At 68.9% G+C, this 57538-nt stretch carries 52 protein-coding genes (1 of these 52 cut by a window edge); 35 read left to right on the forward strand and 17 right to left on the reverse strand.

Annotated elements, in window-relative coordinates; all coding sequences use genetic code 11:
• Positions 1–161 precede the first annotated feature (161 nt).
• From IMZ11_RS22920 to IMZ11_RS22955, 8 genes are all read left to right on the forward strand, one after another.
• Positions 162–560, forward strand: coding sequence for a hypothetical protein (locus tag IMZ11_RS22920; RefSeq protein WP_228644403.1), 399 nt, complete (start codon positions 162–164; stop codon positions 558–560).
• Positions 561–778: 218 nt separating this feature from the next.
• Positions 779–1285, forward strand: coding sequence for a carboxymuconolactone decarboxylase family protein (locus IMZ11_RS22925; protein ID WP_228644404.1), 507 nt, complete (start codon positions 779–781; stop codon positions 1283–1285).
• 91 nt (positions 1286–1376) lie between these two features.
• Entirely contained in the window at positions 1377–1586 is a 210-nt protein-coding gene (locus tag IMZ11_RS22930; protein ID WP_228644405.1) for a hypothetical protein, read from the forward strand.
• Between the two features lie 248 nt (positions 1587–1834).
• Positions 1835–5425: a DNA polymerase III subunit alpha gene (gene dnaE / locus IMZ11_RS22935; protein WP_228644406.1), complete on the forward strand. Its 3591-nt coding sequence runs from the start codon at positions 1835–1837 to the stop codon at positions 5423–5425.
• 548 nt (positions 5426–5973) lie between these two features.
• On the forward strand, positions 5974–6687 hold the full coding sequence (locus tag IMZ11_RS22940; protein WP_228644407.1) for a TetR/AcrR family transcriptional regulator: 714 nt from the start codon (positions 5974–5976) through the stop codon (positions 6685–6687).
• On the forward strand, positions 6569–8305 hold the full coding sequence (locus tag IMZ11_RS22945; RefSeq protein ID WP_228644408.1) for an ABC transporter ATP-binding protein: 1737 nt from the start codon (positions 6569–6571) through the stop codon (positions 8303–8305). The genes IMZ11_RS22940 and IMZ11_RS22945 overlap by 119 nt, the downstream gene beginning before the upstream one ends.
• Before the next feature lie 64 nt (positions 8306–8369).
• Positions 8370–10322 (forward strand): ABC transporter ATP-binding protein, encoded by a 1953-nt coding sequence (locus IMZ11_RS22950; RefSeq protein ID WP_228644409.1) that lies wholly within the window; start codon positions 8370–8372, stop codon positions 10320–10322.
• 457 nt (positions 10323–10779) lie between these two features.
• Positions 10780–11685: a hypothetical protein gene (locus IMZ11_RS22955; RefSeq protein WP_228644410.1), complete on the forward strand. Its 906-nt coding sequence runs from the start codon at positions 10780–10782 to the stop codon at positions 11683–11685.
• Positions 11686–11897: 212 nt separating this feature from the next.
• On the opposite strand, the gene IMZ11_RS22960 is transcribed toward IMZ11_RS22955, so the two are convergent.
• From IMZ11_RS22960 to IMZ11_RS22970, 3 genes are all read right to left on the reverse strand, one after another.
• Complete coding sequence (locus tag IMZ11_RS22960; protein ID WP_255706923.1) at positions 11898–12107, reverse strand: MarR family winged helix-turn-helix transcriptional regulator; 210 nt, start codon at positions 12105–12107, stop codon at positions 11898–11900.
• Positions 12104–12310, reverse strand: coding sequence for a hypothetical protein (locus IMZ11_RS22965; protein WP_228644472.1), 207 nt, complete (start codon positions 12308–12310; stop codon positions 12104–12106). The genes IMZ11_RS22960 and IMZ11_RS22965 overlap by 4 nt, the downstream gene beginning before the upstream one ends.
• A 394-nt stretch (positions 12311–12704) precedes the next feature.
• Entirely contained in the window at positions 12705–13859 is a 1155-nt protein-coding gene (locus IMZ11_RS22970; RefSeq protein WP_228644411.1) for a lactonase family protein, read from the reverse strand.
• A gap of 366 nt (positions 13860–14225) precedes the next feature.
• On the opposite strand from IMZ11_RS22970, the gene IMZ11_RS22975 reads away from it, so the two are divergent.
• From IMZ11_RS22975 to IMZ11_RS23040, 14 genes are all read left to right on the forward strand, one after another.
• Positions 14226–15020: an ABC transporter ATP-binding protein gene (locus IMZ11_RS22975; RefSeq protein ID WP_228644412.1), complete on the forward strand. Its 795-nt coding sequence runs from the start codon at positions 14226–14228 to the stop codon at positions 15018–15020.
• Positions 15017–15673, forward strand: coding sequence for an SRPBCC domain-containing protein (locus IMZ11_RS22980; protein WP_228644413.1), 657 nt, complete (start codon positions 15017–15019; stop codon positions 15671–15673). The genes IMZ11_RS22975 and IMZ11_RS22980 overlap by 4 nt, the downstream gene beginning before the upstream one ends.
• Positions 15654–16502, forward strand: a complete 849-nt coding sequence (locus tag IMZ11_RS22985) for an HpcH/HpaI aldolase/citrate lyase family protein (RefSeq protein WP_228644414.1) — start codon at positions 15654–15656, stop codon at positions 16500–16502. Before IMZ11_RS22980 ends, IMZ11_RS22985 begins: the two co-directional genes overlap by 20 nt.
• Positions 16499–17500, forward strand: coding sequence for an amidohydrolase family protein (locus tag IMZ11_RS22990; protein WP_228644415.1), 1002 nt, complete (start codon positions 16499–16501; stop codon positions 17498–17500). The genes IMZ11_RS22985 and IMZ11_RS22990 overlap by 4 nt, the downstream gene beginning before the upstream one ends.
• Positions 17497–19149, forward strand: a complete 1653-nt coding sequence (locus tag IMZ11_RS46270; RefSeq protein ID WP_228644416.1) for a thiamine pyrophosphate-binding protein — start codon at positions 17497–17499, stop codon at positions 19147–19149. The genes IMZ11_RS22990 and IMZ11_RS46270 overlap by 4 nt, the downstream gene beginning before the upstream one ends.
• Entirely contained in the window at positions 19146–20024 is an 879-nt protein-coding gene (locus tag IMZ11_RS23000) for a hypothetical protein (protein ID WP_228644417.1), read from the forward strand. The genes IMZ11_RS46270 and IMZ11_RS23000 overlap by 4 nt, the downstream gene beginning before the upstream one ends.
• Entirely contained in the window at positions 20021–21172 is a 1152-nt protein-coding gene (locus IMZ11_RS23005) for a DUF3500 domain-containing protein (protein WP_228644418.1), read from the forward strand. The genes IMZ11_RS23000 and IMZ11_RS23005 overlap by 4 nt, the downstream gene beginning before the upstream one ends.
• Positions 21169–22047 (forward strand): hypothetical protein, encoded by an 879-nt coding sequence (locus tag IMZ11_RS23010; RefSeq protein WP_228644419.1) that lies wholly within the window; start codon positions 21169–21171, stop codon positions 22045–22047. The genes IMZ11_RS23005 and IMZ11_RS23010 overlap by 4 nt, the downstream gene beginning before the upstream one ends.
• Positions 22044–22973 (forward strand): ABC transporter substrate-binding protein, encoded by a 930-nt coding sequence (locus IMZ11_RS23015; protein WP_228644420.1) that lies wholly within the window; start codon positions 22044–22046, stop codon positions 22971–22973. Before IMZ11_RS23010 ends, IMZ11_RS23015 begins: the two co-directional genes overlap by 4 nt.
• On the forward strand, positions 22970–23824 hold the full coding sequence (locus IMZ11_RS23020; protein ID WP_228644421.1) for an amidohydrolase: 855 nt from the start codon (positions 22970–22972) through the stop codon (positions 23822–23824). The genes IMZ11_RS23015 and IMZ11_RS23020 overlap by 4 nt, the downstream gene beginning before the upstream one ends.
• 40 nt (positions 23825–23864) lie before the next feature.
• On the forward strand, positions 23865–24536 hold the full coding sequence (locus IMZ11_RS23025) for a GntR family transcriptional regulator (RefSeq protein WP_228644422.1): 672 nt from the start codon (positions 23865–23867) through the stop codon (positions 24534–24536).
• A gap of 11 nt (positions 24537–24547) precedes the next feature.
• The gene (locus tag IMZ11_RS23030) at positions 24548–25579 is read left to right on the forward strand and encodes an ABC transporter substrate-binding protein (RefSeq protein ID WP_228644423.1); all 1032 of its coding nucleotides are present in this window, start codon (positions 24548–24550) and stop codon (positions 25577–25579) included.
• 13 nt (positions 25580–25592) lie between these two features.
• Positions 25593–26453 carry an ABC transporter permease gene (locus IMZ11_RS23035; RefSeq protein WP_228644424.1) on the forward strand — a complete coding sequence of 287 codons (861 nt, stop codon included), beginning with the start codon at positions 25593–25595 and terminating at the stop codon, positions 26451–26453.
• 137 nt (positions 26454–26590) lie between these two features.
• Positions 26591–28477, forward strand: a complete 1887-nt coding sequence (locus IMZ11_RS23040; RefSeq protein ID WP_228644425.1) for a hypothetical protein — start codon at positions 26591–26593, stop codon at positions 28475–28477.
• Positions 28478–28779: 302 nt separating this feature from the next.
• On the opposite strand, the gene IMZ11_RS23045 is transcribed toward IMZ11_RS23040, so the two are convergent.
• Positions 28780–29487: a YoaK family protein gene (locus IMZ11_RS23045; protein ID WP_228644426.1), complete on the reverse strand. Its 708-nt coding sequence runs from the start codon at positions 29485–29487 to the stop codon at positions 28780–28782.
• A gap of 225 nt (positions 29488–29712) precedes the next feature.
• Here IMZ11_RS23045 and IMZ11_RS23050 point away from each other — a divergent pair, with 225 nt between their 5' ends.
• The gene (locus IMZ11_RS23050; RefSeq protein WP_228644427.1) at positions 29713–30264 is read left to right on the forward strand and encodes a YciI family protein; all 552 of its coding nucleotides are present in this window, start codon (positions 29713–29715) and stop codon (positions 30262–30264) included.
• 34 nt (positions 30265–30298) lie between these two features.
• Here the strand turns inward: IMZ11_RS23050 and IMZ11_RS23055 are convergent, their stop codons facing one another.
• Positions 30299–30436: a hypothetical protein gene (locus tag IMZ11_RS23055; RefSeq protein WP_228644428.1), complete on the reverse strand. Its 138-nt coding sequence runs from the start codon at positions 30434–30436 to the stop codon at positions 30299–30301.
• A gap of 112 nt (positions 30437–30548) precedes the next feature.
• Here IMZ11_RS23055 and IMZ11_RS23060 point away from each other — a divergent pair, with 112 nt between their 5' ends.
• Positions 30549–31703 carry an RtcB family protein gene (locus IMZ11_RS23060; protein WP_228644429.1) on the forward strand — a complete coding sequence of 385 codons (1155 nt, stop codon included), beginning with the start codon at positions 30549–30551 and terminating at the stop codon, positions 31701–31703.
• A 190-nt stretch (positions 31704–31893) separates the two neighbouring features.
• Positions 31894–32919 carry a YafY family protein gene (locus IMZ11_RS23065; RefSeq protein ID WP_228644430.1) on the forward strand — a complete coding sequence of 342 codons (1026 nt, stop codon included), beginning with the start codon at positions 31894–31896 and terminating at the stop codon, positions 32917–32919.
• Between the two features lie 30 nt (positions 32920–32949).
• On the opposite strand, the gene IMZ11_RS23070 is transcribed toward IMZ11_RS23065, so the two are convergent.
• Positions 32950–34107, reverse strand: coding sequence for an FAD-dependent monooxygenase (locus IMZ11_RS23070; protein ID WP_228644431.1), 1158 nt, complete (start codon positions 34105–34107; stop codon positions 32950–32952).
• Positions 34108–34196: 89 nt separating this feature from the next.
• Here IMZ11_RS23070 and IMZ11_RS23075 point away from each other — a divergent pair, with 89 nt between their 5' ends.
• On the forward strand, positions 34197–34880 hold the full coding sequence (locus IMZ11_RS23075) for a TetR/AcrR family transcriptional regulator (protein ID WP_228644432.1): 684 nt from the start codon (positions 34197–34199) through the stop codon (positions 34878–34880).
• A gap of 39 nt (positions 34881–34919) precedes the next feature.
• Here IMZ11_RS23075 and IMZ11_RS23080 read toward each other — a convergent pair whose 3' ends face one another.
• The 4 genes from IMZ11_RS23080 to IMZ11_RS23095 all read right to left on the reverse strand — a co-directional run bounded on the left by IMZ11_RS23080 (position 34920) and on the right by IMZ11_RS23095 (position 38002).
• Positions 34920–36149 carry an RNA polymerase sigma factor gene (locus IMZ11_RS23080; protein ID WP_228644470.1) on the reverse strand — a complete coding sequence of 410 codons (1230 nt, stop codon included), beginning with the start codon at positions 36147–36149 and terminating at the stop codon, positions 34920–34922.
• Between the two features lie 14 nt (positions 36150–36163).
• Positions 36164–36553: a YciI family protein gene (locus IMZ11_RS23085; protein ID WP_228644433.1), complete on the reverse strand. Its 390-nt coding sequence runs from the start codon at positions 36551–36553 to the stop codon at positions 36164–36166.
• Positions 36550–36978, reverse strand: coding sequence for a hypothetical protein (locus tag IMZ11_RS23090; protein ID WP_228644434.1), 429 nt, complete (start codon positions 36976–36978; stop codon positions 36550–36552). The genes IMZ11_RS23085 and IMZ11_RS23090 overlap by 4 nt, the downstream gene beginning before the upstream one ends.
• Before the next feature lie 235 nt (positions 36979–37213).
• Complete coding sequence (locus tag IMZ11_RS23095; protein ID WP_228644435.1) at positions 37214–38002, reverse strand: AraC family transcriptional regulator; 789 nt, start codon at positions 38000–38002, stop codon at positions 37214–37216.
• Between the two features lie 116 nt (positions 38003–38118).
• Here IMZ11_RS23095 and IMZ11_RS23100 point away from each other — a divergent pair, with 116 nt between their 5' ends.
• Complete coding sequence (locus IMZ11_RS23100) at positions 38119–38475, forward strand: VOC family protein (RefSeq protein ID WP_228644436.1); 357 nt, start codon at positions 38119–38121, stop codon at positions 38473–38475.
• A 12-nt stretch (positions 38476–38487) separates the two neighbouring features.
• Positions 38488–38925, forward strand: a complete 438-nt coding sequence (locus tag IMZ11_RS23105) for an SRPBCC family protein (protein WP_228644437.1) — start codon at positions 38488–38490, stop codon at positions 38923–38925.
• A 102-nt stretch (positions 38926–39027) separates the two neighbouring features.
• On the opposite strand, the gene IMZ11_RS23110 is transcribed toward IMZ11_RS23105, so the two are convergent.
• The 3 genes from IMZ11_RS23110 to IMZ11_RS23120 form a co-directional block, all read right to left on the reverse strand.
• Positions 39028–40281: an alpha/beta fold hydrolase gene (locus IMZ11_RS23110; RefSeq protein ID WP_228644438.1), complete on the reverse strand. Its 1254-nt coding sequence runs from the start codon at positions 40279–40281 to the stop codon at positions 39028–39030.
• A gap of 144 nt (positions 40282–40425) precedes the next feature.
• Positions 40426–41064 (reverse strand): DedA family protein, encoded by a 639-nt coding sequence (locus IMZ11_RS23115; RefSeq protein WP_228644439.1) that lies wholly within the window; start codon positions 41062–41064, stop codon positions 40426–40428.
• Complete coding sequence (locus IMZ11_RS23120) at positions 41057–41665, reverse strand: class I SAM-dependent methyltransferase (RefSeq protein ID WP_228644440.1); 609 nt, start codon at positions 41663–41665, stop codon at positions 41057–41059. The genes IMZ11_RS23115 and IMZ11_RS23120 overlap by 8 nt, the downstream gene beginning before the upstream one ends.
• Before the next feature lie 134 nt (positions 41666–41799).
• On the opposite strand from IMZ11_RS23120, the gene IMZ11_RS23125 reads away from it, so the two are divergent.
• Positions 41800–43077, forward strand: coding sequence for a sensor domain-containing protein (locus IMZ11_RS23125; RefSeq protein WP_228644441.1), 1278 nt, complete (start codon positions 41800–41802; stop codon positions 43075–43077).
• Positions 43050–43709: a response regulator transcription factor gene (locus IMZ11_RS23130; protein WP_228644442.1), complete on the forward strand. Its 660-nt coding sequence runs from the start codon at positions 43050–43052 to the stop codon at positions 43707–43709. The genes IMZ11_RS23125 and IMZ11_RS23130 overlap by 28 nt, the downstream gene beginning before the upstream one ends.
• Before the next feature lie 29 nt (positions 43710–43738).
• On the opposite strand, the gene IMZ11_RS23135 is transcribed toward IMZ11_RS23130, so the two are convergent.
• Positions 43739–44302 carry an EF-hand domain-containing protein gene (locus IMZ11_RS23135; protein WP_228644443.1) on the reverse strand — a complete coding sequence of 188 codons (564 nt, stop codon included), beginning with the start codon at positions 44300–44302 and terminating at the stop codon, positions 43739–43741.
• Positions 44303–44377: 75 nt separating this feature from the next.
• Between IMZ11_RS23135 and IMZ11_RS23140 the strand changes: the two genes are divergently transcribed.
• From IMZ11_RS23140 to IMZ11_RS23155, 4 genes are all read left to right on the forward strand, one after another.
• Entirely contained in the window at positions 44378–45439 is a 1062-nt protein-coding gene (locus IMZ11_RS23140; protein ID WP_228644444.1) for an SDR family oxidoreductase, read from the forward strand.
• On the forward strand, positions 45436–47094 hold the full coding sequence (locus tag IMZ11_RS23145; protein WP_228644445.1) for a fatty acyl-AMP ligase: 1659 nt from the start codon (positions 45436–45438) through the stop codon (positions 47092–47094). Before IMZ11_RS23140 ends, IMZ11_RS23145 begins: the two co-directional genes overlap by 4 nt.
• Before the next feature lie 46 nt (positions 47095–47140).
• A complete protein-coding gene (locus IMZ11_RS23150) occupies positions 47141–47425 on the forward strand; it encodes an acyl carrier protein (protein WP_228644446.1) in 285 nt (94 codons plus the stop codon).
• A 554-nt stretch (positions 47426–47979) separates the two neighbouring features.
• Complete coding sequence (locus tag IMZ11_RS23155) at positions 47980–51543, forward strand: discoidin domain-containing protein (RefSeq protein WP_228644447.1); 3564 nt, start codon at positions 47980–47982, stop codon at positions 51541–51543.
• An 87-nt stretch (positions 51544–51630) separates the two neighbouring features.
• Here the strand turns inward: IMZ11_RS23155 and IMZ11_RS23160 are convergent, their stop codons facing one another.
• Both IMZ11_RS23160 and IMZ11_RS23165 read right to left on the reverse strand, forming a co-directional pair.
• The gene (locus IMZ11_RS23160; protein WP_228644448.1) at positions 51631–53256 is read right to left on the reverse strand and encodes an ABC-F family ATP-binding cassette domain-containing protein; all 1626 of its coding nucleotides are present in this window, start codon (positions 53254–53256) and stop codon (positions 51631–51633) included.
• Between the two features lie 310 nt (positions 53257–53566).
• Positions 53567–55261 carry a DEAD/DEAH box helicase gene (locus tag IMZ11_RS23165; protein WP_228644449.1) on the reverse strand — a complete coding sequence of 565 codons (1695 nt, stop codon included), beginning with the start codon at positions 55259–55261 and terminating at the stop codon, positions 53567–53569.
• Positions 55262–55566: 305 nt separating this feature from the next.
• Between IMZ11_RS23165 and IMZ11_RS23170 the strand changes: the two genes are divergently transcribed.
• A complete protein-coding gene (locus tag IMZ11_RS23170) occupies positions 55567–56664 on the forward strand; it encodes a sulfite oxidase (protein WP_228644450.1) in 1098 nt (365 codons plus the stop codon).
• Between the two features lie 78 nt (positions 56665–56742).
• On the opposite strand, the gene IMZ11_RS23175 is transcribed toward IMZ11_RS23170, so the two are convergent.
• Positions 56743–57538, reverse strand: the 3' portion of a protein-coding gene (locus IMZ11_RS23175) for a WGR domain-containing protein (RefSeq protein ID WP_228644451.1). It continues 617 nt past the right edge of the window; only the last 796 of its 1413 coding nucleotides appear in the window; the start codon falls outside the window, past its right edge; it ends in the stop codon at positions 56743–56745.

Raw genomic sequence — 57538 nt, forward strand, 5'->3', positions numbered from 1 at the left:
TTCCTTCTGGCGCATCCGCTCTCACCAGATCGACGAGACAACGCATCGAAGTGTGAGGCCGGCGCGTCGCCTCACATTCCAGGCAGCTGTGCCGTCGGACTACTGAGACACCGGGTCCCCAGCCTCGGACACCGCTGAGATTGAGAAGGGAAAACCTCGCCATGCCCACGCGCACGACGAAGCAAGGCAACCTCATGTTCTTGCGTATCGCGATCACCCTGCAAACCGTGGCCGTATTCGTCCAGGCGATCACCGCGGGGCTCTTGTTGTCCTCACCCCACGGTGGGGCACTGCACAGTGCTGGGGCGTACACAGCGTTCGTCGTGACGCTGGCGCACGTGGTCGTCGCGATCTTGGTGTGGCGGCCGGGCGGCGGCTCGCCCCGACCCATCCTGTACGCGGTCGGGTTCTTGGGGCTCGTGCTGGCGCAGGTGGCACTGGGCATCGCACATGTGAAGACCCTGCACGTCCCCTTGGGCGTCCTGATGTTCGGCATGAGCGTCCTTCAGCTCGTCTGGATCTGGACCGGCCGCCGCACTCACCTGCCCGCTGCGGCATGACGGTCACGGGTCGCCTCACATTCCCGGCGGTTGTGTCGTCGGACCACTGAGACAGCATTCAGCACGCGGGAAATCTCAACGACCCCGGCCCCCCGTATACGAACAGCCGTCCAGAGCTCGGTCGGAACACGTGATCGTCCTCGCGGCCGGCCGCATCGTGAAGGCCAGCCGGGTCGCACGCCTCGAACCTCCCTGAAATCGAGAAGGGAAACCTCACCATGTCCACGCCCACGACGACGGAGCAGGACAACCTCCAGTCGCGTCTGCCCGACCCCATCCAGCTCTTCCCCGAGATGGCGTCGATCGCCGGAGCCATGTCCAAGGTCATCCGGAACGGTGCGATCCCGGAGACCACCATCGGCCTGGTGCAGCTGCGCGCCGGGCAGATCGTCGGCAGCACGTACCACACCGTCCGGCAGACCGGCCTCCTTCGCAAGGCCGGGGAGACGGAGGAGCGCATCACCGCGGTGGCGTCATGGCAGGACGCCCCCTACTTCACCGACGCCGAACGGGTCGCACTGGAGCTCGTGGAAGCCGTCCTCACCCCGAACCCCTTCGGAGAGCGCGTCCCCGACGAGTTGTTCGCGAAGGCATCCGCCCACTATGACGACAAGACACTCTGGACACTCACCCTGGCGATGAGCCAGATCTGCTTCTTCATCCCCGTCGCTCTCATCGGCAAGCCGATCCCCGGTAGGGCCATCGGAAAGAACTACAGCAAGTAACGCAGCGCGACTGGCTCAGGATGAGGAAGACGACCCGTACCGTGCTGCGGGGCGAGCTCTGCCTCGGAGGATCTCCGCCTGAATTCCGATCGTGGCTCCGCGGGCCTGCCTGAAACCATGGAAGTCCCGAGTCCTGGGGCGACCTGAGTGGCTGCAATCCGAGGAGTATCCACGCGGCGCCTGGTCGTTCTTCTTCCAGCTCAACCAATCGGACTGCGACTGCGCGAACTTCGGCGGCGGCGTGGGCTACGGGTTCCTCAGCGCGGACGAACTGGAGGGCCGTTTCCTCTGGCAGTGCTGAATCCCGAACTCCGACGCCGTCCCGCCCGACGACGCCGAACCCGCGCCGTGCCGGAGCCGTGGATCCGCCCGTCTCGGGACGGCGACCGCTCATGCTCGTCGAGGGGGCGACCTGCGCCTGCCGGCAATTGTGCCCAGGCACGTCCCTTCCTTTCTCCGCGAGGGTGGTCGGCCACTGCGGCTCCCTCGATAGAGTTGGGTCGCCTCCAGCGCCCCATCCGCCCCACCCCGGAAAGGCCAAGATCACCCGTGGCTGATTCGTTCGTTCACCTGCATGTTCACACCGAGTACTCGATGCTGGACGGCGCGGCGAAGATCGGCAAATTGGCGTCGCGAGCGGCTGAACTGGGGATGCCCGCGATCGCGATGAGCGATCACGGCAACATGTTCGGCGCCTACGAGTTCCAGGCGAAGATGAAGGCCGCCGGGGTGAAGCCGATCATCGGGATCGAGGGCTACATCAGTCCCGAGTCCCGCTTCCACAAGCAGCCGGTGTTCTGGGGGGAACCCCACCAGCGCAAGTCGGATGAGCGGACCGGGCTGGGCGGCGACGTGTCCGCCAGCGGCACCTACCTGCACAAGACGATGTGGGCGATCAACGCCCAAGGTCTGCGCAACCTGTTCAGGATCTCTTCGCTGGCCTCCCTCCAGGGCCACATGAAGAAGTACCCCCGCATGGACGACGAGCTGTTCGCCGAGTACCACGAAGGGATCGTCGCCACCACGGGCTGCCCATCCGGCGCGGTCCAGACCCGGCTCCGGCTCGGCCAGTACGACAAGGCGCTGGAGCACGCCGCCAAATATCAGGACATCTTCGGGCGGGACAACTACTTCCTCGAGATCATGGATCACGGCGGGATCCCGATCGAGACGGGCGTCCGCAAGGACCTGCTGCGGATCGGCGAGACGCTCGGCATCCCACCCCTGGTCACCAACGACTCCCACTACGTCACCGAGGACCAGTCCACCGCGCACGACGCATTGCTCTGCGTTGGCACCAACTCCCAGATCAGCGACCCCAGCCGGTTCCGGTTCTCCGGAAACGGCTACTACGTGCGCTCCGCCGAGGAGATGTGGGCGCTCGACCCGAACTCGGAGACATGGGCGCAGGGCTGCAAGAACACCCTGCTGATCGCCGAGCGTGTCGAGCCCTATGACGAGGTGTTCGCCCACCGTGACCTTGCCGCCAAGTTCCCGGTCCCCGATGGGGAGACCGAGATGAGCTGGCTCCGCAAGGAGGCCCACCGTGGCGCGGTCCGTAGGTATGGCGACCCCGTGCCGGCCCATGTCATGGAACGGATCGACTACGAGCTCGGCGTCATCGAGGGCATGGGGTTCCCCGGCTACTTCCTCGTCGTCGCCGACATCTGTCAGTACGCGCGCGACAGCGGCATCTGGATCGGCCCCGGCCGAGGATCGGCCACCGGATCGATGGTGGCCTACGTCACCGGCATCACCGAGCTCGACCCCATCGAGCATTCCCTGCTGTTCGAGCGGTTCCTGAACCCCGAACGTATCTCCATGCCCGACGTCGACCTCGACTTCGACGAGCGTAGGCGCGGTGACATGATCCGCTACGTCACCGAGAAATACGGCGAGGACAACGTCTCGCTGATCATCACCTACATGACGATCAAGTCGAAGGCGGCGGTCAAGGACGCGGCCCGCGTCCTCGGCTACCCCTTCATGGTCGGCGAGAAGATCACCAAAGCGTTTCCCCCCGCTGTCATGGGCAAGGAGATCCCGCTCACCGGAATCTTCGACGAAAAGCACCCCCGGTACCCCGAGGCGACCGAACTTCGCAAGCTGTACGAGGAAGACCAGGACGTCAAGCAGGTCATCGACACCGCACTCGGCCTGGAGGGACTGACCCGGGGCACCGGCGTGCACGCCGCGGGCGTCATCCTGTCCTCCCAGCCCTTGATCGATGTGATGCCGATCTTCATGCGGCCCGACGACGGCGCCCGCATCACCGGCTTCGACGGGCCCAGCAGCGAGAACATGGGCGCGCTGAAGATGGACTTCCTCGGCCTGCGCAACCTGACCGTCATCGGTGACGCCGTCCAGAACGTCAAGGACAACCGCGGCATAGACCTGGACATGCTCTCCCTGGCGCTGGACGACAAGAAGACATACGAGTTGCTGGCGCGCGGCGACACGCTTGGGGTGTTCCAGCTCGACAGCTCGATGATGCGCGACCTCACCAAGCTGATCGCCCCGGCCCGATTCGAAGACATCTCGTCGGTCCTGGCGCTGGGCCGTCCCGGTCCGATGGGCGCCAACGCCCACACCAACTACGCGCTGCGCAAGGCCGGCCAGCAGGAGATCACACCGATCCACCCCTCGCTCAAGGAGTCCCTTGAGCCGATCCTGGGCACCACCTACCACCTGGTCGTCTACCAGGAGCAGGTCATGGCCATCGCCCAGCAACTGGCCGGCTACACCCTCGGCGGCGCCGACATCCTGCGCCGGGCCATGGGCAAGAAGAAGAAGGAGGAGATGGACAAGCAATGGGCCACCTTCTCCTCCGGAATGGTCGACAAGGGATACACCGAGGAAGCCGCCAAAGCCGTCTGGGACGTCCTGGAACCGTTCAGCTCCTACGGGTTCAACAAGTCCCACACCGCCGGCTACGGTCTCGTCTCCTACTGGACCGCCTATCTCAAGGCCAACTACCCGGCCGAGTACATGGCGGCCCTGCTCACCTCGGTCGGCACCAACAAGGACCGGATGGCGCTGTACCTCGCGGAATGCCGCCGCATGAAACTGAAGGTCCTCCCGCCCGACGTCAACGAATCCGGGCTGCGTTTCAGCGCCGTCGGCGATGACGTCAGGTTCGGGCTCGGCGCGATTCAGAACGTCGGCGAGAACGCCATCAACGGCGTCATCACCACCCGCACGTCCAAAGGCGCCTACACCGATTTCAACGATTTCCTGACGAAGGTGCCGCAGGTCGTCTGCAACAAGCGCACCATCGAATCACTCATCAAAGCCGGCGCGTTCGACGGGCTCGGCCACCCGCGACGTGGCCTGGTCCACATCCACGAGCAAGCCATCGACGCCGTCATCGACGTCAAGCGGAAAGAGGCCTTGGGCCAAGACTCCCTGTTCGGCGCGTTCGACGACGATGACGACGGCGGAATGAACAGCGTCTTCCAGGTCGCGGTTCCCGAGGGCGAGTGGGACAAGAAGACCAAACTGTCATTCGAGCGGGAGATGCTCGGCCTCTACGTCTCCGATCATCCGCTCAACGGAGCGGAACGCGTGCTGGAACGCAATCGCGACCTGACCATCGCCCAGGTGCTCGACGGCCAGGCAGGGTTCGGCAACGTCCGCATCGCCGGAATCATCTCCGGCGTCGACAAGAAGGTCACCAAGAAGGGCGACGTGTGGGCCATCCTCAAGATCGAGGACCACGACGCGTCCATCGAGGTCCCGTGCTTCCCCCAGACCTATCAGTTGTACGGGACCAACCTCGCGCCCGACCTGGTCGTCTCCGTCACCGGGCGGATCCGCTCACGCGGCGACGGTGACGATGCCACCGTCTCGTTCAACGCCACCGACATCGCGTTCCTTGACATCTCCGGGATCCAGACAGATGGCCGCGAACCCGTAGTGATCTTTCTTCGCGAGGAACGTGTGAGCAAGGACCTGGTCAGCGAGCTCAAGCGCATCCTGACGGTGCATCCCGGTGACACACCGGTCCGTCTCCGTCTGGAACGCCTCAACCGCAGGATCAGCCTCGTCGAGCTGCCCGACTATACGGTGAACCTCAACAACGGAGCATTCGCGGGGGACATCAAGGTCCTTCTGGGCGCGAACGCGCTGGTCGGGCCATGACAGATCCCATGCTCCCCCTCGGTCCGTCGAGGTTGTCCTGACGAGCGAGCCTCCCGAATGTGGACGGTGCGGCAGGGAGGGCACCCTGTCCGCACCCGTCCCGCACGATCCGGTGAGTACACGCATCGAAACCACACACGGAGCGTTCTCCACCTGAAGTGGCGGGTCACGAGCCCGTTGCGAGCCAGCGGTCTTGATCACAAATAGAGAAGCTCCTGGTAGGTGGGTTGCCGATCAAGGGCAACGCCACCCCAGGAGCGTCGAGTGTTGCTCTGTCGTGCCGCCCTGCCGTTGGCACGTCGCACCCTGGACCACGTGGCCGGAGTGATCCGCCGCCGTCGCCGTGCTGTCGGTACGCGCCGGCGCACGCTCGCACCCGGGCGACGCGACCTGCTCGCCCCGGTGCACCTGCGTAAGAGCGTGACCGACGCCGAGATCGCCGCCGGTTTCGGCGTTGAGCGTAGCGGTAGCTCAGAATAATCAGTTGAACGAGTGAGTACTCGCTCATTAGCCTCGTCCGCATGACAAAAAGGCGAAGGGTGCCGGCTATGGCGCCGGAAGACCGCCGTGTCGCACTCATCGCCGCCACGCTTCCCCTGCTGCGCGAGTACGGCACCGCGGTAAGCACCCGCCAGATCGCCGAGGCCGCGGGCGTGGCCGAGGGCACGATCTTCGGCGTCTTCCCCGACAAGGCCTCGCTGCTGCGGGCGGCCCTGATGAGCGCGTTCGACCCACAGCCGGCGGTGGACGCTCTGGCGGCCATCGGCACACAGGTCGAACTGCGCGCGCGGCTGCGCGAGGCGGTCACGACGCTGCGGACAGGGATGAGCGTCAACGCCAACCTCATGGCCGCGCCCAGGGAGCTGATGGCCGACGACGCCGAGTTCCACGAGCGGATGATGGACGGTCGGCGTCGGATGCTGGCCGGGCTCGCCGCCCTGGTCGAGCCCGACCGCGACCGGCTGCGCCGCTCCCCTGAGGCCACGGCACAGTTGCTGCTCATGCTGATCGCGGTGAGCGTGCACCGCGGCTTCGGCCAGGGCGGCGAGTTCGGAGACATGGACGACGAAGAGATCGTCTCCGTTCTGCTCGACGGGCTGCTCGTGCGGCCTTCCCCACCCCTTCGACAGGAAGCACCTCTTGATGCTGCTCCGCCTCCTGCGGGTTCAGCTCAGGCCGTACGGGAAAGAGATCACGATCGTCGTGCTCTTCCAGTTCGTGCAGACGCTGGCCACGCTTTATCTCCCCACACTCAACGCTGACATCATCGACAACGGTGTCATCAAGGGCGACACCGGGTACATCGCGCGCGTCGGGCTGGTGATGCTCGTCGCGACGCTCGTCCAGATGGCCTGCTCGATCGTGGCCGTGTACTACGGCGCCCGGACCTCGATGGCCCTGGGCAGGGACCTGCGGGCCGCGATCTTCCACCGGGTGCAGGGCTTCTCCGCCTCGGAGGTCAACAAATTCGGCCCGCCGTCCCTGATCACCCGGACCACCAACGACGTGCAGCAGGTCCAGCTGGTCGTGCTGATGACGTTCACGATGATGGTGGCCGCGCCGATCATGTGCGTCGGCGGCATCGTGCTGGCGCTGCGCCAGGACGCGGCGCTGTCGTCGCTGCTGCTCGTCGTACTGCCGGTGATGATCGTCATCGTGGGCCTGATCGTGATGCGGATGCGCCCGCTCTTCCGCACGATGCAGGAACGCGTCGACCGGATCAACCAGGTGCTGCGCGAGCAGATCACCGGCATCCGGGTCATCAGGGCCTTCGTCCGCGACCGGCATGAGCGCGAGCGCTTCGGTGTGGCCAACGACCAGCTGACCGATGTGTCGCTGCGGGTCGGGCGGCTGATGGCGTTGATGTTCCCCTCGGTCATGCTGGTGGTGAACCTGTCCAGTGTCGCCGTGGTGTGGTTCGGCGGCCACCGCATCGCTGACGGAACCATGCAGGTGGGCGCGCTGACCGCGGTCATCTCCTACCTGATGCAGATCCTCATGTCGGTGATGATGGCGATGTTCATGTTCATGATGATCCCCCGGGCCGAGGTCTGCGCCGAGCGCATCGAGGAGGTGCTCGACACCGAGCCGACCGTCCACCCGCCGGCGAGCCCCATCACCCCGGAAAGACATCTCGGCGAGTTGGAGCTGCGGTCGGTGGACTTCCGCTACCCGGGTGCCGAGGAGCCGGTGCTGTGTGGCGTGAGCTTCACGGCGCGGCCGGGCCGTACCACCGCGATCATCGGCAGCACGGGCAGCGGCAAGACGACGTTGCTCAACCTCATCCCGCGCCTGTTCGACGCGACCGGCGGTGAGGTGCTGGTGGACAGCGTCGACGTGCGCGACCTCGACCCGGCCGTGCTCTCCCGAGCGGTCGGTCTGGTCCCGCAGTCGCCGTACCTCTTTTCCGGCACCGTCGCCTCCAACCTGAGGTACGGCAGGCCGGACGCGACCGACGAGGAGTTGTGGCAGGCCCTGGAGGTGGCCCAGGCCCGCGAGTTCGTCGAGGCGATGCCCGGCGGCCTGGACGAGCCGATCTCCCAGGGCGGCACGAACGTCTCCGGCGGCCAGCGCCAGCGCCTGGCCATCGCCAGGACACTGGTGCACCGGCCCGAGATCTACCTGTTCGACGACTCCTTCTCCGCTCTCGACTACGCCACCGACGCCCAGCTGCGCGCCGCGCTGGCCGAGGAGATCACTGACGCCACGATCGTCATCGTGGCCCAGCGGGTGAACACGATCCGCGACGCCGACCGCATCCTCGTATTCGACGACGGCCGCGTGGTCGGCAGCGGCAGGCACGCCGAGCTCATGGCCACCTGCCCGACGTATCGGGAGATCGTGCTGTCCCAGCTCACCGAACAGGAGGCCGCGGCATGACCGAGCTCGTCGAGGTCGTCGACAGGCACAGCACCTTGGTCATGAGACCGACGAAGGAGGTCTCATGACCGCCCAGGCTCCCCCGCGCCGCCCGCAGCCCGGTCCTGGCCCGGGCAGGATGATGTCCGGGCCCGCCGAGAAGGCCCTCGACTTCGGTGGGTCGCTCCGCCGCCTGCTGTGGCTGCTGCGCCCCGAGCGCGCGCTGCTGGTCGTCGTTCTGACCCTCGGTACGGCCAGCGTCGCGCTGACCGTCACGGGTCCCAAGATTCTCGGCCACGCCACGGATCTGATCTTCTCCGGCATCATCGGGGCCCAGCTGCCCGCGGGGATCACCAAGGAGCAGGCCGTGGCGGGTCTGCGCGCCAAGGGCCAGGGCACGTTCGCCGACATGGTGTCGTCGATGAGCGTGGTGCCCGGCCACGGCATCGACTTCACCGCGCTGGCCCAGGTGCTGGGCTGGGTGCTGGCGATCTATCTGGTGGCGGCGCTGCTCGGGATCGTGCAGTTCCGGCTGACCACGATCGTCGTGCAGCGGGCGGCGTCCCGGCTGCGCGAGCGGATCGAGGCCAAGCTGGCGCGGCTGCCGCTGAGCTACTTCGACGGCCAGCCGCGCGGCGAGATCCTCAGCCGCGCCACCAACGACACCGACAACATCGCGCAGACACTGCAGCAGACGATGAGCCAGCTCATCTCGTCGGTGCTGACGGTCGTGGCGGTGCTGGTGATGATGTTCTGGATCTCGCCGGTCCTGGCGCTCATCGCGCTGGTCACGGTGCCGCTGTCGGTCTACATCACCGCGGCCATCGGTAAGCGGTCGCAGCCGCAGTTCATCAAGCAGTGGTCGTCGACGGGCAAGCTCAACGGCCACATCGAGGAGATGTACGGCGGGCACACGCTGGTCAAGGTGTTCGGCGGGCAGAAGGAGGCCGCCGAGACCTTCAGCGAGCACAACCAGGCCCTGTTCACCTCCAGCTTCCGCGCCCAGTTCATCTCCGGGGTCATCCAGCCGGCGATGATGTTCATCGGCAACCTCAACTACGTGCTGGTCGCCGTGGTGGGTGGGTTCAAGGTGGCCTCGGGCTCGATCTCGCTGGGCGACGTGCAGGCGTTCATCCAGTACTCGCGGCAGTTCAGCCAGCCGCTGACCCAGGTGGCCGGGATGGCGAACCTGGTGCAGTCGGGCGTCGCGTCGGCCGAGCGGGTCTTCGAGCTGCTGGAGGCGGTGGAACAGTCCCCGGAGCCCAACGAGCCCGCGCGGCCGGCACGGGTCAGGGGGCGCGTGGCGTTCGAGAACGTGTCCTTCCGCTACGCGCCGGACAGGCCGCTGATCGAGAACCTGTCCCTGACCGTGGAGCCCGGCCAGACCGTGGCCATCGTCGGTCCCACGGGAGCGGGCAAGACGACGCTGGTCAACCTCATCATGCGCTTCTACGAGGTGACCGGCGGCCGTATCACGCTCGACGGTCTCGACATCGCCGAGATGTCCAGGGACGAGCTGCGCGCCAACATCGGCATGGTGCTGCAGGACACCTGGCTGTTCGGCGGCACGATCGCGGAGAACATCGGCTACGGGGCGGAAGGCGCCACGCGCGAGCGGATCGAAGCCGCTGCGGAGGCCGCCCACGTGGACCGCATCGCGCACACGCTGCCCGACGGATACGACACGATGATCGACGAGGAGGGCGCGACGGTCAGCGCGGGCGAGAAGCAGCTGATCACGATCGCCCGGGCGTTCCTGTCCGAGCCGGCGATCCTGATCCTGGACGAGGCGACCAGCTCGGTCGACACCCGGACCGAGGTGCTCATCCAGCGGGCGATGAGCTCGCTGCGAGAGGGACGCACCAGCTTCGTGATCGCCCACCGGCTGTCCACGATCCGCGACGCCAGTCTGATCCTGGTCATGGAGAACGGGCGGATCGTCGAGCAGGGCACGCACGAGTCACTCCTCGCCACGGGCGGCGCCTACGCCCGGCTGTACTCGGCCCAGTTCGCCCAGGCCGTCGCGGAGGTGGATTAGAGCTCGGCTCGCCGGGCGGCGCGCGGTTGCGTCCACGGGAGTGGACGCAACCGCCGCAGACGCTTCGGCCGTCCGGGACCGCGGGAGATGCTCGGGGCACCGCACCGCCGCTTGCGTTCCCCGGCCGACCACTCGTGGGTGGGGCTCGCGCGCCCATCCGCCCGCTCCGCCGCCCCCAGTATTCGGCACCCGCAGTACTCCAAATAGAGCGACATCAGCGATATTTCGACTTGTCGGCGATATTCGAGGGGTGGGTCCATGAAGCGACCTACGTCCGTCAACAAACGAAAAGAAATCGGCAAGATCCGCTAATCTCGGTTTCGGTTCCCACCGAAAGGGAGAGGCCATGCGACATTCGGAGTAATTCTCGAGCGGTTATCAAGGTTGGGTATTTTCCACCATCTGCCGATTCGAGAATTACCAGGCCGGAACGCGAGACCTTCCAAGGAGAACCAAGTTGCTCAAGTCCAGCAAGCTGGCCGGAGTACTCATGATCAGCACTGTGGTGGCGGGAGCCGCCGTGGCCATGAGTGGCGTCGTCACCCCCGCGTTCGCGGACGGTGTCCCCGTCCCTGTGGTCACCGGCCACCATGGTGGCGTCACCGGCCCTTCGGGCAACAGGAACAGCAATCACAACCGGAACCGAAACAGGAACCGGAACCGGAACCATGAGCACCAGCAGGGGCGTCAGCATGAGCGCCAGAGGCAGAACCAGGAGGTGCGGAACATCGTCGTGACGCCGCACCGGCCGCGGGTCCGGACGCGGCCGACCCCGCCGATACTGCCCCCGCCCTCCGTGCCGCCCACGCGGCCCACGCGGCCCACTCCCCCGGTGACGACAACGCCACCGGTGACGACAACGCCGCCGACAACCGTGACGCCTACGACACCGTCGACAACGTCGACACCGTCGCCCCCGGCGACCACGGTCACTCCTGACCCGACGCCGACCACCACGGTAGTCACCACCACCACCACCGGTACGGGCACCACCGGGACAGTCAACACCGATACCGTCACCACGGAGACCGTCAACACCGAAACCGTCAACACGGAGACCGTCACCACAGATACCGTCACCACAGATACCGCCACCACGGCCGTCGGGGGGACTACCGCGACCTGCGCCTGCGGGCTCGGCGCCGGACTTTCCATCGTGGCGAACGTGGGGCTTTCCGCCGGCGCTTCCCTCGACGCGAACGTGAACACCGCCTGGGTTCCCGTATTTCTCATCGATGAAAGCCCTGCGGCCATCGCCGCCGTGGCAGACGTCAGGGCCAACCTCGGAACGCTTGTCACGGCAGGTGTCGGCACCGGTCTTGGACTGGGTCTCGGAACGGACACCTGCGTCGCGCTCTCCTGACAGAGATGGTGGAGGTGAGTACCTCCCGCCGGGTCTGACCCTCGGTCCGTATGCAGCGGCCGTCCACTCAGTCGGTACGGCCGCTGCATAGGCTCTTTGAATATGTCCGGGCCGCGTACGATGCGGCTCCGCCGACTCGATGCGGGGCGGCTCAGCACACCGTGGGCGTCCACACCATCTGCAGCGGCGCCCAGTAATTCAGGATCGCGCCCTCAAGACGCGGTCGGCTTCGCGTCGTTCGTCAGCCACACGAAGTGGACCTTTTCGCCGAGTTGCGCGCCCTCGGTCGTGAGGGAGACCTGGCAGGCCCGGCGATCCCGGGGGTCGGTGACTCGGGTGAGGAATCCTCGCCGCTCCACCCGGTCCACGAGCCCGGACAGGCTCGACTTCTCCAGGTGGAGGAGCCGGCTGAGCTCGGTCATGCCGATCGGCCCCCGGTCAGCATGCAGAGCAACTGCGCCTGCTGAGGGGTGACGCCATACTCGCGGCTCACATCGGCGAACACGTACTGCACCACATGCGACATGCGCACAAGCGCGGTGGCGAACGTCAGGTCCGCGCCCATCTCTGTAGCCGTCGTGCCGGTCACCTTGCCACCGCAATCGGCGACGGTTCGTACTGCCAACTAATCGCTTGTCATGGGGCTGCGGCGCACGCGTCGGCTGTGTCCTCGATATTCACCCTCATCACCGCGATCATGGCGGCGCTGCCGGTCTGCCTGCCGCCCACCGGTCGAGCGCGTAGCGGCGACCGTCCCTGAGACGGTCGCCCGACGCGCAGCGGAACCGAACCGGCGGTTCGCCTGATCGTCTACGCCGCCGCGTCGAGCATCCTGCGATGCCGCCCGCCGGCGTTCGCCGACCATCGATATTTCCCGGCTGAGACCGGGCGACAGGACGGCTTTCGCGCAGCATGAGCACCGACGGCATCCGCTCCGCCCACAGTCTGCGCAGGCCGAACGTCAGCGCCCACACGGCGGCAGCTCACTCCGCTGTCACCGGCCCGGGTCGTGTACGGGCTCACGCCAACGTTATGCAGTCCGGGTTCGGGACGGGCATGGACGTCCCGGTATCCGTCAGCTGCCCGGATCGCTGATCGATGCTGAACAGGTTGACGGTGCTGCTCACCTGATTCGCCACGAGCATCCACCTGTTGTCGCGGTGGATCGAGAAGCTCCACGGTGACAGGCCGCCGCACGGTATGCGCTGGACGAGCGTGAGCCGGCCGGTTCCCAGGTCGGCCTCGAAGGTGACGAGGGTGTTCTCTCCCCGGTTCGTGGCGTAGAGGAAGCGGCCGTCGCGGCTCATCCCGAGTTCGGCCGCGCTGCTGGTGCCGGTGTGTTCGGGCGAGTCAGTGGACAGGGTCTGGTCGAGGGTGATCTGTCCGTTCCGGGGGTTCCAGTCGAGGACGTGGAGGTCTGCTGTCAACTCGTTCAGCAGGTAGAGGGTCCGGCCGTTGGGATGGAAGTGCAGGCGCCGCGGAGCGGAACCGGGGTTCGTGGCGTAGGAGGTCATCCCGTCGCCGGACAGCACGCGCGTCCGGCGGTCGAAGGGGTAGACGAAGACACGGTCCGCGCCGAAGTCCGCCACCAGGGCGAATCTGCCGGTCGGATCCACCACCACGTGGTGCGGATGCGGGCCCGCTTGGCGCGGATGGGGGCCGGAGCCGATGTCCACCACGATGGAGGCCGGAGCGTCGAGCCCGCCATCCTTGCGGATCGGCAGGGCCGCTGTAAGGCCTGCGGCGAAGTTCGCGGCCAGGACGGTGCCCGAGGATCTGTCGATGCCGATGTACGAAAGGCCACCGGGGGTCCCTGCGCTGTCCGTCATCACCTGGCCGATGAGACTCAGCGCGCCGGTAGCCCGGTCGATGCGGAAGGCGGACACGGTGCCGCCGGGGTCACCGCTGGCGACGTAGAGCACCGGCTTGGACGGGTGCTTGGTGTGCCAGCCCGCGTTCAGTTGCGCCACGACGCCGATGGGGGTCATCGTGCCGCTGTCGGGATCGAAGCGGGCGCAATTCAACTGGGTGCCACGCCAGGTGCCGACATAGAGGAGCTTCGAGGTCGATGCGTCCGCGGGCCGGACGGCGGCGAGCATCGGTACAGCGACGGCGGACGCCAGCAAGGTCCGGCGGGACGGCCGCCAGGCCGGTGAATTCTTGGGGTCCCACATGGGGTGATGGCCTCTCTGCGCGTGAAGGAACGCGAGCACGAGAACGCCGAACGCCAACCAGGTAGTGCCTCAGTATGAGCCAGCCGCGGCCGATCGTCCACAGCTGCCGGCGATCTCATAGCTTCCGCGCCTGAGGCGCAGGTCCGGCACTGGATTGTTGGACAAAATCTGAATTCTTTCTGGGATCTCTTGTGCACACAGGGTTCGATTGTTACTTTTCGCTCAATCGCTTGTCGGACAATCTGTGAGCAGAGCGGCAAGCGAGCGGACGGGCGCGCGAACGCCGTACACGCCAACCACGAGCCAACGCACCCCCCAGCACTACAGAACCTGCCTACCTCCACTTCCTGGCGGTTTAGGAGGCATATGTTGTCCACCAGTCACCCCGAGGCGCTCCGATTCGACCACGTCACGCTGGAGTTCCCCGGCGCCCACCGGCCGGCCATCCAGGACGTGTCGTTCCAGGTCGAACGCGGCAAGGTCGTAGCCGTGATCGGGCCGAGCGGATGCGGCAAGAGCACCATCCTCAACCTGGCGGCCGGGCTGCTCTCGCCCACGCGAGGAGAGGTGTACTTCGACGGCCTGCCCGTCACCGGGGTCAACTCCAAAGCGGCCTACGTGACGCAGCAGGCCAACCTGCTGCCCTGGCTGACCGTCCGGGCCAACATCGGCCTGGCGCTCAAATTCCGCAAGATCCCGAAGGACGAGCGGAACGAGAAGATCGACCACTGGATCAAAACGGTCGGCCTCACCGGGTTCGGGAACCACTTCCCGCGGGAGTTGTCCGGCGGCATGCAGAAGCGCTGCGCGATCGCGCGGGCGCTGATCTATGACCCCTCCATCGTGCTCATGGACGAGCCCTTCGGCCCGCTGGACGCCATCACCCGGCTCAAGCTGCAGCAGGAGTTGCTCAATCTCTGGGATGAGCAGCGCGGCACGCTCGTCTTCGTCACGCACGACCTGAACGAGGCGATCTACCTCGCTGACGAGGTCGTCGTGATGTCCGATGGTCCCGGCACGATCCGCCGGGTCCTGCCGGTCCCCTTCGAGCGACCGCGCCAGATCAGCTCCCTGGTGGAGTCCCGGGAGTTCGCCGAGCTCTACAACGACCTCTGGAGCCTGTTCCGGTCCGAGCTGCGGACCTCGGAGGCGACCTCGTGATCTCGATCGCAGAAGAGGTCGCCGTCCCGAGTCCGCCGACCCGAGTCTGGGATGTCATCTCGAACCCGGCGGAGGTCGTGTCCTGCATCAGCGGCGCGGAACTCGGGGCCGCCCACGACGACGGCTCCTTCGACGGGACGCTGGTGGTCAAGTTCGGCGCGGTACGCGTGAAATTCGCCGCCCGCGTCACGCTGGAGCTGGCCGCAGACGATTTCGAGGGCCGTCTGTCGGCGCGCGGCCGGGACGGCCAGCGGGCCACCCGCTTCACCGCCGAGGCCACCTTCCGGGTACGTCAGGGCGAGCGGCCTGACGAGGCACGGGTGGCGGTGAGCGGCGGGATCACCGTCAACGGCAAGCTCGCCTCGCTGGTCGAGTCGGGTGCGAGTGCGGTGGTCACCCGGATGACGAGGGAGTTCTCGGAGCAACTGGTCCAGCGCTGCGCCGGCCCGGCCACAGAAGACGCCACGGAAGACGCCACGGAAGACGCCACAGAAGACGCCACCGCCACCGCCTCCAGGACCACGTGGGCCAGAGGCCCGCTGGGCCGGTCGCGTGCCTGGTGGGCCCGCCTTCTGCGGCGGCGCCGAGGGGCGGTGTCGATCTCCATCCGGCAATCGAAGGAGGCGGGCAGTGGTGCCGGCCAGGCTGAATAGGGTCATCAGCGGATTGGCCGAAGGGCGGCACGTCTTCGCCTCCTTCGCCGCGGCCGATCCCGCGATCGCCGTCGAGTTCGCCACGACCGACTACGACGCCGTGGTCTTCGAGACCGAGCACAAACCGTGGGACGTCATCGCGTTACGGGACAGCCTGCAGTACCTGTTGAACCGCGACCGGATTCTCCGGGGCGACAGCCTCACCCCGCTGGTGCGGATTCCCGCCAACGGCGCGGAGAAGGCGCAGTGGCACGCCAAGCAGGCCCTTGACCTGGGCGCCTACGGCGTCGTGTGGCCGCACATCACCTCGGTCGACGAGGCCCACAACGCGGTCGCCGCCTGCCGCTACCCCCGGCTGCCCGGCACACCCCGCTACGAGCCCGCGGGCATGCGCGGCGACAGTCCCGCCGCGGCGGCACGCTACTGGGGCGTCACGACCAAGGAGTACTACGCCAAGAGTGACGTCTGGCCGCTCGACCCGGATGGCGAGATCCTCATCGCGATCATGATCGAGAGCCGGCGCGGCGTCGAGAATCTGCCCGACATCCTCGACCAGGTCCCGGGCATCGGCCTGGTCATCCCCGGCGAGGGCGACCTGAGCCAGGAGCTCGGGGTGCCACGCCAGTACGACCACCCGCGCGTCATGGAGTCCAAGCGCCGGATCCTCGAGGTCTGCGCCGAGCGGGGGATCGCCGTCGGCCATCCCCACGTCACGGCCGACAACGTCAAGCAGGTGCTCGAGGACGGCTACCGCTTCCTGATGACCGCCCCGGTGCGCTCATACCCGGGCCTGGAGCTGGGCCGAACGTTGACCAGGAGCAATTCATGATCATCGACTGTCACGGCCACTTCACCACCGCCCCGCCCGCCCTCGGCCAGTGGCGGGAGCGGCAGATCGGGGGTGACCGTGTCTCCCCCGACGACCTGCACATCACCGACGACGAGATCAGGGCCGCCATCGAAGGGGGTCAGCTCAAGCTGCAGCGGGAGCGCGGCACGGACGTGACGCTCTTCTCCCCGGGGGCGGGGAAGATGGCTCACCACTACGGCGACGAGCGGACCAGCCTGGACTGGTCGCGGGTGAGCAACGACCTGATAGCCCGGGTGTGCGCGCTCTTCCCCGGCAGGTTCGTCGGGGTCTGCCAGCTCCCGCAGTCGCCCGGCGACGCCCTCCCCACGTCGATCCGCAACAGCGTCGCCGAGCTGGAACGCTGCGTCGAGGAGCTGGGGTTCGTCGGCTGCCTGCTCAACCCGGATCCCTCCGACGGCTACTGGCAGGCACCCCCGCTGACCGACAGGGCGTACTACCCGCTCTACGAGAAGCTGGTCGAGCTCGACGTGCCGGCGATGATCCATGTCGCGATGTCGAGGAACCCGGCCCTACAGGGCACCTGCGCGCACTATCTCAACGGCGACACCGCGGTGTTCATGCAGCTATGCATGTCGGATTTGTTCGCCGATTTCCCGACCTTGAAGCTGATCCTGCCTCACGGCGGCGGGGCGGTCCCCTACCACTGGGGCCGGTACCGGGGCTTCATGCTGGACCAGGGCCGGCCGCCCCTGGAGGAGGCCGTGCTGAACAACGTCTTCTTCGACACCTGTGTGTACCACAAGCGAGGCCTGGAACTGCTGCTGGACGTCATCCCCGCGGCCAACGTCCTGTTCGCCTCCGAGATGATCGGCGCCGTCCGCTCCGTGGACCCCGAGACCGGACGGCGGTTCGACGACACCAAGTACGTGCTGGATGGCATCGGCACGGTGGACGAGGCAGTGTACGGCGCCAACGCGCTGCGGGTGTTCGGACGACTTGAAGGGGCTCTGAAGTGAAGGTTTACGAGGTACTCGCCCAGGCGTTCGTCGCGGAGGGGACGAGCGACGTCTTCGGCATGATGGGCGATGCCAACATGCACTGGATGAACGCGCTCGCCCAGCGCGGCGTGCGGCTGTACGAGGTGCGGCACGAGGGTTCCGGGCTCGGCATGGCCGACGGTTGGGCGCGGGCGGCCGGGCGGCCGGGCGTGGTGACGACGACCAGTGGGCCGGGTGTCGCGCAGCTGGCCACCTCGATGATCGTGGCGAGCCGGGCGCGTACCCCACTGGTCGCCTTCTGCGGCGAGACGCCCCTGGGCGACCAGGGCGCCGTGCAGTACCTGGACCAGCGGCGCTTCGCCGCCGCGATCGAGTGCGGCTTCGTGCACGTCTCCCGGGCCGACCTCGCCGAGGAGGCCGTACAGCGGGCCTTCTACCTGGCCAGGACCGAGTCCCGCCCGATCATGCTCAGCGCCCCGATCGACGTGCAGAAGCAGGAGTGCGAGGACGGCGAGGACTACGTCCCCTCCATCGACCTCATCCCGCGGGTGCGCTCGCTGCCCGACCCGGCCGGCATCGAGACGGCCTGCGACATCATCCGGGCGAGCAAGCGCGTGGTGATCATCGCCGGTCGCGGCGCGCGCCGCTCAGGCGCCGGCGAGCCACTGCTGCGCCTGCGGGAACAGACCGGCGCCCTGCTCGCCACCACCCTGCAGGCCAAGAACTGGCTGTGCGACAGGACCGGCTACCACGTGGGCATCGCCGGCCTGTACGGCAACAAGACGGCGATGGAACTGCTGCAGGAGGCCGACTGCGTGATCGCGGTGGGCGCCAGCCTCAACCACTACACGATCGAGCACGGCTACCTGTTCCCGGACGCCCGCTACATCCAGATCGACACGGCTCCGCACGTCGTCATGGGCAACGGCGCGGTGGCCGACTGCTACCTCCAGGCCGACGCGGTCACCGCCGTCACCGAGCTCAGCCGGACCCTTACGAGCAGGTCGATCAGGCTGGAGGGCTACCACACCGCTGCCATCCAGCAGCGGCTGACCGCCCCGCTGGTGGCCCCCGCGGAGTTCCGCAGCGAGCCGGACCGGCTCGACCCGCGCGAGGTCATCCACGTCCTGGACAAGGAGCTGCCCGGCGAGATCGGCCTCGTGCTGGGCAGCGGCCACCAGACGGACTTCGGCACCATGCTCTTCCAGCGCTCCCGCGAGGTCCTGTCGAACTACGGCATGTTCGGCGCCATCGGCCAGGCCCCGCTGCTGACCATCGGCTCGATCGTGGCCGATGGCAACAAGCCCGCCTTCGTGGTCGAGGGCGACGCCAGCTTCCTGATGCACCTGCCGGAGTTCGAGACCGCCTGCCGCTACGACATCCCGATCCTGGTCGTCGTCATGAACGACCAGGCGCTGGGCGCCGAGTACCACAAGGCGCGGGCCGGCGGCCTGGACCCCGAACTCGCGGTGATCCCGACGCCGGAGCTGGGCCCGGTCGCGACGGCGCTCGGCGGCGGCGGGGCCACGGTCAGGACCGCCGACCAGCTGCGCGCCGCGCTCGCCGAGTACGTGCGAGCCCCACGCCCCACCGTGATCGACGTCCGGATCACCCGGGACGTGGTCAGCGTGCCGTACCGGCGACTCCACTATGGCGAGGACGTGTGAAGCCGCTCACGGTCGTCCTGGGCGACTACCCGCACACCCGTTCACTGAAGGACCTGAAGGACCTGAAGGACCAGGCCGGATGCCGCTTCCCGCGGGTCTCTCCGCTGTACCCGGCCTTCGCCCGCATGGTACGGGACCTGTGGTTCGACGTCTGCGAGCTGGCGCTGGCGACATACCTGCAGGCCAAAGAGGCAGGCGTCCCGATCACCCTGGTGCCGGTGGTGCTGATCGGCGGCACCCACCACCGCTCGCTCACCCGCCTGCCCGACGGCCCCGCGCTCACCGCCGGCGAGCTCGTCGGCAAGCGGATAGGGGTGCGCTCCTACAGCCAGACCACTGGTCTGTGGGTGCGCGGCATCCTCAGCGAGGAGTACGGCATCGCGGCCTCCGACATCACCTGGGTCACTACCGAGGAACCCCACGTGGCGCAGTACCGGGAACCGCCGTACGTGACGCGGTCACCGGCCGGACGGGTCGCGGACCTGCTGCGCGATGGCGACGTCGCAGCCGCCGTGCTCGGCCCGCGCGCGATAGGAGGTCAGGGCGAGGGCCTGGTCCCGGTCATCCCGGACGCCGAGGCAGCCGGGCGCGCCTGGGTGGACCGGCACGGCTTCGTCCCGGCCAATCACCTGCTCGTGGTCCGCAACGACGTGTTGCGGGACGCCCCCGACGCGGTGCGCGCGCTCTTCCACGCACTGGCGGGTGCCATCGAGCGCGACGGCCCGTCCGCCGGCCCCGCGGTCACGGCCGGATGGAGCGAGCAGCTGGGCGCCTGCCTGGAGCTCGCCGCCCGCTACGCCCTGGAACAGGAACTCGTGCACTCACCCATCGACATCGGCGCGATCGAGAAGGAAGCGACCCTCCTATGGACATGACGGAATTGAGACGGCGGGGTGAAGCCCCCACGCGGCGGCCGGCCGAGTTCACGCCGGAACTGCTCTCGAAGATCGAATGGCGGCGGCGCGCGGCCGCGGAGCCCTTCCGCGGCGTGGCCACGTCCGCCGGTGTACGGCAGGGCCTGTTCCCGCTGCGCGGCACCGGCCTCGACGTCGACGGTGTACGGCAGGCGGCGCTGGACTACCTCGCCGCGCTGAACCCCGTGCAGCTGGCCCAGGCCAGGTTCGAGATGGACGACGTGACCTGGCGGCACTGGGCGAACGGCGCGCGCTACTTCCTGCGGCACGGGCTGTGCCTGGAGGACCTTGACGAGAACCAGCGAGACAAGGCGCTGGCCGTGGTCCGCGCCAGCCTCAGCACGCACGGATACACGCAGGTCGTCGACCTGATGCACCTCAACCTGACCATCGGCGAACTGCGCGGCGAGGAGCACCTGCTCAACGAGTGGCTCTACTGGTTCAGCGTCTATGGATCGCCCGAGGAGGGCGGCCCCTGGGGCTGGCAGCTCGACGGCCACCACGTCTGCGTCAACGCCGTCGTCGTCGGCGACCAGATGACGCTCACCCCGACCTTCCTCGGCGCCGAGCCGGTGGTCGCCGAATCGGGCAGGTACGCCGGGACCACCGCCTTCCGCCGCGAGGAGGCCGTCGGCCAGCGGCTTTTCACCTGCCTGACCAGCGAGCAGCGCAGCGGCGCACTGATCGCGGCTGAGCTGCCGCCCGAGCTGTTCACCGGCGCCTTCCGCGACAACTTCGAGCTCGACTACGCGGGCCTGCCTCTGGGCGAGCTCACCGACTCGCAACGGGTGATCGCCGCCGACCTGCTCGGCCTGTACGTGAACCGGGCCCGCGAGGACCACGCCCGGCTTCGCATGGACGAGGTCCTCGCCCACGAGGCTGAGACGTATTTCGCCTGGGCCGGTGAGCCGGACGGGGTCTTCTACTACCGCCTGCACAGCCCGGTCATCCTCATCGAGTTCGAGCACATGGCCGGCGTGATGTACGCCAACGACCATCCGACGCGCCGGCACATCCACACCGTGGTCCGCACACCCAACGGCAACGACTACGGCATCGACCTGCTGCGCCGGCACCACGAGCAGTTCCATCGGGAGGAATCCAAGTGAAGTTGGTCCTGGGCCGTGACGACCTCGCGGCCGCCGCGGGGTCGGCCATCCGCGAGATCGGCACGAAGGCGGAGCGGCTTGATGTGCGCCCAGTGCACAAGGCCGCGCGCGGGATGGTCGGCGAGTCGTCGGTCGACATCTGCGAACTGCCGATCGTGACGCTGCTGCAGGCCGTCGCGCACGACAAGCCCGTGATCCTGCTCCCGGTCACCACGCTCGGCCGCCACCAGCACCAGACCCTGGTGACCTGCGGCGAGCTGACCGTCGCGGACGTCGAGGGCCGCCGCGTGGGCATCCGCTCGTGGAGCCAGACCACCGGCGTCTGGATGCGCGGCTTCCTCACCGAGCAGTACGGGGTCGACCTGCGCAAGGTGGACTGGGTGGTCTACGAGGGCGGCCACGTGGACGCGCAGCACGACCCGTCCTGGGTGCGCCGCGCGCCGGCGGGTGCCCGGCTGCAGGCCGACTTCCTGGAAGGCCGCCTCGACTTCGGGATCATGGGCAACGAGCTGCCCGTCGACGACCGCATCCGCACCGCCGTCCCCGATGCCACGCAGGTTGCCGAAGCGTGGACGCAGGACAAGGGATTCGCCCCGATCAACCATGTCGTCGCCGTGAGCGAGAAGGCCGCGCGCAAGCACTCGGCCGCCGTGTGCGCAGCGTTCGACGCCATGCGGGAGGTGCTCGCCGCCGCTCCGCCGTACCTGAACCCCGTGGGTTTCGAGGCGCTGCGCGGCCCGACGACGCAGGTGGCGGCCTACGCGCTGGAGCAGGAGGCGCTGCCGCGGCCGGTGGTCTTCGACGAGCTGGTCGCGCGCTCATGCGAGGCGCTGGGGATCTCGCCATCGCGCTTCCAGACGGAAGGCGGGCAATGAACACGCTCTCTGTGGCCTTCGGGGACTACCCGCACGCGCTGGTCGAGGTGAACGGGTACCAGGTAGAGCCGGTCGAGGTGAGGCCGATCATCTCCGCGTACCGACGGATGATCCGCGACCTCGAGTTCGACGTGTGCGAGCTGGCGCCGGTGTCGTACCTGATGGCCCGCCAGGCGGGGGTGCCGCTCACCGCGATCCCGGTCTTCCTCAACCGGCGCTTCCACCACGAGGACGTCCAGTGCGCCTCCCGTTCGGGCATCCGGGTGCCGCGGGACCTGGAAGGGCGCCGGGTCGGGGTCCGCGCGTACTCGGTGAGCACCGGAGTGTGGGTGCGCGGCCTGCTGGCCGAGGAGTACGGCGTGGCCAACGAGAAGATCACATGGGTGGTGGACGACGACGACCACGTCGAGGGACGCGTCCCCACCAACGTCGAGCGGGTCAGCGACGGCCGCTCCCTGGGCGAGCTGCTGAGCGCCGAAGAGCTGGACGCCGCGCTCACCGGCAACGCCGGGACCGGCCGCGCCGGTGCGCCACGGGCCGACTGGACCTCGCACGGCGGCGAGGTCGAAGGCTCCTACCCGCTCTTCCCCGACGCCGACGTGCTCAGCGCGGACTGGTACCTGCGTACCGGGATCTACCCGATGCACTCGCTGGTCGTGATCCGCTCCGAGCTGGTCGAGCGTGACCCCGGCCTGCCGGCGGCGCTGTACGCGGCGCTGGCCGAGAGCAAACGCCGCCACTTCACCGCCGACCCCCGCCTGGCCCGGCAGTCGCTGCTGATCGGCGGCGATCCCATCCCGTACGGCATCGCGGCCAACGAGCCGAGCCTGCACGCGCTCGTGCGGTTCTCCCGGGACCAGGGCCTGCTCGACCCGGACTTCTCCACGGACGTCCGCGAGCTGTTCGCGGAAGGAGACTACACATGATGTTGATCGACACGCACTGCCACGTCATCTCGCAGGACCTGGCCAGGTACCCGCGGGCGCCGATCGGCGGCAAGCAGTCCGAGTGGGCCGACTCCCGGCCGGTGACCGCCGAGGAGATGGCGGCCCGGATGGACGAGACCGGCATCCGGCAGGCCGTCCTGGTGCAGGCCACCACGGCCTACGGCTACGACAACTCCTACGTCCTGGACAGCACCCGGCAGCGGCCCGACCGCTTCGTCGCGGTGGGCACCTTCGACCCCCTGCGACCGGACGCCGCCTCCGCCCTGGAGTCCGCGATCCGCGACGACGGCCTGGCCGGGGTGCGGCTGTTCACGAGTGGGAGCACCGTACCCGTCCAGGGCGAATGGTTCGCCGCACCCGAGACCTTCGCTTTCTGGGAGAAGGCGGGGGAGCTCGACGTCCCCGTCTGCCTCCAGATGCGCCTCGGGCCGGCCACCAAGCAGCTGGAGGAGGTGCTGGAGAGGTTCCCCGGCGTGCGGGTGCTCCTCGACCACATCGGCTACCCCGACATCGCTCCCTCCCCGGCGGCCGCCGGACACGACGTGGCCGAGCTCGCCAGGCACCCGGGCCTGTACCTCAAGCTCACCCACCGCAACCTGGAGCGGCTGCGGGACGTCGGCAAGGAAGCCGCCGGCTTCATCGAACCTGTGCTCGAGGCCTTCGGCGCCGGGCGGATCACCTGGGGCTCGAACCTCCCGGCCGCCGAGCAGTCGCTGCCCGAACTGCTGCGCCTTGCCGAGGAGGTCCTCGCCGAGGTTCGGGAGGCCGACCGCGAGGAGATCTTCGCCGGTACGGCGCGGCGGCTGTATCCAGGGCTGACGGCAGGCTGACCCGGGGACTGTCGCTCTCTCCAAGACATAGGTGATCAAGATGAACGTCAACAACCAGGACCAGGCCCTGGAGCCGGGCAAGGCCACCCGTTCCGCGTACGAGGGGCTGCGCTCCCTGCTGCTGTCGGGCAGCATCGAGCCGGGCACGCGGCTCACCGAGGCGGAGCTGACCTCGCTCTTCAACGTCTCGCGCAGCACCATGCGCGCCGTGCTGGTCCGGTTGACCCAGGAGGGCTACGTCACCAGCGAGGTCAACCGCGGGGTACGGACTCGAAACTTCTCTCCCGAGGAGGCAGCCGACATCCTCGAGGCGCGCGAGGTGCTGGAGTCCGCCCTGGCGGGCAAGGCCGCCGAGCGGGCCACCGAGGAGGAGATCCGCGAGCTGCGCGCCACTCTCGAGGAGATGGCGGACTGCCAGCAGCGCGGCGACCAGGCCGGTTACTCGCGCGGCAACCGCAGATTCCACCAGCAGGTGAAGGCGGCCGCCCACCAGGAGACCCTGGCACGGGCCTACGACACCCTGCTGTACCCGCTGGTCATGCGCCAGTACCGCAACCTGTCCGTCCAGCACCCGAGGACCGGGTCGCTGGAGGAGCACCAGGCGATCCTGCTGGCCATCGTCACCCGCAATCCGGACGCCGCCGCGGCCGCGATGCGCCACCACGTCGCCTCCGCCCGCCGAGCACTGCTGCTGCAGACGGCAACCGAATGACAGGAGATCACATGGGACACCACCTGCGGGCCTCAACGCTCGCGACCACCCTGGCCCTCGGCCTCACCCTGACGGCCTGCGGCGAGTCGGGATCCGGTCAGGGCGACGGCCTGACCACGGTCACGGTCGGCGCGGGAGACAACATCATGGACCTGCCGATGCAGGTGGCCGAGGCCAACGGTTACTTCCGCAAGCACGGACTCCAGGTGAAGTTCGTCTCGACGAACGCCTCGACCGGCCCGGCAGCTCTCGAATCCGGTTCGGTGCAGTTCCTCAATTCCAGCCCGACCGGCTTCCTGTCCGCTCTGGCCAAGGGCGTCCCCCAGGTCGCCGTCGCCGCGGACGGCCTGGGCAACCCGATCGCCATCGTCGTCAGCAAGAAGTTCGCCGAAGCCAACATGATCACCGCCGACACCCCGCCGGAGCAGGTGGCCAAGGTGCTGGGCAACTCCATCGGCGGCGCCAGTTCGGCCAACACCAAGGCTCAGGCAAGTCAGTTCCTCAAGGCCCGCGGCGTCGACCCCGCCCAGGTGAAGTGGGTGCAGCTGCCGAGCCCGGCAGCGAACAAAGCCGCTCTCAACAGCGGCCAGATCGACTGGTTCATGACCGGCCAGCCGACCCCGCTGTCCATCCAGCTCGCCGGGGAGGGCGTCGTGGTGGCGGACCCGTTGCGGGTCCCCGAGTGGTCTCCCGAACGCGCCGGCTACGGCGAGTTCGTGGTGGCGCGCAAGGACTACCTCGAGAAGAACCCCGAAACCGCCAAGAAGTTCGTCGCCGCGGTCCAGGACGCCACGGCCTACATGAACGCGCATGTGGACGACAAGGAGCTGCTGGACATCGCCGCAAAGGCGATGAAGGGCACCCCGGCGCCGGCGCTGCAGGCCAGCCTGAAGCAGGTCGGCTGGCCGACGAGCGTCGCGATGAACGACGCGGAGTGGAAGAAGACCCTGGACTTCGTCAACGGCCTCGGCGTGCTCCCCAAGGTGATGACCGTCACCCCGAACGACTGGACCAACAAGCACACGCCGTCCGGCGGCGCGTGACAAGGAGCGGAACATGGTGGCTGCCACCGACAGAACCGTGGAGAAGGCCGAGGGTGCCACCGCGACCAGGCGGAAGACGGATTGGCGCGAGGGCCGGGTCACGCTGGTGGTGCTTCGCATCGGGGTGATCGCGCTCGCGCTCCTCCTCTGGCAGGTGCTGAGCGGGCCGGTCCTGCCCGAGTACGCGGTCAGCATGCCCACCGAGGTGGCGCAGGCACTGGGCAAGATGCTCGGCTCCCCGGAGGGGTGGATCGACATCCGGACGACGGTCATCGAGGTGGCGGCGGGCTTCGGCCTGGGCGTCACGCTCGGCGCCGTGATGGGCCTGCTGCTGGGCTCCTTCCCGCTGGCCGGCCGGGTGCTGGAGCCCCTCATCGCCGCCTTCAACGGCATCCCCAAGATCGCCCTCGCCCCGCTCTTCCTGCTTTTCTTCGGCATCGGCGCCTGGTCGAAGATCACGATCGCGATGATCGGGCCGGCGTTCGTGATGTTCTACAACGTCTACCTCGGCCTGCGCCTGCGGGATCGGGAGCTCGTCGAGATCGTGCAGGTGATGGGCGGCCGCCGGCTCCACCTGCTGGTCTACGTGACGATCCCGACGTTGGCCGCGCCGTTCTTCGCCGCGCTCAAGACCGGCGGCCCGCTGGCCATCCTGGGCGTCATCGGCGCCGAGTTCATCGCCTCCACCGAGGGGATCGGCCATGGGCTGTTCACCTCGGCGATGAACCTGGACGCGGCCACCGAGTTCGCCGGCCTCATCGTCCTGGTCGCGATGACGCTCATCCTGAACGGGCTGCTTACCTCGCTCGACAAGCTCGCGCTCAAGCGCCTCGGACTCATCACCCGCCGCCGCCCGGTGGCGGAGCAAACGTGACGCCCCGCCGGGCCTGAGCTCCTCGGCTTTCCAGGAAAGTCCACGAAGCGCGGCACCCGGATTCGGCGGGCGCATACATCCCCGGCGGGATTCAGCCGTCCACATGGAAAGGAACAGGTACAGCGATGGACAACGGTATGAGACGTCGAACGTTTCTGATGGCCGGAGCGGCCACCATCGGCGCCACCCTGCTGCCCACGCCCTTCGCCGTGGCATCTGCCGGCGAGCACAAGAAGGGCGTGATGCTGATGAACCGGATCGGCCCGTCAGCATCGACCCTCTACATCTCCAACCTCGACGGCTCGAACGAGCGCTCCCTGCTGGGAAACACCTCGTACGACTACCACGCCGGCTTCGCCGCCGACGGCCAGTCGTTTGTCTTCACCTCGGAACGGACAGGCGACGGCAACTCCTGCCTCTACCAGGCTCGTATCGACGGAACGGGCATCCAGTCACTGGCGGTCGGCTCGGCGGTGTACGACTGCGGCGTCCTTTCCCCGGACGGAACCAGGCTGGCCTTCGTCTCCACCCGCGGAGACCACAAGGCGCACATCTGGGTGCTCGACCTGCGTACCAAGAAGCTCAAGAACCTGACCGACAGTCCGGAGGTCGCCGGCGATCCCGCCTCGCCCGACGGGCACTTCCGCCCCTCCTGGTCGCCCGACAGCCAGTGGATCGCCTTCTCCAGCGACCGCAACACAGCCTGGTCAGGACACAACGACGGCCGCGGCTGGGAGCACACCCAGGAGCTCAGCATCTACGTCATCCGACCGGACGGCACCGGCTTCCGGCAGATCGCGACCAAACAGGGATACTGCCTCGGCTCGCCGAAATGGTCACCGGACGGCCGCCGGGTCGTCTTCTACGAGATCACCAGGGAGAACACCTGGTACGCCCACCGTCCCGAGGGCATCGGGACAGCCGAATCCCAGATCGTCTCGGTCGATGTCGCGACGGGGGAGCGTATCGAGCACACCTCCGGCCCCGGCCTGAAGGTCGCGCCCCAGTTCGTGAGCGCCACCGAGATCGGCTACCTCGTCAAGGGAGGCCCGAACGAGGGCCTGGCCTACACCTCCGGCACGATCGCGCCCGTCAAGCGGGCGCTGCGCTCGCCGGTATGGTCGCCGGACGGGACATCGGTGATCTACGAGAAGACCAGCTGGACGATCCGCCCGCTCGACACGCCGCTCTACAGCTGGGATCCGGACTGGGACTACCGCTTCTGCGACGTCTTCCCCGTCCTGTCCCGGCAGGGTCGCCTCGCGTACACGGACAAGCAGCTCGGCCACTCCTCGATCATCACCATGAAGCCGGACGGCTCTGATCAGCGCCTCGTCTTCGACAGCAACGGCAAGGGCCTCGACCCGTCCATGGTCGCCAGGGGCCTGGCCGGCGCGTTCCGTCCCGCCTGGTCGCCGGACGGCGAATGGATCGCCTTCGGTCTGGGCGGCTGGTTCTTCACGCGCGCGACGAGCACGGCCGCGGTGGCCCGGGTACGCAGTGACGGCTCGGCATGGGAGGTGCTCACCGACGGCACGACCAACGCCGGCTTCCCCAGCTATTCGCCCGACGGCAACGAGATCGTCTATCGCATCTGGGGGACGGAGAACAAGGGTCTGCGCATCCTCAACCTGACCACCGGCGAGGCTCGCGTGCTCACCGACGAGTACGACAACCTGCCCGACTGGTCCCCGCTTCACAACCTCATCGTCTTCACTCGCAAGACGAGCGCGACCGACTTCGACGTGTGCACCATCCGCCCCGACGGAAGCAACCTGCGGATCCTGACCTCCGGCAGTGGCGCGAACGAAGGCCACGCTGTCTGGAACCACGACGGGCGCATCCTGTACAACAGCGGCGTGTACGGCTTCCGGGACGAAGCGGCGCTGTACGACAACACGTTCCAGCCGTACGGCCAGATCTTCATCATGAATGCGGACGGCTCCGGCAAGAGGCTGCTGACCGACAGCGTTTGGGAGGATTCCATGCCGATCTACCTGCCGAAGAGCGTCCTGTCCCAGTGAGTCGCTCCTCTCCGCCGAGCGAGCAGAACGGGCCGGCTACACCAGGCCGAGTTTGGCGCTGTCGGCCACCGAGACTCGGTGGCCGACGAGCGGACCGTGGACTGGTTGAGCTCGGCCCCAGCGAGGCTTCTCCGCGAGTGCCGGCAGTCCCCCCTCACTCTCCGCGGCCCATCATGTTGTTCTTCGGGGGAAGTACGGGTACCTGCGCCGATCTGGAGTCCGAGGAGGTCTGCGTCTCCCTGGAGGTCGCCCTGATGGCCCTGGACGCCATCCGCGGCTGACGCTCCGGGGTCTCGTCCGGGTCAGCCGGTGACCTCGGCGGTGGTGACGGTGGCTGACGTGCGCGTGGGCGTGAAGAAGCGCGAGGCGAGCAGGACGGTGCCGACGCACGCGAGCTGGAGAAGCGGGGCCACGACCGGCGCGCGCAGGGCGAGCAGCCCACCGAGTGTCGCGCCGCCGATCAGTCCGAGCAGCAGCAGCGCGCTGAGCTGAACGTCGCGCAGCGGCTTGCCCGCCGTCAACCGCATCACCAGCGTGGTCAGCGTGCCGGTGAGGTACGTCGTGGAGAGGCCGGGCACCCCGAACCGCTGCACGCTGCTGCTCTGGATGCCGAGCGCGCACGCGTTGAGCGCCAGCAGGCCGAGTGCCCCCGCCTCCGACACGTCGCCGCCCGCGAACATCCAGAACGCGGCGTACAGCACGAGCACGGCGAACTCGACGGTGAGCGCCCGGCTGATCTGGGCGGGCCAGACCGGGTCGTCGGGACGGGCGCTGCCGGCCAGCCGATGGCCCACCGCGCAGCCGATCACGAAGCAGATGATCGCCGCGCCGGCGTGCAGGGCGAGCGACCCGTCCCCTTGAGCACCCGAAACGCCGAGGAGCACCATGTTCCCGGTCATCACGCTGGTGAAGGCACCGCCCAGGAGGAGCAGGCCGATGGCGTCGGTCGCGCCACTGTTCAGGGAGAGCAGCACGACCAGCAGGTCACGCTTGCGGGAAGCACCAGACAAGAGAACTCCTAGGGGATTCAAGGCATGAGGTTACACACGCCCGAACCAACCCAGGAAGTGCTTGTATGTCCTGTATCCCGCGCCTCGCATTGACGTTCATTCAGCGCGTGCGCGACGCGCTACCGTCGGCCGAGTGCCGCGGCATCGAGGGCGTCGATGCCGCCGGACATGGTGGTGCGGATGTGTTCGTGCGAGGTGATCCGGTGGTGGGTTGAGACTAGGGACATGGAGTTCTTCTGCTATCACCGAGACCGGCCAGACTCCGTAGCGCTGCGCGATGATCTTCTGGAAGAGCATTGGTCCTATATGGACCGGTACGCCACGGAGATGATCGCGCGGGGCCCGACCCTCGCCGACGACGGCGACACACCCACCGGCAGCGTGCACATCGTCGGCCTGCCCGATCCCGTCGCCGCCCGCGCGTTCGCCTTCGACGAGCCGAACTACCAGGCCGGCGTGTACCGGGACGTGCTGCTGCGACAGTGGCGCAACACGCTGGGGCGCACCATGTGGGACTTCTCCGGCGGCCGGACCGGCGGCAACCGGTACCTGGTACTCGGCCTCGGCACGGGGCAGGCCGCCGACCTCGCCGTGCCGCCCGACCAGGACGACCTGATCGCGTACGGGCCGCTGCTGTCCGACGACGGCACCGCGTGGCTGGGTACGGCGGCGCTGGTCCGGGCGCCGGACCCGGACACGGCACGCGCCATCCTGACCCCGGACCGGTACGCCGACATCGAGGTGCACAACTGGCAGTTCGGCGGGCGGCCGTCATGACGGCCCGGACCACCTCTCGCCGCTCCCGTCCGGGTCACCCGCCGAGGCCGAGATCGCCCATGCCCACGACCCGCGCGGACGAATAGTCGGCACCCGCGTGCCGGTAGCCACTCACGACCCTGCTCGACAACGAAGCGCGCCGGGACAACCGCCACGCGAAGAAGGCCCGCACGTCCCCGTGAGGATGTGCGGGCCTTCTCTGTACAACCCGGCCACAGATCAAATGAGTCGTGCCCTCCACGCCAACCGGTGCAGACTGAGCAAGGACACAAAGGAGACCCCTCATGCCGAACCAGGTCGCCCCCAACCTGCTCTCATGGGCCACCGACATCGAGCCCGGCACGATCGAACAGGCTGCCCGCGCCGCCCGTCTCCCATTCGTGCCAGGCCATGTCGCATTGATGCCGGACGCGCACGTAGGCATGGGCGCCACCGTCGGCTCCGTCATCCCCACCCAGGGCGCGATCATCCCGTCCGCTGTGGGCGTCGACATCGGCTGCGGCATGGTCGCAACCGAGACGACGCTGACCGCCGCCGATCTGCCCGACAGCCTGGGCGCGCTGATGCCGCTTGTGGAACAGGGCATCCCCGCCGGCGTCGGGAAGGGCCACGACGATCCCACGGTCGATGGCGCGCTGGCCGACCTCGGCCGGCCGCACACCGAACTCACCGGCAAGCAGGAGAAGACGGTCGCCTGCCAGTTCGGAACCCTCGGCTCCGGCAACCACTTCGTCGAAGTGTGCCTGGACGAGCGTGACCGGGTCTGGACAGTGCTGCACTCGGGGTCGCGCGGGATCGGCAACCAGCTCGCCACCCGCCACATCGCCGAGGCCAAGAAGCTGATGGCTCAGTACTTCATCACCCTCGACGATCCGGACCTGGCCTACCTGGCCCAGGGCACCGACCAGTTCTGGGCGTACATCCGCGACATGCTGTGGGCGCAGAAGTACGCGATGGCGTCCCGGGCCCGCATGGACAAGGTCCTGTCCGCCGCGCTGTTTGCAGTGGTGGGCAAGGGTGAGCGTGTCCAGACCATCAACTGCCACCACAACTTCACCCAGCAGGAGCACCACCGCGGCCGGGACATGTGGATCACCCGGAAGGGAGCCATCAAGGCCGACGTCGGCGATCAGGGCGTGATCCCCGGCTCGATGGGCACCCGCTCCTATATCGTCCGGGGCCTCGGTAACCCTGCCTCGTACAACTCGTGTTCGCACGGGGCCGGCCGCCGGATGTCGCGGGGTGAGGCACGGCGGAAGCTGACCGCCGAGTCGCTCACGGAGGCGATGGGCGACCGCACGTGGAACGCCGACCGCGCGGGCGCTCTGGTGGACGAGCACCCGGAGGCCTACAAGTCGATCGACCAAGTGATGGAGGACCAGAAGGACCTCGTCGAGGTCGAGCACACGCTCCGCCAGGTGTTCAACTACAAGGGCTGAACGCGACGAAATGCGCCCCCGCCATCCCGAAGGATGACGCGGCGACGTCACGGACGTCAGCTGGACGAATGGTGCGCTGCTCCAGGTCTGGAAGTGCTCCCGTGGCTGTCGTTCCTGTTGTCTGGCACGAAACGGCAGCCGCGGGGGAAGCGGTCAGGGTGTGACCGCTTCCCTGGGCAATATTGGCGTCATGCCGAAAACCTCAGCGCGCCTGCTCTCGCTGCTCTCGCTGCTCCAGGTACGCCGGGACTGGCCGGGGGCGCTGCTGGCCGAGCGGCTGGACATCAGCCCGCGCACCGTGCGCCGCGATGTCGACCGCCTGCGCGAGCTCGGCTATCCCATACTGTCCACCAAAGGCCCCGACGGGGGATACCGGCTCGACATCGGCACGGAACTGCCGCCGTTGTTGTTCGACGACGGCCAGGCCGTCGCCCTCGCCGTCGCACTCCAGATCGCGACCACCACCGGCGCCGGCATCGAGGAAGCCGCGGCGCGCGCGCTGAACACCGTCCGGCAGGTCATGCCCGCACGGCTGCGCCGCCGCGTCGACACTCTCCAGGTCACCGCCGTCGAACGGCCCACGGCCCGACCGAACCCACAGGTCGACAGCGGCGTCCTCATGACGCTCGGCACCGCCGTCCACGCCCGCGAAGTGCTGCGCATCGACTACGCCTCCGCATCCCCACCAGAGGTGGACGACAACGGCGCGCAGACCCCGCCGCGCCGGGTGGAGCCCCACCACCTCGTCACCTGGGGCGGACGCTGGTACCTCGTCGCCTGGGACCTCGACCGCGACGACTGGCGCACCTTCCGCGCCGACCGGATCACCCCGCGCACCCCTACAGGGCCTCGCTTCACCCCACGTGAACTGCCCGGGGGGAACGTGGCCGCCTTCGTGACCAGTAGATTCCGGGGCTCCGACGGGTCCGGCGACTGGCCCTGCCGCGGCGAGGTGATCCTCGACCTACCCGCCGCCACCGTGTCCCGCCACACCCGCGAGGGAATCGTCGAGGAACTCGGCCCGGACCGATGCCGGCTCGTCCTGGGCTCGTGGTCATGGCCCGGCCTGGCCGCCACCATCGGCAGGTTCGACGCCGACATCGAGGTCATCGGGCCGGCCGAACTCAAGGCCGCCTTCGCGCGCCTGGCCCGCCGCTACGCCGACGCGGCGACCGACGGACCCTCCACACTCACCACCCCGCCCTCAGGCCGATGAGCGACGGGCACGCCGACCATGGCGTCAGGGTCACGCGACCGGCGACCCGCTGAACGCGCGCTTCAGCCGTGCGGCGACAGCCACTGCGGGCCACAGGCGGGTGGCCAGGTTCCGCGCCAGAATGCCGCGTCCTGTCGCGGGGACCATGAGCGCCGACGCCTGGCCGATGTTCCGCTGCTTGGGGTCCACGAGGCGTCGGTGCGCGGCCTCGTACCGGCGGAAGGCCGCCGCGGGGTCGTCCGGACTGTCGGCCAGCTCCCCGGCGAGGGTGAACGCCCCCGCCATTGCCATGGTGGAGCCGTCTCCGAACAATGACACGCAGGACGCCGCGTCGCCGAGAAGCGCGACCCGGCCGCTCCACCAGTGGGGAAGGCGCACCTGGCTCACCGAGTCGAAGTAGAGGTCGTCGACAGCACGCACACGCTCCAGCAGTTCCGGCGCCCGCCAGGCCACGTCCGCGTACGCGCCGGCCAGCATACGCTTGTGCTGCTCGATGTCGCGATAGTCGAAGCCCGGCTTCGCCGGGCTCCGATAGAGGAAGAACGCGAGGTCGCCGCCGGGCGTGGGACTGACGGCGACCGCCTTGCCAGGCGTGTTGTGCATAAGGATGTCCCGGCCGGCCCCGGCTCCACCGCCGAGCGGCGTCGTGGCGACGTAGAGGCCCATGTGGCGCACGAGCCCGCTCTCCTGCCCGAACACCAGGCGCCGCGTCACCGAATGCAGGCCGTCCGCCCCGATCACCACGTCGAAGCGGCGGGGCCCGGCGCGGTCGAAGGTGACCTCGACCCCGCGCGCATCCTGGTCGAGGGTCGCGATGGAGTCGTCGAAGAGGAACTCGGCGTGATCGCGGCTCGCCTCGTACAGGATCGACGCGAGGTCGCCGCGCGGCAGCTCGACCTCACCCGCCTGCTGCACGGCGCGCATGTCCATCCGGCCGAGACACCTGCCCGCCGCGTCGACGAAGGTGACGCCGGTCGTGCCGGTGGCCGCCTCGCGCAGTCGGGGCAGGATGCCCATCCGTCCGGCGACGTGCACGGCGGGTCCCCTGACGTCCACCGGGTTCCCGCTGGAACGTAGCCTCTCGGCGCGTTCGACGACGGTGACACGGAAGCCGTTCCGGGCCAGCCAGTAGGCCAATGTCGGCCCGCCGACGCCGGCCCCTGAGATCAGCACTGTCCGCTCGCTCATGACACCCCACTAACCGGATGATTTTCCTCCACTTGCCTTTACGGTAACCTAAGCGGAGGAAAATCGTCCAATTTTCAGTCGAGGTGGCAGTGAAGACGCGGAGCCCGCAGGACACGACGGGGCTGCGCGCCGACGCGCGCCGCAACCGGGACCTGATCGTCGCGGCCGCCAGAGAGCTGCTCGTGGAACAGGGCGCCGACGTGCCGCTGGAGGATGTGGCGCGCCGGGCGGGCGTCGGCATCGGCACGCTGTACCGCCGTTTCCCCGACAGGGACGCGTTACTCCGCGCCGTCTTCGAGGAGGGGCTTCGCCGCATGGCGGACCTGGCGGAGACCTCCTGGCGGGAAGAGCCCGACGCCTGGCATGCGCTGTGCCGCTTCCTGCGCGCCTGCACCGAGCTGCGGCTGGGCGTGCTGTCGGCGAAGCTCGAGCCGCACCTGCACCAGCGGCTCCGAGCCGGCCCCGACCTGCACGAGATACGGCAGCGGGTGATCGCCGGCGTCCTCCGGATGACCGAGCAGGCACAGGCGGACGGCGCGCTGCGCGGCGACATCGGCCCGGGCGACATCGCCCTGCTGATGACCCTGCACGTCTACACGCCGCCGGGCATGTCCGACGAGCAGGCCATGGCCCGCGTGGTGGAGATCATGCTGAACGGCCTGCGCGCCGATGCGGGATCGCCCCTTCCCGGGGCCCCGCTGACCGGCGACGACCTGCGCCGCTACACGGCCGTGGAGCGACCTCCCCCCACCCACGCGCGGCACGACGAGTAGCTCCCGGCCTGCGCGGATGAGTACCCGGCACTCGCCGTGTCAGCGCGTGTCCAGCCGGGCGGCGCGGGCCAGCAGGTAGTGGCGTTCGGGGAGGCTGGTCGTGAGCCGGGCCGCGGTGCGGTAGTCCGCGATCGCGGCCGCCCTGTCTCCGGCTTCCTCACGAAGGTGCCCGCGCACCGCGTGCAGCCGGTGATGGCCGGCCATCCGCTGGTCGTCGGCCACCGTCTCCAGGACGGCCAGCCCAGCTGCGGGGCCGTTCAGCATCGCCACCGCCACCGCGCGGTTCAACGTGACCACCGGGTTGTCGGCGAGCCGATCGAGCACCTGGTACAGGGCGACGATCTGCGCCCAGTCGGTGTCGTCGAACCGTTCCGCCTCGGCGTGCACGGCGGCGATGGCGGCCTGCAGCTGGTAGGGACCCGGCCGTTTGCGCGGCAACACGGCGGTCAGCAACGCGATGCCTTCATCGATCATCTCCCGGTTCCACCGGCCGCGGTCCTGCTCCGCGAGCGGGACCAGTTCGCCGTCCGGGCCGGTGCGGGCCGGGCGGCGGGCGTCGGTGAGCAGCATCTCGGCGAGCAACCCGCTCACCTCAGGCACGTCGGGCAGCAGCCGGTGCACCATCCGGGCCAGGCGGATCGCCTCGGTGCACAACTCGCCGCGGTGCAGCGACTCGCCCGCCGTGGCGGTGTAGCCCTCGTTGAAGATGAGGTACAGCACGTGCAGGACGACGTCGAGGCGACGTGCCCGATCCTGGTCATCGGGCATCCGGAACCGGCCGCCCGCTTCCAGAATGCGTTTCTTGGCGCGGGTGATCCGCTGCGCGAGCGTCGCCTCGGGCAGCAGGAGCGCGCGGGCGATCTCGGCGGTGGTCAGGCCGCCGACGGCCCGCAGGGTGAGCGCGACCTGCGCGGGGGGATTCAGCGCGGGATGGCAGCACAGGAACAGCAGCAGCAGGGTGTCGTCGCTGTCCCCGGCGGGCGGTACGTCGGCCGCAGGGGACAGCAGGTCGGCGGGCAGCGCGCGGAACGCCTCTTCCTGCTCTCGTCGGCGGCGGGCCTGCTCGCTGCGCAGCAGGTCGGTCATACGGCGGGTGGCGACCGTGGTCATCCAGCCCGCCGGGTTGTCCGGCAGGCCCTGGTCCGGCCACTGGGTCGCGGCCGCGAGCAGCGCCTCCTGAACGGCCTCCTCGGCGAGGTTGAAGTGGCCGTAACGGCGGGTGAGCAAGGCGAGGACCTGCGGCGCGAGCTCGCGCAGCAGGTCCTCCATCCGCTGAGATGTGGTCACATCTCCCGACCGGCGTCGTCCATGATCGGCCGCAGCTCCACCCGGCTCTGTACGATCGCGGCGAAGCGCGCGGCCAGCTCGACCGCCCGGTCGTGTGATGCCACGTCGATGATCCCGAACCCGGCGAGCACCTCCTTGGCCTCGGCATGCGGTCCGTCGGAGGCGACGGGCCGCCCGTCACGGATCTCCACCGTCATGGTGTGCGAGGGGTCGGCCAGCCCGAAGCCGGTGACCATCTCGTTGGAGGCCGCGAGGTCGGCGTAGAACTCCGACATGGCGCGGAAGTGCTCGGCGACCTCCTCCGGAGACCAGGCCGCCTCCTTGGCGCCGAGGCCGAGGGTGTCCCACGCCGACGCGTCGCCGAAGGTCATGATCATGTACTTCATCGGGTCGGTTCCTCCACCCGGGTCATGTTCGACTCGTAACCTCCGCCCGGCCACTGCCAGGCACCGGTGTTGCGCACACCGTCGACGTCGAACCGGCCGACGAACTTGGCCGGGGAGTCGACGCCGCCGTACCAGATCGTCAGAGTATCGCCCACGAGCTCGTATACGTACTCGAGAATCTCGCCATTCTCGCCGAAGAAGTGCGAACGTAGCTGGCCGCTTTCGGCGTGGAAACCGATGTACTCGACCCCGCGGGTGACCTCGTCGTTGTTGACGAGGGCGACATGCTGCACCAGGAAGCCGCCGCCGTCCATCCACTCGTAGCGGACCGTACCCGACATGCCGGGTCCGTCCATGGCCCAGGTGCCGACGAGCGGCTCCAGGCTGCGCAGAGTGTTCGTTGCCGTGTTCGTTGTCGTGTTCATGGTGTTCTCCCTCTGACGTGAAGGCCGCTGCCGTGCTCTCACCTCCTCTGTCGGAGACGTACGGGCGGTCTCGACAACTCAGCCGGAAATTTCTTCGTCCCATCGCGACAAGGTTCAACCGGGTGGAGAACGAACCGGGATCGCGCGGCGAGATGCTCGGGCGGGATGGTGAGTTCGGTGGCTCGCGACTCAGGTACCACCGTGACACCCGGCCCTGCGGCTCCCGGTCACGGCACTAGGAACCTGGGGCGAGTAGGCGACGCAGCGCGGTCGGCGTGTGTTCCAGGTGCTCGCGGACTGTGCGCGTGAGGTGCGCCTGATCGGCGAAGCCGAGGTCGGCGGCCAGATCGGCGAGGCTGGATTCGCCCGCCGCGAGCCGATCCATGACCTGGCTGACGCGAACGCGATTACGGTAGCGGGTCAGCGATACGCCCATATGGTGCGAGAAGACCCGGCTCAGCCGGTACGGCGAGACCCTCAGAAGCCCGGCCAGCGAGCACAACCTCGCCGCCTCCGGCGCCTCCTCGATGATCGCCTCACGGGCCGCCGCGACCAGTGCCCGGTCGGCGGGCCTCGTACGTCCGGCCGGCTGTCCGGCCGGCTGCCCTGCGGCCACCGCGACGAGACGGAGCAACTCCTCCGTGAGCGCATAGTCGATGTCGCCGCCGCCCGCGGCGGCGAGCAGACGACGGTGAGCCAGGTCGACGCGCGCCTCCACGTACACCGTCCTGCCGCCCGCGAGCCCCTCCCAGAGCCAGGGCGCGAAGCTCAGCGAGGTGCAGACGTCACCGCCGGCGGGGTGCGCGAACCGTTCCTCCTCCCCCGGGGCGCCCAGGTAGGCCACCGTCGAATCCAGATCGGCGTCCGCCCCGTCGGCCCACCGCCGGAACCTGCCACGCCGTACGAGCACCATTCGGTGGTCATCGCGCGTCTCCGGCTCCGACCATCGGGTGTGGTCGGCGCGGCACGCCACCGTGGTCACGGTGAACTCCGGCCGGGCGGCGAGGGTCACGGCTGACAACACGCCGCGGAGACTACGCCGAGGGTACGACAGAACGACCCGCAAGGATCTTCAAGACCCTTCGGTACGCGAGAGCGGATGCTGGGCGGGCAGGAAACGACATCCAAGGAGTCATGAATATGGCCGTCAACGCGGAGCTCACCGCGATCATCATCGACTGCGCCGCCCCGAAGGCGCTCGCCGAGTTCTACGGGAACCTCACCGGCTGGGAGATCACCCACAGCGACGACGACTTCGCCTACCTGGGCAGTGGCCCGATCCAGCTCGCCTTCCAGCGGGTCGTCGGCTACCGGGGGCCGGGATGGCCGGACGCCGCCAAGCACGCCCACCTCGACTTCAAGGTCACCGACCTGGACGCCACGACCAAGGACCTGCTCGCGCTCGGCGCGACCCTGCCCGACTATCAGCCCGGCGAAGGACAGTGGACCGTCCTCGCCGACCCCGAAGGACACCTGTTCTGTGTCGCCGCGGCCTGACCGGGAGTACCAATGGCCTCCATCCGTAAGGAATTCATCGTCGATGCCACGCCCGACGAGGTCTGGGACGTGCTCGGCGACTACGGTGCGGTGCACGAACGCCTCGCACCCGGTTTCGTCACCGATACGCAGCTGAGCTCGGACACCCGTACCGTCACCTTCGCCGACGGCACCATCGTCCACGAACGGCTCGTCGACCTCGATCACGACAACAGGCGCGTCGCCTACACCGTCGTCGGCGGGAGCTTGCATCCCTCCCATCACCACGCCTGGATGCAGGCCCTCCCGGAGCCGGGCGGCCGGACCAGATTCGTCTGGCACACCGACGTCCTCCCGGACACGCTCGCCCCACCGATCACCGAGTTCGTCGAACACGGCTCGACGGTCATGCGCGAGGCCCTGGAAACGGCGGCCGCCACCCGGACAGGGCCGGTGGTCACCTCTCCCTGACCGGTGGTCGCATCCCGCGTGGTGGATGCCCGCTCAGGCGGATGGTCGCCGGGGGACGACGTCGAGCGCGGCCCGGGGTCCGCCGCGGCCCGCGGCAACGCCTCAGCGGCGGACCATGCCGATCAGGCGGTCCAGGGCGCCCGGCCCCCGGGTCAGGCCGTCGTGGGCGTACTCATTGGTGATCCAGTACGTCAGACCGCCCACCATGTCGGCCGTACGGAGCGAGTGCTCGCGTTCCACGTACATGTCGTCGTGGTAGATCGCCGCCGCCACGGGCACCGTGTTGCGGGCCAGCCGGTCCAGGTCGTACAGGTCCGGCCAGGAGGAGTACGCGGCGAGCCGCTCGGCGTACGACCGCAGCGGCGCGAGCGCCGGATCCTCCTCGAACAACCACGGGAAGATCATTTCCCCGGTGAACCGGACCGGCCCGCCGCGTTCCAGGTCGAACTCGGGGAACTCGCCGAGCGCGCGCTGCGCCGCCCACGCCGACTCCTCGCCCTGGCAGTAGATCGCCTCGTGCAGCAGGGCGTACAGCGGATGCTCGGCGAACGAGACCACGGCGTCCACTCGGCGCAGGAACATGTCGGACAACTCGCCGTTGCCGGCGAACGCGTCCTCCAGCAGGTGGTGGAGCGTGTCCAACCGGCCCTGCTGCCCGAAGGTGATACCCACCGTCTGGAAGCGGCGCGGGGTGAGCCGGTCGCCGCCGGGCAGCCGTACCTCGTGCTCCCGCAGGTGGTTCACCACCCTGGCGGCGGCCTCCTGGTCGCCCGGATAGCGCGCGAAGAACCGCTCGTTGTGGGCCAGCACCCGGGGGTAGGCCGCCAGGTAGACCTCGTACGGGGACGCGGTCAGCGACGGCAGTCCGCCGGCGATCATCACCTCGCGCAGCCCGTCCGGCGCCAGGGACAGGTAGGTGAGGGCGCAGAACCCGCCGAAGCTCTGGCCGAGCACGCTCCACGGGCGCTCCCCGGCCAGGTGCGCGCGGAGCAGCTCGGCGTCCCGGACGATGCTGTCGGCCCGGAAATGGCGCAGGTAGCCGACGGGGTCGTCCAGGCCGGTCAGGGTCTGCCGGGTCGCGGGCGTGCTCAGCCCCGTGCCCCGCTGGTCGAGCAGCACCACCCGGTAGTCCCGGCTCGCCCGCTCCAGCCAGCCGGGGAACGCGCGCGGCGCCCGGTGGCCCGGACCGCCCTCCAGGTAGACCAGCCAGGGAAGATCCGCAGCCGCCCGGTCCGCCGCGACCACCTCGCGGGCGAACACGTCGATCGTCCGGCCGCCGGGATCGTCGTGATCGAGCGGAACGGTGATCCGGTGGTCCGTCAGGACGTATCCGGAGTGGCGATGGGTCACGGGCATGAAGGGTCCTCTTGTCGCTGCGGTGTACCACCACGGTGCGTGAACTATGAAATGTCGCGCTAATCCTGAACGGCTATAGTGCACGCGTTATAGGGGCGAAGGTGGGACCCTACAGGTAGTGGATGCCGGCGGAGCGAACCGCCTTCATGGGACGTCCTTCCGAGATCGCGAATCGCGTGTTCCACCCTGGCGGCGTACGAGCCGGAGCGCCCTCTGCCGGCCCCGGGTCACCCAGAGGAAGACGAGCACGACCGCGACCGCCGCCGGGCCCGCGACCGCGAGGTGGGCGGTGAATCGCTGAACGATCTCCGGGGCGACGTGGTAGCTGAGAATGACCAGTGTCGTCGCCCAGGCGCAGGCCGTGGGCAGACTCGCCGTGACGAAAGTGCGGTACGGCATGCCGGCCCAGCCCGCGAGCCTGGGCGTGAGCGTGCGTGCGCTGCCGAACCACTGGCCGGCGACCACCGCCCGGCGGCCATGCCTGCCGAGCAGCTCACGCGGCCGGTCCCAGCGGCCGGGAGCGAACCGGTGGAACGAGGCCGCGCCCACGCGGCGCCGTCCCCACATGTAGGAGATCTGGGCGCCGGTCACCGCCGCCACTGCCGCCACCCCGACAGCCGCGCCCAGCGGCACGACACCCAGATGGGCGAAGTACCCGAGCGCGACGAGCACGCTCGTCCCGGGGAGGGCGACGCCGACCAGCAGCCCGGCCTCCGCGACCAGCAACACCCACGCCGCGGCCAGCAGCAGCGGCGGGGAGAGCTGACCCAGCAGATCAGACACGGGTGACCGGCCTCCGGCAGACGTATGCCATCCCGGGCGGCAGGTTCCGCCAGACCGGCCCGGTGGTCAGCACCTCGTCGAAGACCGAGCGCAGCCGCCGCCGCAGGGCCCTGGCCCCCGCGAGCGGTACGGCGTGCAGGTAGGTCACGGTCGTGAACGCCCCCCACGGAGCGAGTGCCCGGCCGACCTCACCGAGGATCCGTTCCTGCCGTTCGCCGGGGAACAGCGACCACGGCAGCGTGCTGACCACCGCGTCCACCCTCTCCACCCCGGCGCCGGCCAGGAGTGCGCCGAGGTCGGCGGCGTCGCCCTGGATGGTCTCCATCCAGGGCTTGGTCCGGCGCAGGTGCGCGGCCAGGTCCGGCTCTATCTCGACGGCGAGCTGCCGCGAGCCGGGGGCGAGCCGCTCCCTGATGGCCTCGCTGATCGGGCCGGTGCCCGGACCGAGCTCGACCACCACCGGCGTGCCACGCGTGGGCACCACCGCGGTCAGAGCCCTGGCCAGGGCGGGAGAGCTCGGCGCGATCGCGCCCACCACACCCTGCCTGCGCAACGCGACCGACATGAACGCCCGCAACTCCGGGGCCGACGCCGTCTTCATGACCCCAATGAGATCGTCACGCGGGTGCCGCCCGCAGGACACCGGGACCTAGTCCTCGGGGTATGCCTGGACCTACCCCGGGAGTGGCCCCCGCCTCCTGGGACGCACGCCCGCGTAGGCCGTACCGTCATGGGATGCAGTCATCGGCGGCCTGGCGGGCCCTCACCCGGTGGGACCTGTTGCGGACCTCCTGGCCTTGGCGCTCGGTGGCCTACCTGGTAACCGGCGTGCTCCTCGGCGAGGTCGTCCTGGTGGCGTTCCTCTTCACGCTGTTCGTCAGTTCGCTCCTGGCGCTGCTGCTGGTGGGCATCCCGCTGCTGCTGGCCCTGGGGTTCAGCGGGATACCGGTGGCCGCGTTGGAACGCCGCCGGCTGCGGATCATCGACCCGGAGCCCGCCGACACGCCGCACCGCCGGCCGGATCTGCCGGGGCCGCGCGCGTGGATACGCCTTCGCCTGCAGGAGCAGGCCACCTGGCGGGAGCTGGCCTACGTGGTCCTGCTGGTCACCCTGCTCTGGCCGATCGAGTTGCTGGCGGTGGTGTTCGGCCTCGGCGGACCGGCGTCGATGATCCTGACGCCGGTCCTGCGCGCCCAGATGGGTGAGGTCCGGGTGCTGAAGTTCTGGCTGGTCAACACGGAGCTTGAGGCCTTCGCGGCACTCGCGGTAGGGGTGGTCTGGCTCGCCCTGGCCCTCTATCCGCTGACGCTGCTCGCCACGGCCCACGGCATGCTGGCCAGGCTGCTCCTCGTGCCCCGGGAGACGGACACGGGACAGCGGCTCGACGAGCTCACCCGGTCCAGGACCCGGCTGGTGGAGGCGTTCGAGGTCGAACGGCGGCGGATCGAGCGGGACCTGCACGACGGCGCCCAGCAACGGCTGGTCGCGCTGACCATGACGCTCGGCCTGGCCAAGCTGTCGGAGGGCGCGGAGGCGGCCGACCTCGTCGACAGGGCGCACGAGCAGGCGAAGCTCGCGCTGGCCGAGGTCCGCGACCTGATCAGGGGGATCCACCCACAGATCCTCACCGACCGGGGGCTGCCGGCGGCCGCCGCCGACGTCGCCGACCGCTCACCGGTGCCCGTCGAGGTCTCCATGGCGCTTCCCGTACGACTGCCCGAGGTGGTGGAGTCCGCCGCCTACTTCGTGATCTCCGAGGCGCTGACGAACGTGGCGAAACACAGCGGCGCCCGCGAGGCCTCGGTCACCGGGCACCTGGACGGCACGCGGCTGGTCGTGGAGATCCGCGACGACGGCGTGGGCGGCGCGGGCATGGCGGAGGGCACCGGCCTGGCGGGGCTGGCCGACCGCGTCTCGGTGGTGAACGGCAGACTGATGCTCTCCAGCCCGCCCGGCGGGCCGACCCTGCTACGAGTGGAGATCCCTTGCACGTCGATCGCCCCCTCTCGATAGTCCTCGCCGAGGACGGCGTGCTGCTCCGCGAGGGGCTGGCCGGGCTGCTCAACCGGTTCGGGCACCGCGTGGTGGCCACCGTGGGCGACGCCGCGGGGCTCGTGGAGGCGGTGCGCGCGCACGCCCCGGACATCGTGGTCACCGACGTGCGGATGCCGCCCGGCTTCACCGACGAGGGCCTGCGGGCCGCGGTGGCGCTCCGTTCTGCGGACCCGCGCCTGCCGGTCCTCGTGCTGAGCCAGTACGTCGAGCAGACCTACGCGAGCGAGCTCCTGGACTCCGGCGATGGCACCGGAGTGGGCTACCTGCTCAAGGATCGGGTCGGCGACGTGGAGGAGTTCGTCGACGCGCTGCTCAGCGTCGCCGCCGGCGGAACGGTCGTGGACCCCGAGGTGGTCAGACAGCTGCTGCGCCGCCGGCGCGACCCGCTGGAACGGCTCTCCCCCCGCGAGCGGGAGGTCCTCGCGCTGATGGCCGAGGGGCGGTCCAACGCGGCCATCGCCAGGAGCCTGGTGGTGTCCGAGGCCGCCGTCGGCAAGCACATCGGCAACATCCTCACCAAGCTCGACCTGCCGCCGGCCGAGGAAGACCACCGCCGGGTCCTCGCGGTCGTGACCTACCTGCGGGGGTAGGCCCCCGGCCCGTGACGCTCGGGCGCTGGTCAGATCCGCGGGGGGAGCGGGCCGAACAGCCAGTTGCCGTGGGCATGCGCGTCGGGGCTGCGGAAGAACTGCTCGTTCGCCAGGTGCAGTTCCTGTCGGCTCAGCGAGCCGTTGGCGTCCAGGTCGAGACGCTCGAACGCGATGAAACCGTCCGCCTCGGACATGCGGAAGGCGCTTCCGGCCATTCGGAGGTACTCGGTCCGGGTGATCCGCCCGTCTCCGTCAGTGTCCATCAGGTCGTAGAAGGCGTCGGCGACCGGTGCGACATGCGTGCGGTACCCCTCCTCGGGCTGGGTGACGAACCGGTCGAATCCGGCTGTGAACTCTCCCAGATCGACACGTTCGTCTCCGTTGACGTCCATGGGAAGTGTCACCTCGTCCCACAGCCTCGCGTACCGCTCCCGGACCCGCCGCGACTCGGTCGAGCCCGGCGCGAACCCGAACGCGTTCACCAGCCGGTCGGCCGAGGCGGTGTAGTCCATCTTGTCGACGGCCCCGTCGTCGTCCACGTCCAGGAGCGCGAACAGATGGGCCATCTTGCGCTGCTGCAGGTCGTTGAGCATGGAGCCTCCCGAGTTCCGATTACCATGAGCGCTCGATACATTACTATGCGTTGCCATCTACAGGAAGGTCGCTTGGTGAACGTTCAGGTGATCGACGGGGCCAACGGCTTCGTGGGCTCCCATCTGACCGGCGCCCTGCTCGCCCGGGGTGACGAAGTGATCGCCCTGGCTCGCGCGTCCGCGAAGGTGGTGCGCCGCCGAGTGGCGGACGCGCTGCTCTGCCTCGGCTTCGACGAGTCCCTGGCGGACCGGCTCCGGGTGTGCCGACTGGCGTTGGACGAACCCGACCTCGGCCTGCCGGTGGCCGAGGTCTTCGCCGAGCGCTGCACCTTCTGGCACACCGCCGCGCTCGTCACCTTCTTCCCCCGCCGCGAGGAGGACCTCCTGAACGTGAACGTGGCGGGGTCCGCGAACGCGCTGGCCACCTACGAGCGGCACGCCCGTCCGGGGTCGCGCTACGTCTTCATCGGAACGGCCTACCAGTGCGGGCTCGACACCGAAGGGCCCGTTCCCGAGGACTGGCCCGCGCACGCTTCACCGGACCGGTTCCGGAACTTCTACGAATACTCCAAACGCGAAGCGGAGATCGCGCTGGCCCGGTCGCGGTCCGCCCGTGAGGGCGCCGTCCTGGTGGCACGGCTGGGCGTGATGGTCGGCCACTCCCGCACCGGCCGAGCGCTGACCGACTACGGCCTGTACGACTTCCTCCGGGTGATGGCCTTCTTCGCCCGACGCACGCCCGGTGAACGGGTCCGCCTCCCCTGCCATCCGGACGCCAATCTCCATCTGACGCCCATCGACACCACGGTCTCCCGGTTGCTCTCGCTCTCCGCCGGAGACCGGGATCGTCCGATCTTCCATGTGGTGAACGGAGGAACCGTGCCGGTCCGCGACCTGTTCGACGTGATCAACGCTCGGCTGCCGATCGAGCTGGTCCCCGCCACACCCGAGCAGATCCTGGAAAGGCCGTTCAACCGGTTCGAGGCGGTGGTCAACATGCGGGCCAAGTACACCGCGACCTATTTCCGGCACCACTACGACTTCGAGTGGCGTGACCCGGCGGCCCCGCCCGCCGTCACTCCCGCGGTCCTCGACCGGCTGGTCTCCTGGTACGTCCGTGAGGGGTTGCCGGAATGACCGATTTCGTGGCACACATGCGGGACCGCCTCAGCGATGATCGGGGACTGGTCTTCGTGCGGGACGACGGCGAGCCGACCCGGCTCACCGTCACCGAACTGGATCGGCGGGCCCGTGCCACCGCCGTATGGCTCACCGAGCGCGGCATGACCGATCACCCGGCGCTGCTGCTCTATCCGGCCGGGCTCGACTTCACCGTCGCGTTCCTCGGCTGTCTCTACGCCCGGGTGCCCGCGATCCCCGCGCCTTTACCGGACGCGGGCGCACCTCACTCGGGCCGCGTACGGACACTGCTACGGGACGCGGGTGCACGGCTGGTCCTGACCGATTCGGCGCACGCGTCCGAACTGTCCGGCCTCTCGGCCCGCGTCGTCGACCCCTCCGCCGATCCGGACGCCTGGACCCCGCCGGTCCTGAGCGCCGACACCGTCGCCTACCTGCAGTACACCTCCGGCTCGACCAGCGAACCGCGCGGAGTGGAAGTCTCACACGGCAACCTGCTGCACAACCTGGAGTTGTTTCGCTCACTGGCCGGAGCGGAACCGCCACGGCGGCTGGCCGGATGGCTGCCCCACTACCACGACATGGGTTTGGTCGGGCTCCAGTTGCACGCGCTGTACGCGGGTGCCGACCTGGTGTTCATGTCGCCGACCGCGTTCGTCGCGCGGCCGGTGCGCTGGCTGGAGCTGATCAGCCGATACGGTGCGGAGTGGACCGTATCCCCGGACTTCGGATACTCCTGGTGCACCCGCAGGATCACCGATGAGCAACTCGCCGGTCTGGACCTGTCCACGTTGGCCATGGCCCTCAGCGGAGCCGAGCCGATCAAAGCGCGTACGCTCGCCGAGTTCGAGCGGAGATTCGCTCCCGCCGGTTTCCGCCCGACCGCGTGGAATCCCGGCTATGGCCTGGCCGAGTCCACCCTGATGGTCACCTGCGTACCGCGCGGGCAAGGCGTGACCGTCCGCAGGTTCACCCCCTCCGCGCTGGAACGGCATCAGGCGATTCCGGATCCCGACGGGGTTCCGCTGGTGGCGTGCGGTCCGGTTTCCGGCCTCGACCTGCGGATCGTCGATCCGGGCTGTTCCGCTCCCGTGCCCGATGGCGGGATCGGGGAGATCTGGGTGGCGGGCCCGAGCGTCGCCCTCGGTTACCGAGGCCGTCCGGAGGAGACCCGCGCCACCTTCCGCGCGGGTGGCGGCCGTTGGCTGCGCACCGGTGACCTGGGGTTTCTGCTGGATGGGCAGCTCTACGTGACGGGGCGGATCAAGGACGTCATCATCGTCAACGGTCGCAACCTCTATCCTCAGGATCTGGAGGAGGCGGCCTGCCGGGCGAACCCCGCCGCCGGGCGAAGCGCCGCCTTCGGCGTCCGCCGGCCGGACGGCGGGGAAAACGTCGTCCTGATCCAGGAGGTGCGCCGAGGACGTTCGACGGTCCTCAGCGAAGTGGCCGACCGGGTCATGGATCTGGTGGCGAGGGAGTTCGGCGTCCCGCTGAGCCTGATGCTGGTGGCCCGTGGCGCCGTACGTCAGACCACCAGCGGCAAGCTCCGCCGTCGGCACATGAGGGAACTGTTCCTCAGCGGGAGCCTCATCCCGTTGCACGCCGAGTTGGAACCCGCGGTGAACGATCTGCTGGCGACCGCCTCATGAACGTGGTCGCGGATCCGTGAAAACCTGTCTGACGCCGGGAGAGGCCGTGTCCGATCATGACTTGCGCCGATGGCTCACCGAGCGGGTGGCCGGCTACCTCCAACGGCCGCCCGCCGAGATCGATCCGACGGTCAAGCTCCGCACGTACGGCCTGGATTCGATCCACGCGCTCAGCCTGTGCGTCGACGTCGAAGAGACCGTCGGCCTGCTGGTCGAGCCGACCCTGGCCTGGGACCACCCCACGATCGACGCCATCGCCGCCCACCTCACCGAGCTCATGTCCCAGGACCGGACGAGCGAACCCCGGGGACGGCCGGCGGACACCGCGTGAAACGAGCCTGTGGGTGCCGCAAACTCGGCGGCCGATCTCGTGACCGGACTCGACGGCGAGTTCCGCCTGCTTTGTGAACGTCTCGATCGAATGAGCCGGGGGCTACCCGCGCGCCGGGCCGGGGGCGGTCACGGCGAGGCAGGACGTCGAGGTGCTCCGGGCCACCGATGAACTGGTGCCGGCCTTGAGGACCTCTCAGCCGGTGGAAGGTGCGACCTTGACACCGCCTGTCACGAGATCGCCCATCAGGTCACGCAAATCTTGCGGCGAGATGCGCAAATAGTTGCATGAATTCGCGCGCCTGATACAGCAAGCTTTGCGGTCGCTGTTTACGCAGATGCGCATATGCCACGCCATCCCTGACCAGCGACGCACCTCTCAGAGATGATTCCGCGAGTTCGTAGACTTTTTGCGAAGTGAAGTTGAAACATTGCGGATTCCTATCTGTCATCTTATGGTTCGGGCAGCAGCGCCTGATCTCACCGTTCAAGGTGCCCCGCCGTGATTAGGCGCCACTCTGTCAAGTTCGAGGTCGACGAGAGGTAGCACCCCCCATGAAGCACTCGCCTCCCCTCTTACGCCTGATCGCGGCGGTACTCGCCGCCGCCCTGGTCATGGTCGGCTGGCCCGCCTTGCCCGCCTCCGCTGCCGCTGACCCCAACCTGGCCGCGGGCAAGGTGATCTCGGCCAGCAGTTCCAAGGACGAATACGTCGCGGGCAACGCGGGCGACGGCAACCAGTCCACCTACTGGGAGAGCGCGAACAACGCGTTCCCGCAGTGGATCCAGGTCGACCTGGGCGCGGCGGTCAGCGTCAACAAGCTGGTTCTCAAGCTGCCGTCGAGCTGGGAGAGCCGGACGCAGACGCTCTCCGTGCAGGGCAGCACCGACGGCACGTTCACCACCGTCGTGGCCTCCGCCGCGCAGACGTTCAACCCGACCGCGACGATCACCTTCAACACCACGACGACGCGCTACATCCGGCTGAACATCACGGCCAACACCGGCTGGCCCGCCGGTCAGCTGGCTGAGTTCGAGGTGTACGGTCCGGACTCGGGTGACACCGAGGCGCCGACCGCGCCGGGCAACCTGGCCTACACCCAGCCGACCGACGGCCAGATCAAGCTCACCTGGACCGCCTCCACCGACAACGTCGGCGTCACCGGCTACGACATCTACGCCAACAACACCCTTCGGGGCAGCGTGGCCGGGAATGTCCTGACGTACACCGACACCCAGCCTGCGACGGCGACCGTCTCCTACTACGTCAGGGCCAAGGACGCCGCCGGAAACCAGTCACCCGCCAGCACCACCGTCACCCGGAACGGCACCGGCGGTGGCTCGAACATGGCCGTGGGCAAACCCATCACCGCCTCCTCCTCCGTCTACACCTTCGTGGCCGCCAACGCCAACGACGACAACGCGCAGACGTACTGGGAGGGCGCGGGCGGCAGCTACCCGAGCACGCTGACCGTCCAGTTGGGCGCGAACGCCGACATCTCCTCCATCGTGCTGAAGCTCGACCCGTCCAGCGTGTGGAGCACCCGTACCCAGACCATCCAGGTGCTCGGCCGGGGGCAGAGCGCCTCCGGGTTCGCCAACCTGGTGTCCGCGGCGGTGTACACCTTCAATCCCGCCTCGGGCAACACGGTGACGATCCCGGTCACCGCGAGGGTGGCCGACGTCCGGCTCTCGATCACCGCCAACAGCGGCGCGCCCGCGGGACAGGTCGCCGAGTTCCAGGTCATCGGCGTCCCCGCGCCGAACCCGGACCTGACCGTCACCTCCATGTCCTGGTCGCCCTCGGCGCCGACCGAGACCGACACCGTCACGATGTCGGCCGTGGTCAAGAACATCGGGACGGCACCGTCGGACGCGACCGACGTCGGTTTCCACCTCGGCGGCACCAAGGTCGGCACCGCGAACGTCGGCGCGCTCGCCGCGGGCGCGTCGGCCACCGTGTCCGTGAACATCGGCACCCGGGACGCGGCCACTTACGCGGTCAGCGCCAAGGCGGACGAGGCGGGCACCGTCATCGAGCAGAACGAGACGAACAACAGCTTCGCCAACCCCACCCCGCTCGTCGTCAAGCCGGTGGACAGCTCCGACCTGATCGCCTCGCCCGTGGCCTGGACGCCGGGCAACCCGGCGAACGGCAGCACGGTCACGTTCTCCGTCGCGATCAAGAACCAGGGCACGGTCGCGTCGGCCTCCGGCGCGCACGGCATCACGCTGACCGTCACCAACGACGCCGGCACGGTCGTGAAGACGCTCACCGGCACCCACAACGGCGCGATCGCTCCGGGCGCCGCCACCAGCCCGGTCTCGCTCGGCACGTGGACCGCGGCGAACGGCAAGTACACCATCAGGACGGTCATCGCGAACGACGCCAACGAGTTGCCGGTCAAGCAGGCCAACAACACCACCAGCCAGCCGCTGTTCGTCGGCCGCGGCGCCAACATGCCGTACGACATGTACGAGGCCGAGGACGGCGTGGTCGGCGGCGGCGCGAAGGTCCTGGGCCCGAGCAGGGAGATCGGCACACTCGACGGCGAGGCGTCGGGGCGCCGCGCGGTCCAGCTGAACCAGAACGGCGCCTACGTCGAGTGGACCACCAAGGCCCCCACGAACACGCTGGTCACCCGGTTCTCCATCCCCGACGCTCCGGGTGGCGGCGGGACCGACTCCACGCTCGACATCTACGTCGACGGCACCTTCCACAAGGCCATCGACCTGACCTCCAAGTACGCCTGGCTGTACGGCGCCGAGGCCAGTCCGGGCAACTCGCCCGGCGCCGGATCGCCGCGGCACATCTACGACGAAGCCAACGTCATGCTCAACGCGACCATCCCGGCCGGGAGCAAGATCAGACTGCAGAAGGACCCGGCGAACACCAGCACGTACGCGATCGACTTCGTCAACCTGGAGCAGGTCTCCCCGATCGCCAACCCGGATCCGGCGCACTACGCGGTGCCGGCCGGCTTCACCCAGCAGGACGTGCAGAACGCCCTGGACCGGGCCCGGCAGGACACCGACCTGGTCGGCGTCTACCTGCCCGCGGGCAACTACCAGACGACCGGCAAGTTCCAGGTGTACGGCAAGTCCGTCAAGGTGATCGGCGCGGGCCCCTGGTACACGAGGTTCCTCTCCCCCACCACTCAGGAGAACACCGACGTCGGCTGGTCGACCCAGGCGTCGTCGAACGGCTCGACGTTCGCGAACTTCGCGTACTTCGGCAACTACACCAGCCGCATCGACGGCCCCGGCAAGGTGTTCGACATGACCCGCGTCTCCAACATGACCATCGACAACATCTGGGTGGAGCACCAGGTATGCATGTACTGGGGCGCGAACGTGGATCACCTCACGATCAAGAACTCCCGGATCCGCGACACGTTCGCCGACGGCGGCAACTTCACCAACGGCAGCTCAAACAACCTGGTCACCAACATCGAGGCTCGTGCCACCGGTGACGACAGCTTCGCGCTGTTCGCCGCCACCGACTCCTCCAACACCGACCAGCAGGGCAACGTCCTGGAGAACCTCACGTCGATCCTGACCTGGCGGGCCGCGGGCATCGCCGTGTACGGAGGGCAGAACAACACGGTCCGCAACGTCTACATCGCCGACACGCTGGTCTACTCCGGCCTCACGATCAGCTCGCTCGACTTCGGCATACCGATGCGGGACTTCGGCCCGGCACCGACGAAGTTCGAGAACATCTCCCTGGTCCGGTCCGGCGGGCACTTCTGGGGCGCGCAGACCTTCCCGGCGATCTGGATCTTCTCCGCGTCGAAGAAGTTCCAGGCGATCCGGGTGACCGACGTGGACATCGTCGATCCGACGTACAGCGGCATCATGTTCCAGACCAACTACGTGGGAGGGCAGCCGCAGAACCCGGTCACCGACACGGTGTTCACCAATGTCTCGATCTCCGGCGCCCAGAAGAGCGGTGACGCCTACGACGCCAAGTCCGGCTTCGCCATCTGGGCCAACGAGATGCCGGAACCCAACCAGGGCCCGGCGGTCGGCTCGGCCGTCTTCAACAACCTCAAGCTGACCAACAACCACACGAACATACGTAACCTCACCGACTTCGCCATCACCGTCAACCCGTAACGGACGCGTCAGGACTGGCGGCTGGGCCTACGGCGCAGCCGCCAGTCGCATGCCTAGTGCTCTACGAGGTCGTGGGCGAGCAGCGCGTCACTCGCCGGCGAGCCCTCCGGTCTCCAGCAGCCGCCCGCCGGACAACTCGAGCCGGCGGTCCACCTTGATCTCCGTGAGAAAGCGCTCGTCGTGGCTGACCACCACGAACGCCCCCTCGTACGCACCGAGGGCACTCTCCAGCTGCCCCACGCTGACCAGGTCGAGGTTGTTCGTGGGCTCGTCGAGCAGCAGAAGCTGGGGCGCCGGCTCCGCGCACAGCACGCACGCCAGCGTGGCGCGCAGCCGTTCACCGCCCGACAGCACCCCGACCGGCAGGTGGGCGCGGGCGCCCCGGAACAGGAAGCGGGCCAGCAGGTTCATCCGCTCCGCCTCCGGCATGCCGGGGGCGAACGCGGCCAGATTCTCCGCCACGGTGCGCCCGACGTCGAGCAGGTCCAGCCGCTGCGACAGGTAGGCCACCCGGCCGTCTGCCCGCCTCGTCGTGCCGCCGTCGGGCTCCAGCTCGCCGCCGATCAGGCGCAGCAGGGTGGACTTGCCCGCGCCGTTGGGGCCGGTCAGCGCGACGCGCTCGGGTCCGCGGATCGTCAGATCGATGCCGGGCTCGGCGAACAGGCCGCGGGCCTGCAGGTGTTCGCCGAGGAAGACCGTACGCCCCGCGGGGACGTTGGTCCCGGGCAGTTGCAGCACGATCTTCTGGTCGTCACGCAGAGCGCGCCCCGCCTCGTCGAGCCGGGCCTTGGCGTCGCTGACACGGGCGGCGTGCGTCTGGCCCGCCCGCCCCGCCGACTCCTGGGCGCCGCGCTTCATGTTCCCGGCGAAGATCCGCGGCAGGCCGGCGCTCTTGAGGTTGCGCGCGGCGTTGCTCGCCCGGCGCTCGGCCCGCTCGCGAGCCTGCTGCATCTCCCGCTTCTCGCGCTTGAGTTCCTGCTCGGCGCTGCGCACGTGCCGCTCGGCGGCCTCCTGCTCTGTGCGTACCGCCTCCTCGTACGCCGTGAAGCCGCCGCCGTAGAAGCTGACCTCGCCCCGGTCCAGCTCGGCGATGCGGTCCATGCGGTCGAGCAGGGCCCGGTCGTGGCTGACCACGAGCAGGCAGCCGTTCCAGTCGCCGAGCACGGCGTACAGCCTGCGGCGCGCGTCGAGGTCGAGGTTGTTCGTCGGCTCGTCGAGCAGCAGGACGTCGGGCCGTTTGAGGAGCTGCGCCGCCAGGCCGAGCGACACCACCTGGCCGCCGCTCAGGGTGCGCAGCGTACGCGCGAACTCGAGGTCGCCGAGCCCGAGCCGGTCGAGCTGGGCCCGGGTGCGCTCCTCGATGTCCCAGTCGTTGCCGATCGCGGTGAAGTGTTCCTCGCTCGCGTCCCCTGACTCGATGGCGTTCAGCGCGGCGATCACGGGGGCGATGCCCAGGACCTCGGCCACGGTCAGGTCACCGGCGAGCGGCAGGCTCTGCGGAAGGTAGCCGAGCACGCCGTTGACGGACACGCTGCCGCCACCGGGCCGGTACTCGCCGGCGATCAGCTTGAGCAGCGTGCTCTTGCCCGCGCCGTTCGGGGCGACGAGGCCCGTACGGCCGCCGCCCACGGTGAAGGAGAGGTCACTGAAGACGGGAGTGTCGTCAGGCCAGGAGAAGGACAGGTCGGAGCAGATGATGAACGCATCGGACATGCGAGAGACCTCGTACGTACGTGATCCGGGCGCCGAAGACGCCCGGCGGCGGGACAGGGATTCGGGGAACGACGACGACGGCCACATCGGCGGCGGTCATACGCGCCTGCCGGGGCCGATCAACCTCCGGTATCACCCGGAGATGTCGTCGTCACCTGCCACGTCTGGTCTCCTAGCTTCCGATCACAAGCGTTTCACACCATATCAGCCGTCTCCCGCCCGACCGAAAAGACGATCTTGTGTAGGACGCCACCCCGCCCGCCTCGCCACCTCGACCAGTGGCGACACCGCGGGCGCGGGCGCCACCTCATCACCGTGTTCGTCTGCCGTGTGTGTCACGCTCGCGGCGGACGATCGGTTTCCTTCCCTTGATCGTGGCTTGCCGGAGGGCGGCGATCACCTCGTTGGCCGCGGCCTGCGGCACCTCCACCAGCGAGAATCGCTCAGCGATCTCGATCGCGCCGATGTCGCGCCCGCTCAAGCTCGACTCGCCGGCTATCGCGCCGACCAGGTCCTGCGGCCGGATTCCCGCCCTGCGCCCCAGGTTGAAGAAGAGGCGTGCCATTCCACCCGCCGGGGCGCGAGGGTATCGCTGACCCTCCGGAGCGTCCTCCCTCTGCCCTCGCCGCTTCTCCATGGTGCGCGGGGCCACCTCGGGAATCTCCTCCTCGTCGAGCGCGCCACCACTGGACTCGTGCGCCAGCTTGACGGCGGCGAGCGCCACCTCCATGAGGTCGAACTCGTCGGCGAGTGACTCGACCACCACGTGGAAGGGCTCCAGGTCGTCCTGACGGAGGCATTCCTCCAGCGCGGCGCGGGTGAGCTCCATCCGGCGGGCGTGCAGGTCGGCGACCGTCGGCAACCTCTCCACGGGGATCCGCTGTTTGGTCACCCGTTCTATCGCCTTGAGCATGCGGTGCTCGCGCGGCTCCACCAGGGTCAGCGCCGCTCCCTCACGGCCGGCGCGGCCCACCCTGCCGATGCGGTGGACGTACGCCTCGGGCGCGGACGGGACGTTGTAGTTGACGACGTGGGTGAGCTGTTCGATGTCGAGGCCTCGCGCCGCCACATCGGTCGCGACGAGCAGATCGGCGGTCCCGGCCCGCAACCGCGACATCACGCGATCACGTTGCTCCTGCTCCATCCCACCGTGCAGCGCCTCGGCACGGTAGCCGCGCCCGTTCATGGCTTCCGTGAGCTGGTCGACCTCCTCACGGGTGCGGCAGAAGATGATCGCGGCGGTCGGCGCCTCGATGTCGAGCAGGCGCCCGAGCGCCGCGGGTTTGTGCGCCCTGGCGACCAGGTACGCGCTCTGCTCCACCAACGGCGTCGCCTGGCGCCCCTCCGCCGCGGGGTGCCCCATTTCTATCCGGACCGGGTCGCGCAGGTGACGGCGGGCGATTCCATCGATGCGCGGCGGAAGCGTCGCGGAGAACAGCACTGTCTGACGGTCGTCGGGAGTCGCCGCGAGAATCGCCTCGATGTCGTCGGCGAATCCCATGTCGAGCATCTCGTCCGCCTCGTCCAGCACGACGGTGCGCAGCCCCTCCAGGTTGAGCGTCGTCCGGCCGATATGGTCGAGAGCTCGTCCCGGTGTCGCGACCACGACGTCCACCCCGCGCTTGAGCGCCTGCAGTTGCCGACCGATGGGCGCGCCGCCGTAGATCGGCAGAACCCGGGTACCCAATATGCGGCCATACCGATGGAACGCCTCCGAGACCTGAACGGCCAGCTCACGGGTGGGCACAAGCACCAGCGCCACCGGCCCGGTTCCATCGCCGGGGTGGAGCATCCGTTGAAGCACGGGCAACGCGAACGCCGCGGTCTTCCCCGTTCCCGTCGCCGCCTGCCCGAGCAGATCACGCCCCTGTACCAGCGGGGGAATCGCCGCTTTCTGGATCGGAGTGGGCTCTTCGTATCCCAAAGCGGATAGCACGTCCAGGAGCTCAGATCGGAGCCCCAGATCGGCGAAGGTGGCCTCACTGCCGGTTTCTTTCATGGTCATCGCCGACTCCTCACGAACTCCCACACTTATTTCGACACCTCTGCTCGATCATCTTCTGGAAGGGCGCTCGGGCCTCAGGCGGCCCGTGCCCCCGTACATGGTGTCAGGCCGGTGCGGGGACAGCAGAGTGCGGATATGGGACCCAGCCCCGTCCGGCACGACAGCCGTCGCGGTCCCGCCGTCCGCGACACCGCAGCTCTACCCTTGCGAGGCGCCCGGGAACGTCGCTCGACCGCCGGTCACGCATCACCGCCCTCGCTCTGGGGTACCCGGAAAACATGATGAAGTGGGACAAAAGGGATGACATGCTCGTTCACGGAGAGGAGCCGTTCAACGCCGAGCCGCCCACATGCGCCCTGGCGGAGCGGCTGACCACGCCGCTGGACGCTTTCTACAGCCGCAACCACGGCCCCATCCCCCACATAGACACGGCCACCTGGCGGCTGGAGGTGGACGGGCTGGTCGAGCGGCCGTTGCGACTCTCGCTGGAGGAACTGCGCTCCCGTTTCCCGGAGCGTGAGGTGATCGCGACGCTGCAATGCGCGGGCAACCGCCGTGCCGAACTGATCGCGATCCGTGACATTCCAGGCGAGGATCCCTGGAGATCCGGCGCCATCTCCACGGCTTCCTGGGTCGGGGTGAGCCTCGCCGACGTGCTCGCCGAGGCGGGCCTGCGCCCCGGGGCCGCGCACATCTCCTTCGCGGCGCCGGACGTGGCGCAGCAGGCGGAGCAGGCGTGGCAGGCGGAGCAGGCGTGGCAGGCGGACCTGCCCCGGCACTTCGGAGGCTCCATCCCCGTGGCCAAGGCCACCGCGGGCGAGGTGCTGCTGGCATGGGCGATGAACGGCCACCCGCTGCCCGCCGCCCACGGGGCCCCGCTGCGCGTGATCGTGCCGGGCTGGATCGGTGCCCGCAGCGTGAAATGGCTCGAGCGCGTCACCGCCCGGGCCGATCCCTCGGGCAACTACTTCCAGGCCGTCGCGTACCGCATGCTGCCTCCCGACGCCGACCCGTCCCGGTGCGGCCCGGGGTCCGGCATCCCCCTCGGGCCGGTCGCCCTCACCTGCGACATCCTGCTCCCCGAGCACGACTCCCCCGTGTCTCCCGGACCGACCGAGATCACCGGCTACGCGCTCGCGGGCGACGGCCGCGGCGTCGCCCGAGTGGACGTCTCCCTGGACGCCGGGCGTACCTGGACCCAGGCGGAGCTGGACGCGCCGGCAGGCCCCTGGGCCTGGCAGCACTGGCGCACCACCGTCGTCCTGTCCGAGGGCGAGGCGGACATCGTCGCCCGTGCCTGGGACTCGGCGGGCACCACGCAACCCGAGTCACCGGCGACGCTGTGGAATCCCAGGGGCTACGCCAACACCTCCTGGGGGCGCCTCCACCTCACCTGCCGCTGACCCCGGCGGTCGCGGCCGACACGGCGTCCCCGTCCGCCGCATCGGCACCGCCGGTGACGCACGGCGGGACTCGTCCCGCTAGAGGAGCCGCCTGATCTCGCCGTACGTGCGGTAGAAGCCGCCCCTGCCGGAGGGGCGTACGCCCTCGACCAGGTAACGGGCGCCGGCCTCACGGATGTCCTTGGGGAACTGCACCTTCCACGCCTCGTAGCCCGGGGTGGCCACGTGGACGCGCAACCGCTCGCCTTCGCGTACGCACTCCACGACCACGCCGTCGCCGGCGTGACTGACGGTCTCCAGCACGACCGACGGCTCCACCACCGGCAGCGACGCGGCGGCCTTCACATCGACCGGCTCGGGCACCGTCCCCTCACGCGCGGCGGCGATGGCCGTCTCGCTCGCGTCGATGCAGGCCAGAGAGCCGTCCGTGGTGACGATGTAGAGACGGTCGTCGAGGAACTGCATGGAGAACGCCGACCCGCAGCCGGTGCCGAGCTTCCACAGCCGCTCCCCCGACGCGGCGAAACAGTACACCGAGGAGTGGCTGTCGCCCGCGAAGACGTAGCGGCCCCCGGGCGAGGTCGCACAGGAGTAGACGCCCCCGTCGCACCTGTACACGGCCTCGACGCGGCCGTCGCTCTTGGCCAGGCGGTGGACGGCACTGCGAGCGGTCGCGGCGTAGACCGCGTCCTCCTCCTGCCAGCCGAACAGCACCTGGTCGGCCGACGAGGTGTGCCAGACGAGGGCGCCGTCGGAGGCGTCGTAGCGGGCCACGCCACCGGAGTGGCCGTGGTAGACCGCGTCCTCGTCGCACCGGACCATCCAGGCGTAGTCCCCCTGGCCCGTACGCGCCCACTGGAACTCGTCCTCGTAG

The organism is Microtetraspora sp. AC03309 (genome assembly GCF_020826795.1).
Classification (GTDB): Bacteria; Actinomycetota; Actinomycetes; order Streptosporangiales; family Streptosporangiaceae; genus Microtetraspora; species Microtetraspora glauca.

Coding starts and splice junctions, on each gene's coding strand:
- IMZ11_RS22945 (WP_228644408.1), top strand. CDS start 6,569: ATGCTGCTCCGCCTCCTGCGGGTTCAGCTCAGGCCGTACGGGAAAGAG.
- IMZ11_RS23170 (WP_228644450.1), top strand. CDS start 55,567: ATGCTCGTTCACGGAGAGGAGCCGTTCAACGCCGAGCCGCCCACATGC.
- IMZ11_RS22940 (WP_228644407.1), top strand. CDS start 5,974: ATGGCGCCGGAAGACCGCCGTGTCGCACTCATCGCCGCCACGCTTCCC.
- IMZ11_RS23035 (WP_228644424.1), top strand. CDS start 25,593: ATGGTGGCTGCCACCGACAGAACCGTGGAGAAGGCCGAGGGTGCCACC.
- IMZ11_RS22960 (WP_255706923.1), bottom strand. CDS start 12,107: ATGACCGAGCTCAGCCGGCTCCTCCACCTGGAGAAGTCGAGCCTGTCC.
- IMZ11_RS23160 (WP_228644448.1), bottom strand. CDS start 53,256: ATGTCCGATGCGTTCATCATCTGCTCCGACCTGTCCTTCTCCTGGCCT.
- IMZ11_RS23165 (WP_228644449.1), bottom strand. CDS start 55,261: ATGACCATGAAAGAAACCGGCAGTGAGGCCACCTTCGCCGATCTGGGG.
- IMZ11_RS23100 (WP_228644436.1), top strand. CDS start 38,119: ATGGCCGTCAACGCGGAGCTCACCGCGATCATCATCGACTGCGCCGCC.
- IMZ11_RS22950 (WP_228644409.1), top strand. CDS start 8,370: ATGACCGCCCAGGCTCCCCCGCGCCGCCCGCAGCCCGGTCCTGGCCCG.
- IMZ11_RS22970 (WP_228644411.1), bottom strand. CDS start 13,859: ATGTGGGACCCCAAGAATTCACCGGCCTGGCGGCCGTCCCGCCGGACC.
- IMZ11_RS23125 (WP_228644441.1), top strand. CDS start 41,800: ATGCAGTCATCGGCGGCCTGGCGGGCCCTCACCCGGTGGGACCTGTTG.
- IMZ11_RS23005 (WP_228644418.1), top strand. CDS start 20,021: ATGACGGAATTGAGACGGCGGGGTGAAGCCCCCACGCGGCGGCCGGCC.
- IMZ11_RS22990 (WP_228644415.1), top strand. CDS start 16,499: ATGATCATCGACTGTCACGGCCACTTCACCACCGCCCCGCCCGCCCTC.
- IMZ11_RS23015 (WP_228644420.1), top strand. CDS start 22,044: ATGAACACGCTCTCTGTGGCCTTCGGGGACTACCCGCACGCGCTGGTC.
- IMZ11_RS23060 (WP_228644429.1), top strand. CDS start 30,549: ATGCCGAACCAGGTCGCCCCCAACCTGCTCTCATGGGCCACCGACATC.
- IMZ11_RS23020 (WP_228644421.1), top strand. CDS start 22,970: ATGATGTTGATCGACACGCACTGCCACGTCATCTCGCAGGACCTGGCC.
- IMZ11_RS23090 (WP_228644434.1), bottom strand. CDS start 36,978: ATGAACACGACAACGAACACGGCAACGAACACTCTGCGCAGCCTGGAG.
- IMZ11_RS23065 (WP_228644430.1), top strand. CDS start 31,894: ATGCCGAAAACCTCAGCGCGCCTGCTCTCGCTGCTCTCGCTGCTCCAG.
- IMZ11_RS22920 (WP_228644403.1), top strand. CDS start 162: ATGCCCACGCGCACGACGAAGCAAGGCAACCTCATGTTCTTGCGTATC.
- IMZ11_RS23120 (WP_228644440.1), bottom strand. CDS start 41,665: ATGAAGACGGCGTCGGCCCCGGAGTTGCGGGCGTTCATGTCGGTCGCG.
- IMZ11_RS23025 (WP_228644422.1), top strand. CDS start 23,865: ATGAACGTCAACAACCAGGACCAGGCCCTGGAGCCGGGCAAGGCCACC.
- IMZ11_RS23145 (WP_228644445.1), top strand. CDS start 45,436: ATGACCGATTTCGTGGCACACATGCGGGACCGCCTCAGCGATGATCGG.
- IMZ11_RS23080 (WP_228644470.1), bottom strand. CDS start 36,149: ATGGAGGACCTGCTGCGCGAGCTCGCGCCGCAGGTCCTCGCCTTGCTC.
- IMZ11_RS23110 (WP_228644438.1), bottom strand. CDS start 40,281: ATGCCCGTGACCCATCGCCACTCCGGATACGTCCTGACGGACCACCGG.
- IMZ11_RS23050 (WP_228644427.1), top strand. CDS start 29,713: ATGGAGTTCTTCTGCTATCACCGAGACCGGCCAGACTCCGTAGCGCTG.
- IMZ11_RS23070 (WP_228644431.1), bottom strand. CDS start 34,107: ATGAGCGAGCGGACAGTGCTGATCTCAGGGGCCGGCGTCGGCGGGCCG.
- IMZ11_RS22925 (WP_228644404.1), top strand. CDS start 779: ATGTCCACGCCCACGACGACGGAGCAGGACAACCTCCAGTCGCGTCTG.
- IMZ11_RS23135 (WP_228644443.1), bottom strand. CDS start 44,302: ATGCTCAACGACCTGCAGCAGCGCAAGATGGCCCATCTGTTCGCGCTC.
- IMZ11_RS23085 (WP_228644433.1), bottom strand. CDS start 36,553: ATGAAGTACATGATCATGACCTTCGGCGACGCGTCGGCGTGGGACACC.
- IMZ11_RS23030 (WP_228644423.1), top strand. CDS start 24,548: ATGGGACACCACCTGCGGGCCTCAACGCTCGCGACCACCCTGGCCCTC.
- IMZ11_RS23105 (WP_228644437.1), top strand. CDS start 38,488: ATGGCCTCCATCCGTAAGGAATTCATCGTCGATGCCACGCCCGACGAG.
- IMZ11_RS23155 (WP_228644447.1), top strand. CDS start 47,980: ATGAAGCACTCGCCTCCCCTCTTACGCCTGATCGCGGCGGTACTCGCC.
- IMZ11_RS23040 (WP_228644425.1), top strand. CDS start 26,591: ATGAGACGTCGAACGTTTCTGATGGCCGGAGCGGCCACCATCGGCGCC.
- IMZ11_RS22975 (WP_228644412.1), top strand. CDS start 14,226: ATGTTGTCCACCAGTCACCCCGAGGCGCTCCGATTCGACCACGTCACG.